Genomic DNA, 55479 nt, shown 5'->3' on the forward strand with positions numbered 1-55479 from the left:
CCACGCGAACCGGGTGGTCGCGTGCTCCGCCGCCGCCAGGGCCGAGGGCGTGCGGATCGGGCAGCGCCGGCGCGAGGCGCAGGGGCTGCTGCCCTCCCTGCGCATCCTGCCCGCCGATCCGGCACGGGACGAGCGGGCGTTCCTGCCCGTGCTGCGCCTGATCGAGGCGCACGCCCCCGGCGCGCAGCTGCTCCGCCCCGGCCTCGCCCTGCTCCGCGCCCGCGGGATCGCCCGCTATCACGGCGGGGAGGAGGAGGCGGCGCGCGCGCTGCACGACCGCCTCGCCGAGGAGGGGCACTCCGAGGTGCGGATCGGGATCGCCGACGGGCCGTTCACCGCCGAGCTCGCCGCGCGCGGCGCCGATCCGGCGCTCGTGGTCGCCGCGGGCGCGTCCGCCGCGTTCCTCGCCCCGCTGCCCGTGCAGGCCCTGCATCACGTGACCGGAGGCGACGACGAGGTCGCCCCGCTGCTGCTCCGCCTCGGCGTGCGCACCCTCGGCGAGCTCGCCGCCCTCGGCACGGCCCGGCTCAGGGAGCGCTTCGGCGAACGCGGAGTGCGCCTGCACGCCCTGGCGGCGGGCGCCGACTCCCGTCCGGTCGTGCCGCGGTCGGCGGATCCGGAGCTCGAGGCGGAGGTCGAGTTCGAGCCCCCGCTCGGCCAGTCCGACCAGATCGCGTTCGCGGTGCGGCAGAGCGCCGACGCCGTGATCCTCGCCCTCGGAAAGGCCTCGCTGGTGTGCACCGAGGTGCGCATCGACCTCACCGACGACGACGAGCAGGTGACCTCCCGGACCTGGCTGCACCCCACCTGCTTCGAGGCCTCGGATCTCGTCGACCGGGTGCGCTGGCAGCTGGAGTCGCTCGCGGCCGAGGCCGCCGCAGCCGGCGAGGACGCCGACGAGGCGCATCGCTTCCGCGGCATCGCCCGGGTGCGGATCGCGCCGGTCGCGGTCGACGACGCCGCGCACCACCAGCCGGCGCTGTTCGGCTCCGGCACCGACGATCGGCTGCACCACGCCGTCTCCCGCGTGCAGACCCTGCTCGGTCACGAGGGCGTGCTCACCGGGACCGTCGCGGGAGGGCGTCTGCTCAGCGACCGGCAGCAGCTCACGCCCTGGGGCGAGCGGGTGGTGCCCGCCCGGCCCCCGGATCAGCCCTGGCCGGGGCAGCTGCCGGATCCGCTGCCGGCGGAGGTCTTCGTGCCGCCCCGGCCGATCGCGGTGACCGCGGCGGACGGCAGCGCGATCGGCGTGGACGGCCGCGGCCTGCTCAGTGCGGATCCGGCCGCCGTCGACTCCTGCGCCGTGCTGTCCTGGGCCGGTCCCTGGCCGCTGCGGGATCGCCGCGGGGATCCCGCAGGCTCCCTCTGCGGCGAGCGCCTGCAGCTGGTCGACGCCGAGGAGCGGGCCTGGCTCGTGCTCCACCAGGGCGACCGCTGGTGGGCCGAAGGGAGGTATCACTGATGGGCTGGCACAACCCGGACATGTCCTGGGCGGAGCTGGAGCGCACGCTGAGCGGTCGGAAGCCGCTGCATCAGGAGGGGACGGTGGATGCGCCATCGCGCATGCACAAGCGCCCGCCGATCCGGCTGGGCGACATCCCGCGTCCGGCGGACGCTGTCCCCTACGCCGAGCTGCACGTGCACTCCTCGTACTCCTTCCTCGACGGCGCCTCCTCCCCCGAGGAGCTCATCGCGGAGGCGCAGCGGCTGGGGCTGAGCGCGCTCGCGATCACCGACCACGACGGCTTCTACGGTGCGGCGCACTTCGCCGAGGCCGCCGCATCCCTCACATCCGCCGACGGCGCCGGGTCGTCCGCCGACGGCGCCGGGTCGTCCGCCGACGGCGCCGGGTCGTCCGCGTCCCCCTCCGGTTCCGGGGACGCCTCCCCGCTGCAGACGGTGTTCGGCGCGGAGCTGTCCCTCGGCGGCGGGGCCCCCACCCCGGCGCGCAACGGCGCTCCGGACCCGCTCGGCGAGCACCTGCTCGTGCTGGCCCGGGGCGAGGAGGGCTACCACCGTCTGTCCGGGGCGATCACCGAGGCCCAGCTGCGCGGCGGCGAGAAGGGACGCCCGCACTACGTGCTGGAGTCCCTCGCGAACCGGGCGCAGGGGCACTGGACGATCCTCACCGGCTGCCGCAAGGGGGCCGTGCGCACCGCGCTCGAACGGGAGGGGCCGGAGGGAGCGGAGCGGGCGCTGCGCACCCTCGTCGACCTGTTCGGCACGGATCGGGTGGCGGTCGAGCTGATCGACCACGGCGATCCGCTCGACACCCGCCGCAACGACATCCTCGCCGCTCTCGCCGCCGCGCACGGGCTGCCGGTGGTCGCCACGAACAACGTGCACTATGCGAGACCCGATGACGCCGCCCTCGCCGAGGCGATCGCGGCGGTGCGCGCCACCCGGAGCATGCGCGAGCTGGAAGGCTGGCTGCCCGCGCACGGCTCGGCCCACCTGCGCAGCGGGGCGGAGATGACCGCCCGCTTCGCGCGCTACCCCGGCGCGATCGCGCACGGTCTGGAGATCGCGGAGGCCTGCGCCTTCCCGCTGCGCCGCGCCAAGCCGGCCCTGCCCACGATGCGGGTCGGCCCGGGCGAGACGCCGATGAGCCGCCTGCGCGCGCTGGTCTGGGCGGCCGTGCCGGAGAAGTACCCGCACCTCACCGACGAGGGACGGAAGAGGATCGAGCGTGAGCTGGCCGTGATCGAGGAGAAGGACTTCCCCGGCTACTTCCTCATCGTGCACGGGATCGTCACGGAGGCGAAGGATCGGGGGATCCTCTGCCAGGGACGCGGATCCGCCGCGGCGAGCGCCGTCTGCTACCTGCTCGGCATCACCGCGGTGGACGCGATCCGGTACGGCCTTCCCTTCGAGCGCTTCCTCGCCACCACCCGCAACGAGGAGCCGGACATCGACGTGGACTTCGACTCCTCACGCCGGGAGGAGATCATCCAGTGGGTCTACGAGGAGTACGGGCGGGAGAACGCGGCGCAGGTCGCGAACGTGATCCAGTACCGTCCGAAGAACGCGGTGCGCGACATGGCCCGGGCGCTCGGGCACTCCCCCGGCCAGCAGGACGCCTGGTCGCGTCAGGTGGAGCGCTGGGGCCTCGACCTCTCCCTGGTCGCTGACCACGACATCCCGGAACAGGTGGTCGACTACGCCGACAAGCTGCTCCGGGCGCCGCGGCACCTGGGCATCCACTCCGGCGGCATGGTCCTCACTCGCGAACCCGTCGGCGAGGTGGTGCCGGTCGAGCACGCCCGCATGGAGAAGCGCACCGTCATCCAGTGGGACAAGGACGCGAGCGCCTGGATGGGACTGGTGAAGTTCGATCTGCTCGGGCTCGGGATGCTCTCCGCCCTGCGGCACTGCTTCGACCTGGTCCGCGACGCGACCGGCGAGGACTGGACACTGGACACTCTGCCGAAGGAGGAGCCCGCGGTCTACGACATGCTCTGCCGGGCGGACACGATCGGGGTGTTCCAGATCGAGTCCCGCGCGCAGATGGGGCTGCTCCCCCGCCTGCAGCCGCGGGAGTTCTACGAGCTCGCGATCCAGATCGCCCTGATCCGCCCCGGCCCGATCCAGGGCGGAGCCGTGCACCCCTTCGTGCGGCGCAAGCTCGGGCAGGAGACGGTCACCTACGCCCACCCCGTCCTGGAGCCGGTGCTGAAGCGCACCCTGGGCATCCCGGTGTTCCAGGAGCAGCTCATCCAGATGGCGACCGCGCTCGGGAACTGCACCGCCGACGAGGCCGACATCCTGCGCCGGGCGATGGGGTCGAAACGCGGGCTGGAGAGGATCGACAGCATCAGGAAGAGCCTGTACGACGGGATGCGCGAGCACGGGCTGGACGAGGAGACCGCCGATCGCATCTATGCGCAGATCCAGGCGTTCTCCGACTTCGGCTTCGCCGAGTCCCATTCGCTGTCGTTCGCGCTGCTCGTCTACGCCAGCTCCTGGCTCAAACTGCACTATCCCGCGGCGTTCCTCGCCGGGCTGCTGCGCTCGCAGCCGATGGGGTTCTACTCCGCCGCGACCCTCACCGGAGACGCCCGGCGGCACGGGGTCGAGGTGCGCCGGCCCGACATCGCCCTGTCCGGAGCCACCGAGACGCTGGAGCCGCTGGATCCCGCGCAGACGGGCCTCACCGGCATCTCCTCGTGCGCGGTCCAGCTCCCGAAGGAGGAACCCGAGAAGTTCGATCCGAAGGCCGCGGACGAGTCCGCCGCGCATCGCCGCGACGGCCGCTTCGCCGTGCGCCTGGGGCTCGCCGGCATCACCGGGATCGGCGAGAAGACGGCGGAGCGGATCGTGGCCGAGCGCGCCGCCCGCGGACTCTACCGCGATCTGAACGACCTCGTCCGGCGCACCGACCTCACGGCCGCGCAGGTGGAGGCGCTGGCCACCGCGGGCGCGTTCGACGCGCTCGGACTGCAGCGCAGGGAGGCGATCTGGCTCGCCGGCTCCGCCGCGGAGGACCGCGCCCGCTACCTGCCCGACACGGTGGTCGCGGTGCAGCCGCCGCTGTTCCCCGACCAGACCAGCTACGAGATCCTCACCGCCGACCTGTGGGCGACGGGGGTGTCCACCGACGACCACCCGCTCGCGCACTTCCGCCCCGGGCTGGATGCGCGCGGGGTGCTGACCTCCTCTGCGCTGCGCACGCACGAGACCGGCCGCAGGGTGGAGGCGGCAGGACTGGTGACGCACCGGCAGCGCCCCTCCACCGCGGGCGGGGTGACCTTCCTCAATCTCGAGGACGAGCACGGCCTCGTGAACGTGATCTGCACGCAGGGCGTGTGGCTGCGCTACCGCCGGATCGCCCGGGAGTCGCCGGCCCTGATCGTCCGCGGGATCCTGGAGCGCTCCCCCGAGGGGGTCGTCAATCTGGTGGCCGACGCGTTCGAGGCGCTCCAGGTGGGCGTCGCGCACCACTCCCGGGACTTCCAATGAGCCCCCGCGTCCCCACCGGAAACGAGATCCTCACCGGATGCGCCTTCCTCACAGGAGGTGCTTTCCTCACCAGAAGTGCGGTTGCTCCTCCTGCGGAGGGCGGTCCGTGCCGCCCCAGACCGCCGCCTGGGCCTTCGCCGCGGCAGCCGCCCTGCTCGCGCCCTCGAGCGCGACCGCCGATCCGCTCGGCGCCGCCGAACCCGGTACCGGAACCGCGTCGAGGACGAGATCGGTCGTCACGCCCTCCTCGGCCGCGATCACCGTGCATGCGGCCACCCGGCCGCGCCAGGGCAGCACCCCGAGGTCGGGCAGCACCGAGCGCGGCACGAGATAGGCGACCCCGGTGGTCAGATCGCGGATCCGCGCCGTCGAGGCCTCCTCGTCCACCGCGACGATGCGCCCCACGCCGAGCGGAGCCGACAGCGGAAGCGTCACGGTCACCGACATGGATCCACCATCCTCCAAAAGACCGGCGCCGTCCAGGCGGGGCCTACTTCTGCGTCGAGGACACCAGGCTGTCGTAGTGCCGGTCGTGATAGAGCAGGGGCGCTCCGGGGGTGCCGTCGACGACGTCCAGCACATCGAGCAGGATCAGCGCCGACGGGCCCACGCGATGCGTCTCCCGGATGCTGCCGCGCACCGCCACCCGCGCGGAGGGCAGGAACGGCTCTCCGGTGGGGAGGAGCTGCCAGCCCTGCTCCGGCGTGAACCGAGGCTGGCCTGTGCGGGCGAAGGCGTCGGCGATCGGCTCCTGACCCGCGACGAGGAAGTGCACGAGCATGCTCGGCGCGGACAGGATCCCGCCGGCGCTGCCCGTCGCGCGGGTGACCGAGAACACCAGGACGGCAGGGTCCGCGCTCACCGATGCGACGCTGGACAGCGTGAGACCGACCGGGCCGTCCGCAGTCGTCGCCGAGACGAGAGCGACGCCGGCCGGGTGATGCCGGAACGCTCCCTTGAACTTCTCCGTGACGTCCTGATCCAGTCCCGGGTCGGTCATGCTGATCCTCTTTCGTCGTCGCAGCCGGTGTCGGGTTCCGGCTCACCTTCCACCGTATTCCTGTTCCGAGGGCGCGGGATGCGACCGGCGATCGCTCCCGCCCGTGCAGCGCGAGGAGCCCCGGACCGCCCCGCGGAACGGGCGCTCCCGCCCTGGACCCGCGAGCGAACGGGGGGCGGAAGCGGTGCTGGCAGCACCTATGGCACACCACCGCGATTTTGTCCAGAGCCTGGACGGCGCGGTGCGGCCCGCGGACGATATCCCTGAGGCGGAGAAGGCGTTCCTGCGGGCTGCAGGGGCGCCCCCGCCGGGGACATCCCGCAGGAAGGGAGGTGATCAAGCATGGAAGACGAACTCATCGTGATCCTCAATCTGACGGGCGCGCTGTCGTACTTCGTGATCACCTCGGCGCTGGACGAACACGCCGGCCGCCTCGAAGCGGAGGCGGCGATGGATCCGCTGCACGCACCCGCTCTCCTCGCCGACGCCGCAGAGGCCAGGAGCCTGGCGCGGAAGATCGAGGATCAGATCCTGGTGTGAGCCTCTCGCCTCGCCGCCATCGCGCGGCGGGGCGGCTGTGTGTCCAGGGGCGGTCCGGACGAACCACGGCGTCACCGGGTCGTCTCCGGTGGTTGTCTCCGGTGGTCGTCACCGGGTTCTGCCGCGCCCTCCGCCGGCACTCGCCGGTCGCCGTCCTTACCGGTTCGGCAAACTCGCCGATTCTTTCGCCGACACGAAGACCGCAGCACGCCCGATCCTGCCCGCCGTCTCCGCTACGCTCGCACGAGTCGCCGCGCCGTGGTCCCCTCCCGGCGCCGCGCGCCCCGCGATGACGCGGACGCATCCACGAAGACGTGCAGAAGGAGAAGCGATGACGCGCATCGGAATCGTGACCGAGCAGCCGCCCGAGACGAGGGTCGCCGCGACGCCGGCGACCGTGCAACGGCTCGTGGCCCTGGGATACGAGGTCGCCGTGCAGGCCGGCGCCGGAACGGCATCCGCGTTCCCCGACGACGCCTACGCGTCGGCCGGTGCCGAGATCGTCGGCGCGGATGCCGCGCTGGCCGGCGACATCGTGCTGAAGGTGAACGCGCCGACGGACGCCGAGGTGCAGGCGCTGCGACCGGGCGCCCTGCTCATCGGCCTGCTCGCCCCCGCGTTCCAGCCCGAGCTGCTGGCCGCGCTCGCAGCCCGCGGCGTCACCGCGCTCGCGATGGATGCGGTGCCGCGCATCTCCCGCGCGCAGTCGATGGACGTGCTGAGCTCGATGGCCAACATCGCCGGCTACCGTGCCGTGGTCGAGGCCGCGCACGAGTTCGGGCGGTTCTTCACCGGGCAGGTGACCGCCGCGGGCAAGGTCCCGCCCGCCAAGGTGCTCGTCGCGGGCGCCGGCGTCGCCGGGCTCGCCGCGATCGGGGCGGCGTCCAGCCTCGGCGCGATCGTGCGGGCGACGGATCCTCGCCCCGAGGTCGCCGATCAGGTCCGGTCGATCGGCGGCGAGTACCTGAAGGTCGAGGTCGCCGTCGAGCAGTCCACGGACGGCTACGCGAAGGCCACCAGCGAGGCGTACGACCGCCGCGCCGCCGAGATCTACTCCGAGCAGGCCGCGGACGTCGACATCGTCATCACCACGGCGCTCATCCCGGGCCGCGCGGCGCCGCGGCTGATCACCGCGGCGGACGTCGCGCGCATGCGCTCGGGCAGCGTCATCGTCGACATGGCGGCCGGTCAGGGCGGCAACGTCGAGGGATCGGTCGCCGGCGAGCGGATCGTGACCGCGAACGGCGTCGTCATCCTCGGCTACACCGACCTCGCGTCGCGCCTGGCCACCCAGGCCTCGCAGCTCTACGGCACCAACGTCGTCAACCTGCTCGCCCTGCTCACCCCGGGCAAGGACGGCGAGGTGGTGCTCGACCTCGACGACGTCGTGCAGCGCGCGGTGACGGTCGCCCACGACGGCCAGGTGACCTGGCCGCCTCCCCCGGTTCAGGTGTCCGCGGCCCCGCCCGCTCCGGCGGCGGCCCCCGCGCCCGCCGCGCCGCAGAAGAAGGAGCTCACCGCCGGCGGCAGGATCGGACTCGTCGCGCTCGGGATCGCGGTGCTGTTCCTCGTGAACGCGTTCGCCCCGGCCCCGCTGCCGCAGCACTTCACCGTGCTGACGCTCGCGGTCGTCGTCGGCTTCTCCGTGATCGGCCGCGTGGCGCACGCGCTGCACACCCCGCTGATGAGCGTCACGAACGCGATCTCCGGGATCATCGTCGTCGGTGCGATGATCCAGCTCACCAGCAACGCCCTGATCGCGCAGATCCTCGCGGCCGTCGCCGTGCTGCTGGCCTGCATCAACATCTTCGGCGGTTTCGCCGTGACCCGCCGCATGCTCGCGATGTTCGCGAAGAGCACCGCGCCCGCGCACGGCGCGGCACCTGCAGAGAAGGCGGGGGCCTGATCCATGGATGCTCTGCTCACCCCGGCGTCGATCGCCGGAGCCGCCTACCTGGTCGCGGCGCTGCTGTTCATCCTGAGCCTGGCCGGGCTCAGCCGCCACGAGAGCGCCAGGGCCGGCGTCGGGTACGGCATCGCGGGAATGGCCATCGCGCTCGTCGCGACCGTCTGGGCCGTGATCGTCGACGCCTGGGGATCCGCCTCCCTCACCGTCGGCGCGATCCTGCTCGTGATCGCCGTCCTCGTCGGCGGCTCGATCGGGCTGTGGCGCGCCCGGGTCGTCGCGATGACCGGGATGCCCGAGCTGATCGCGCTGCTGCACAGCTTCGTCGGCCTGGCCGCGGTGCTGGTCGGCTGGAACGGCGCGATCGAACCGAACACCCTCACCGGGGCGCTGCGCGACATCCATCACGCCGAGGTCTTCATCGGCGTGTTCATCGGAGCGGTGACCTTCACCGGTTCGATCGTCGCGTTCCTGAAGCTCTCGGCGCGGATGAAGTCCGCGCCGCTCATGCTGCCCGGCAAGAACGTGCTCAACCTCGGCGCACTCGTCCTGTTCGTCGTGCTGACCGTCTGGTACGTGATCACGCCGGTGCTGTGGCTGCTGGTCGTCGTCACCGTGCTCGCGCTGCTGCTCGGCTGGCACCTGGTCGCCTCGATCGGCGGCGGCGACATGCCCGTCGTGATCTCGATGCTGAACAGCTACTCGGGCTGGGCTGCGGCTGCTGCCGGCTTCCTCCTCGACAACGATCTGCTGATCGTCACGGGTGCGCTCGTCGGATCCAGCGGTGCCTACCTCTCGTACATCATGTGCAAGGCGATGAACCGGTCCTTCCTCTCCGTCATCGCGGGCGGGTTCGGGATCGCCGCGCCGTCCTCGGCCGGAGACGACGAGGAGGGCGAGATCCACGAGGTGGATCCGGAGGGCGCCGCCGCGCTGCTGCGCGACGCGTCGAGCGTGGTGATCACCCCGGGCTACGGCATGGCCGTGGCGCAGGCGCAGTACCCCGTGGCCGAGCTGACCGCGAAGCTGCGCGAGCGCGGCGCGCGGGTCCGGTTCGGGATCCATCCGGTCGCCGGGCGCCTGCCCGGGCACATGAACGTGCTACTCGCCGAGGCCAAGGTGCCCTACGACATCGTCGAGGAGATGGACGAGATCAACGACGACCTGGCCGAGACGGACGTCGTGCTCGTGATCGGCGCGAACGACACCGTCAACCCGGCGGCCGCGGAGGATCCGGGCAGCCCCATCGCGGGCATGCCCGTGCTGAGGGTGTGGGAGGCCGCGAACGTCATCGTGTTCAAGCGCTCGATGGCCGCCGGATACGCCGGTGTGCAGAACCCGCTGTTCTTCCGGGAGAACGCGCAGATGCTGTTCGGCGACGCCAAGCAGCGAGTGGAGGACATCCTGCGCGCTCTCTGAGCCCGCGCGGCCGCACCACGCCGGTCCGGCGCCGTGCGGCCGCAGCCGCAGTCCGGCGCCGTGCGCGTCGGCCTGCGCGTCCCACCCGCGCACGGCGGCGACCGGGCGTAGCGTGACAGCGGGGGGAGTCTCGACGAAGGGCGGTTCGACGATGAGCAGCAGCACCGGTCCCCGCGGAATCTTCCGCAGGAAGCCGATCGATCAGATCGAAGACGAGGACGAGTCCGGAGGCCTCAAGCGCGAGCTGGGGCTGTGGCAGCTGACCGCGATCGGCGTCGGCGGCATCATCGGCGCAGGCATCTTCACGCTGGCCGGAGAGGTCGCGCACCAGACGGCGGGTCCCGCGGTGCTGATCTCGTTCCTCATCGCCGGGATCGCGAGCGCGGCCGCGGCCCTGTCCTACGCGGAGTTCGCCGGCATGATCCCGAAGGCGGGATCCGCGTACACCTACGGCTATGCGGTGCTGGGCGAGGTCGTCGGCTGGTTCATCGGCTGGGATCTGCTGCTGGAGTACACCGCGATCGTCGCGGTGGTCGCGATCGGGATCTCCGGGTACATCGGGTTCCTGGTGACGCAGCTCGGCGTGCAGCTGCCGGACTGGATGCTCGGCGCCGTCGGCACCGGGCCAGGGCGCGTGGTCGACGTCTTCGCCGTGCTGCTCTGCCTGCTCACGGCATTCGTGCTCACGCGCGGGATCCGCAACGCGGCGCGCTTCGAGTTCATCGCCGTCGGGATCAAGGTCCTCATCGTGGTGCTGATCATCGCGCTCGGCGTGTTCCACATCGACAGCGCGAATTACCACCCGTACTTCCCGTTCGGCTTCGGCGGGGTGATGACCGGGGCGGCGACGGTGTTCTTCGCGGTGTTCGGCTACGACGCGATGAGCACGGCGGCCGAGGAGTCCAAAGACGCCCGCAGGCACATGCCGAAGGCGATCCTGCTCTCCCTCGCGATCGCAATGGTGCTCTACGTACTGGCCACGCTCGTGCTCACCGGCATGCAGAACTACAAGAGCATCGACCCGAAGAGCGGATTCGCGAGCGCCTTCGCCTCGGTCGGCCTGGGCGGCGCGGCCAACGTCATCGCGATCGGCGCCATCATCGGCATCATCACGGTGCTGCTGACGTTCATGCTCGGCGTGACCCGGGTGTGGTTCTCGATGAGCCGCGACGGCCTGCTCCCGGAGTGGTTCGCGAAGACCAGCCGGAAGCACCGGGTGCCGACGCGGGTGACCTGGATCGCGGGCATCGCCGCGGCGATCCTGGCGGGCGTGGTGCCGATCTCGACGGTCGCCGAGCTCACGAACATCGGGATCCTGCTCGCCTTCGTGGTGGTCTGCGCGTCGGTGATCGTGCTGCGCTATCGCCGTCCCGACATCCCGCGGCGCTTCCGGCTGCCCCTCATGCCGGTGGTGCCGGCGATCGGCGTCGCCGCGTCGCTCTGGCTCATCTCGTACCTGCACTGGGAAACCTGGGTGCGGTTCGCGGTGTGGTTCGTGCTCGGCCTGATCGTGTACTTCGCGTACTCGAAGCGGCACTCGCTCCTCTCCCCGGACAGCCCCCGTCACGCGACGACAGAGGCAGACCAGACGCGTCCCTCGGTCGACTGAGCCGACGGGCTCCGGCAGGAGAAGGTCTCTGACGCGAAGCTGCGTCAGAGACCTCTCGGACCTGCCGGGTCACCTCACCCGCGGTCGCCCCTAACCCTCAGGCGCTTCGCAGACCCCGGTGTCCTTCAGGAAGTAGTCGCCGTTCGGGGAGAAGTGCTCGACGACCGAGACGGTCGCGTAGACGCCGCCGGACGCCATGCGGATCACGAAGTGGTCGGTGTTGGTCGCCACGACGGTCATGCTGTCCTCGTCGGCTCCGGTGGCGCCGAACCAGGAGGAGCCGCTGAGGTAGTAGGTGTTTCCCGCCTCATCGGTCAGGGTGACGCCGCGCGGCACGATCGTGCCGGTGATATGCGACATCCCCTGGGCGTCCATCACGCCCTCGAACGACTCGTAGACCATGCCGCCGGTCACCGTCAGGTCGCCGGTGCTGCACGAGAAGGTCGATCCGGTCGGATCGAACGAGTCATGCTGGCGGAAGGTCTGCGCCGCAGCGCTCGCAGGTGCGGCCGTCAGCAGCGCGATCGCTGCGGCGGTGGTGACAACGGTGGCCGCAGCAGCGGCCGAACGCAGTTTCCTCATAAGAATCCCCAGATCTTCATTGATTTTTGCGCGCCCCGCGCGAGCACATGGTAATCCTCCCCGTGCCCCACGACAAGAGACCAGCGGAGGTTCGGAGACCGTGGCCCAGACCGCCTCCCGGAGGGGCGCTCACGCCTGTGGAAACCGACAGCCGCGCAGTCCGGAAGCACGTGCGGTGACGCACCGGGAGGAAGGTCATGACCACGCGGGAACACCCGCGATCCGGCGGACGCGTACCCCGCTCGCAGTACACGCATTTCCTCCCCTGAGACGATGCGGGCAGCTCGACTTCCGAGGATCCTGAACACGGCGGATCCGCCACAAACTCCTGGAGCCCGAATGACGCCCCCTGCACCTGACGCCGTGTCCACCGACGCGGCGTCGTCCACCCCCGTGATCTCCGTGCGCGACGTGCGCAAGTCCTACGGCCGCGGCAGCGGGCGCTTCGACGCGCTGAAGGGGGTGAGCCTGGACATCGCGGACGGCGAGAGCATCGCGATCATCGGCAAGTCGGGGTCGGGCAAGTCCACCCTGATGCACCTGATGGCGCTACTGGACGAGCCGACCAGCGGAGCCATCGCGTTGAGCGGGCAGCACACGGCGACGCTGAAGGGATCCGCGCTGAACCGGATCCGCAACAAGACGTTCGGCTTCGTGTTCCAGCAGTTCTTCCTCACGCCGAACCAGAGCGTGCTCGAGAACGTCGTGCTGCCGCTGAAGATCGCGGGCGTCGGGGCGGGTGAGCGCCGGCGACGCGGCATGGCCGCACTGGAGCAGCTCGACCTCGCCGACAAGGCGCGGAACAAGGCCGTGAACCTCTCCGGCGGCCAGAAGCAGCGCACGGTGATCGCCCGGGCACTGGTGAACGATCCGCGGATCATCTTCGCCGACGAGCCGACGGGCAACCTCGACTCCGTGACGGGCGCGGTCGTCGAGGACATCCTGTTCGCCCTCAACCGCGACCACGGGATCACGCTCGTCATCGTCACCCACGACGAGGACCTCGCTGCGCGGTGCGACCGACGCGTGCACATCAAGGACGGGCTGATCGAGGAGGTGGCGGCATGAAGGCCCTCGACCTCATCGGCAGCGCGGTCGCCGGCACGTTCCGGTCCAAGACCCGCACGACGCTGACGATCCTCGCGATCTTCGTCGGCGCCTTCACGCTCACCATCACCAACGGTCTCGGCACCGGCATCAACCGCTACATCGACGACACGGTCTCCGGGTTCGGCGCGAGCGACGTGCTGACGGTGACGAAGAAGGCGGACACCGCCCCTGCCCCCGGCAGCACCGCGCCGCGCGAATACGACCCGAACACGGCGTCGGCGGGCGGCGGGCGCGTCGGTCCCGGAACAGTCGCCGTGCTCGCGCAGAGCGATCTGGACGCGCTGGCGAAGATCAGCGGGGTCACCGATGTGAAGCCCGTGCGCGCCGTGTCCGTGGACTACATCCAGTTCGACGGCGGCAAGAAGTACGTGATCAGCGCGGGCAGCCTCGTGGCCGGCCAGAGTGTGAAGCTCGCGGCCGGTGCTGCGCCCGACGACTCGGCCACGGCCCTGCAGCTCGCCCTGCCCACCGACTTCGTCACGCCGCTGGGCTTCTCCAGCGCCGCCGACGCCGTCGGCAAGACCGTCACGCTCGCCGTCACCGACGCCACCCGCAGTGCGCACACGATCGAGGCCACGATCTCGGGCGTCTCAGAGTCGACGTTCAGCCTGACCGGCGGCACCGCGAGCATGCTCCCCAACGACGCGCTCACCAACGCACTCTACTCCGCGCAGCAGACCGGCGTGCAGCCGGCCCAGCAGAACCGGTACACGCAGGCGCACGTCTGGTTCGCGAACTCGTCCTCCCCCGCGCAGGTCACCGCGCTGCAGGACCGGCTCAGCAGCGCCGGCTACACCTCGACCACGGTCCAGCAGCAGCTCGGCACGTTCAAGACCGTGATCGACGGGATCGTGCTGGTGCTCAACGCGTTCGCGATCATCGCACTGCTCGCGGCGAGCTTCGGCATCATCAACACGCTCTACATGTCGGTGCAGGAGCGCACCCGCGAGATCGGCCTGATGAAGGCGATGGGCATGGGCTCGGGGCGCGTGTTCGGGCTGTTCAGCCTCGAGGCGACGTTCATCGGCTTCCTCGGCAGCGCACTCGGCGTGCTGGTGGGCATGCTCGTGGGCGGGGTGGTCAGCCGGATCCTCGGGCGCACGGTGCTGTCCGGACTGTCCGGGCTGCAGCTGGTCGCGTTCGACGCGCCGTCCGTGATCTCCGTGATCGTCCTGGTCATGGTGATCGCGTTCCTCGCCGGCACGCTGCCGGCGGCGCGGGCGGCGCGTCAGGATCCGGTCGAGTCGCTCCGTTACGAGTAGCCGGCGGATTCCGCCGCTGCGCGCAGGCGTTCCGCGGCCTCGGCCAGCAGGTCGCGGAGCTCCTGCGGCCCTTCCACGATCACCTCGACGCCGAGCGCGACGACGACCGCCGGCAGCCAGTCCAGACGCTCGGCCCGGATCACCGCACGATGTGCGACGGATCCGCCCTCCTCGAGACGCTCCAGGATGGCGACGCTCTCGGGGAGGACGGCGCGGATCCGCTCCTCGGTCGCGCGGATCCGCAGCACCACCCGCCAGCGCAGATCGGCCTCCGCGAAGCCGCGCACGAGGTGCGCTCGGGCGTCGCGGCGGGGCGGTTCGAAGGATCCGGCGGCGACCCGCGCCGTCTCGATCCGGTCGATCCGGAAGGTGCGCTCGTCATCCAGCGCGGTGTCGCGCCCGACCAGATACCAGTGCCCCGCGTGCGCGACGACGTCGTAGGGCTCGATCGTGCGCCGGGACGGCGCGCCCTCCCGCCCGCGATATCGCACGTCGAGCCGGCGACGGGATCGCACGGCGTCTGCCACCGTGAGCAGCACGCCCGCCGCCGGCACCGCATCCGCTCCCCCGAAGACCGCTGTCTCCAGGAGCGGATCCAGTCGCCGGGCCGACTCGACCGGCAGCGAGCGGAGGATCTTGGACGTCGCGGTCCGCGCTGCCAGATCCGGCTCCCCGGCCGTCTGCGCCAGGTGCAGGCCCACCACGACCGCAACCGCCTCGGCATCGGTCAGGATGAGCGGCGGCATGCGGAACCCCGCCGCGATCCGATACCCGCCATAGCGGCCGCGCACGGTCTCGACGGGGATGTCCAGGTCGACGAGGTGCCGGACGTAGCGGCGCACGGTGCGCTCGTCCACGTCGAGCCGCTCGGCGAGCTCTCGGGCACCGCGCAGCTCGGCGGACTGCAGCAGCTCGAGCAGCTGCAGCACGCGGGCGGTGGGGGCGGGCATGCGCATTCCTCTCAAAGAGGTCGGATTCTGTCCGCCATCGAACGTAGCGTGAACGTCCGACGCACCGCCGGTGCGCACCGAACTGGAGGACCCATGCAACTCACCGCCACCCGAATCTTCACCGACGACGTCGATCGCCTCGTCGCGTTCTACGAGAGCATCACCGGTCTCGTCGCAGAGCGCGTGCACCCGCTGTTCGCCGAGCTGCGCACCCCGTCCGGCACGCTCGCGATCGCCAGCACGAGCACGGTGCCGCTTCTCGGGAACGGAGCGGCGGAGGCCGGAGCCAACCGCAGCGTCGTCCTCGACTTCCGCGTCGACGACGTCGATCGTGTGTTCGAGGCGCTCCGCGGGATCGTCGACGAGATCGTCCTGCCGCCGACGGAGATGCCCTGGGGCAACCGATCACTGCTGCTGCGCGACCCCGACGGCAATCTGATCAACTTCTTCGTGCCGGTGAGCGCCGCAGCACGGGACCGCTCAGCCCGTGCCGCCGGGAACACGTGGAGGTCCGCGGTACGTTGAAGTGGTCGAGCATCCGCCGCACGAGAGGACCCCCATGCGCCCGTATCTGGACAAGGCAGCCCCCGACGTCTGGAAGGCCGCGTCCGCGTATTCGGACGTGGTGTCGAAGGCCGCTCTCGAGCACGGGCTGACCGTGGCCGAGACCGAGTTCATCAAGATGCGCGCATCGCAGCTCAACGGCTGCGCCTTCTGCCTCGACCTGCACGCGCGCGAATCCCGTTCCGCCGGGATCACGCAGCAGAAGCTCGACCTGCTGCCGGCGTGGCGCGAGTCCACGCTCTACACGGAGCGCGAGCGCGCCGTCCTGGCGATCGCCGAGGCCGCGACCCGGATGCCGCTCACCGAGGACTCCCGCGGCGATCTCGCCGCCGCGCGCGGTGTGCTCGGCGACCACGCCTTCGCCGGCGCGGAATGGGTCGCCGTCACGATCAACATGTTCAACCGCATCTCGATCCTCAGCGAGCACCCGGTGCGCCCTCGCGACGCCGACGGCCACGTCATCCGCTGACCCCGGCGTCCGGCGGCCGCGCCGCGAAGAGGGCGCGTGCGTCGGGCCCGCCGGATGATCCGACGGGCCCGACGGTGGTGCGGCTACTGCGCGACGGCCTCATCCCGCCGCGGCAGCACCCAGCCGGCGCGCGGGAAGTGGCAGGTGTAGCCCTCGGGGTAGCGCACGAGGTAGTCCTGGTGCTCGGGCTCGGCCTCCCAGAACGGGCCCGCGGGCTCGATCGTGGTCACCGCCTCACCCGGCCACAGCCCGGACGCGTCGACATCGGCGATCGTGTCGCGGGCGACCTGCTCCTGCTCGGGGCTGAGCGGGAAGATGGCCGACCGGTAGCTCGTGCCGATGTCGTTGCCCTGGCGGTTCAGCGTGGACGGGTCGTGGATCTGGAAGAAGAACGCGAGGATGTCGCGGTAGGTCGTCTTCGCCGGGTCGAACACGATCTCGACGGCCTCCGCGTGGCCCGGATGGTTCCGGTAGGTGGCGTGGTCGTTGCTGCCGCCGGTGTAGCCGACGCGCGTGCCGAGCACACCGGGCTGGCGGCGAATCAGGTCCTCCATCCCCCAGAAGCAGCCGCCGGCGAGGACGGCCGTCTCTGCGCCCGGAACGCGGGTGATGGATCCGGTGTCGGCGGTTCCGCTGGTCATGATGCGTGCTCCTCTGTGCTGTTCTGGTCGGATGTGCGGGGGTGGGTGTCGAACAGTCCACGGTACGCGCCGTAGCCCTGCTCCTCGAGCTCGGCGACGGGCACGAAGCGCAGCGCCGCCGAGTTCATGCAGTATCTCAGGCCGCCGGCCTCGCGTGGGCCGTCGTCGAAGACGTGCCCGAGATGGCTGCCGGCACCGGTGGAGACCGCCTCGGTCCGGACCATGCCGAACGTGCGGTCCGTCGCCGTCGAGACGGCCGCGGCGTCGATCGGCCGCGTGAAGCTCGGCCAGCCGGTTCCGCTGTCGAACTTGTCCGTGGACGAGAACAGCGGCTGCCCGGACACGACATCGACGTAGATGCCCTGCTCGTGGTTGTCCCAGTACTCGTTGCGGAACGCCGGCTCGGTGCCGCCCTCCTGCGTCACTCGGTACTGGTGCGGCGTGAGGGCGTCCAGCGCCTCGGGGGTCTTGCGGTAGTCGGTGGGATTCATCGTGATGCTCCTCTGCTGCCGCCGCTGGCTGCGGCGACATCAGGAAGAACGTGCGCACCCGCCGTTTTGGTCCCGCGAAGCTGTGCCGGGGCTGTGAGTTCTGCGTGGCTCAGCGGCGCGCACGCGACGTGCGGCGGCCGACGAAGTGCAGGACGACACCGACTACGACGTTCAGCGCGGTCAGCGCCAGGAACGACACGGTGAAGGAGGTTCCCGCGGCGAGCGCGCCGATCGCGAGCGCGCCGATGCCGGTGCCCGCGTCGAACGCCACGTTCCAGGCCGTGCTCGCCAGCCCTTTCGCGTGTTCTCCTCCCAGCTCGAACGCGCGCACGAGTGTGACGTTCTGCATGACGCCGAACGCGGTGCCGACGAAGAGCGCGCCGGCGACGAGCACGGTCGGCGCGGCCGGCCCGGTGATCCCGGAGATGCCCGCGGCGATGGCGCTCAGGCCGACGGCGGCGAGCGCGACACCGGGAAGGATGAACCGTGCCGCACCGAAGCGGTCGGCGAGGCCGCCGGCCAGCCAGCGGGCGAACATCGCCGCGGCCGTGTAGACGAACAGGGCGACGACCGTGAGCGTCGCGTCCGGGACGAACTGCGCCGTGAACGTCGTGATCGCCCCGCCCGCGCAGGTGACGACGGTGAGCGCGAGGATCGGCCTCGCGATCCGGCTGAGGATCCGGCCCTCCTCGCGCAGGCTCTCCGGCCGCTCCGCCTCCCCCGCGCATGCCGCGCTCGCGACGGCCGCCGCAGCCGAGGCTCTCGTGTGCCGCGCGATCGAGGCGCCGGCGGAGATCGCGAACGGGATCCCGAGGAGCGGCAGCCCGGCGATCGCGAGCGCGACCGGCAGGCCGGCCCGGTCCGCGATCCACGGCGCGATCGGCGTGAGCGCGAGTTGCGACACGGCCACCGCGAGCCCGTAGACGCCGACCGCGCGTCCGCGGCGCCGGGGCGGGAACAGCGCCCCGATCGCCGAGGATCCGCTCACCGTGATGATCCCGAACCCGATGCCGCGCGCGGCGGCGAGCGCGAGCACCTGGCCTGGCGCGCTGGCGAGGAGCTCGAGGAGCGCGGGCAGGCCGAGCAGCAGGCAGGCGAGAGCGAGGCTGACGGGCCAGCCGATCCGCGCGCGCATCCGCTCGACGACGAGCTGCGTGAGGATCGTCGCCGTCATCAGCACCGCGTTCACGAGCCCGGCGAGGAACTCGTCGCCGCCGAGCGCCACCATGTGCATGGGGGCGACGGGCAGCATCACGGCGAAGCCGGCGAATGCGAACGTCGTCATGATCAGCAGCGCGGGCATGCCCGGCTCCCGCCACGGCGGGGCGCCGCGACTCGGCGTCCGGGCGGGCGGCGCGGCGATCGGATCCTGAGCGTTCGTCACCGCGTCACTGTATCGGCGACGGCGCGTCGGCCGCCTCCGCCACGGGTCCGATCAGACGGCGCGCGGCGAGCGCGCGGCGCCGAAGAACGCCCGGATCGGCAGCAGCAGCCCCCCGAGAGACAGCACGATGAACATGATCTGATGGACGTGGTCGGTGCCAGGGGGAAGGCCGCCGACGAGATGAAGCGCCCAGAACACGGGATAGAACCAGAGCGCGGCCCACGCCCATCGCTCACCGCGGCGGTATGGGAGGACCGCGATCAGGCCGCCGAAGAGCCCCAGGCCGATCGACGCCAGCCCGTCGGCGCGATAGAGGAGCGTGTCAGCCCCCCATCGGCGCGACCGCGACGATCAGCCCGAACCCGAGGATGCCCAGGCTGACGGCGGCCAGGCAGAGCCACCCGACGCGCAGCAGCACCTGTTGTCGACGCATGTCGCCGATGCTACGCCGGCACCTGCGGCTGAAGGGATGGGGTCACCCGGTGGCCTCCCCGGAGATGCCCCTGAGCGAAGCGAGTCCCGATGCGGGATCAGCTCCCGTCGTCCGCCAGCTCGACCTCGATGAAGCCGCCCACGATGCGGGTGCGGAAGGTGCGCAGCAGCAGCGAGGGGTCGGAGAAGCACTCGCCCGTGCCGAGGTCGTAGACCTCCTTGTGCAGCGGAGACGCGACCGTGACCCTGTCTCCGCGCGACCCCACGATTCCGCGCGCCATGACGGGTGCGCCGACCGCAGGATCCTCGTGGTCGACCGCGTACACCTCACGCGGTCCCACGAGGAACAGGGCGATCTGGCGCATCCGCAGCAGCACCGCCTCTCCCCAGGACGGCTCGAGGTCGTCGACGCGGCAGGCGCGCACCCACTCGGTGCGCGGGAGGACCGGGCTCGGGAAGCTCTGCAGGATCGTCATGCTCCGACGCTAGGAGCCGTGTGTTTCCGCCGCGGTCGGCTCGTGTAACAGCCGCGTGAAAGACCTCTCACATCCGGCGGCGCCGGTTGTGGGGCCGTGTTAACGGGCGGTTACCTCGACGAAACGGCCGGGAAATCCGGCGCTCATACGCTCGGGGGACGCGGCGCAGGGGATCCCGGTCCTCACAGCGTCCGCCGACAGGAGGAGAGCACCGCATGACGAACCGACGCACGCTCATCGTGGGAGGCGGCCCCGCCGCGCACCGGCTCGTGGACGCGCTCGTGTCCCGTGGCGCAGGAGGACGGTCGATCGTCGTCGTCGCCGAAGAGCCGTACCTCCCCTACGACCGGGTGCAGCTGAGCAAGCGCCTCGCCGACGGCACGGTCGATCTCACCCTCGAACCGGCCTCGCCGTGGGAGGCCGAATCCGTATCGCTGCGCGTCGGGGAGGCCGTCACCGCGATCGACCGGGCGGGCAAGACGGTCACGACCTCGGACGGCGCGGTGCTCGGATACGACGACCTCGTGCTCGCCACCGGATCCTCGGCCCCCGTCCCGGACATCCCCGGCGCCGAGACCGCGCGGGTGTACCGCACGATCGACGACGTCGACGCGCTCGTCGCGGAGGTCACCGAGCTGCGGCAGCGGCTCGGGCGCACGCCCCGGGTCGCGGTCGCCGGCGGCGGTCTGCTCGGCCTGGAGGCGGCCGGCGGGGTCGCCGCGCTCGGCGCGGAGGCCGTGATCATCCATTCCGGCGGCTGGCTCATGTCCGCCCAGCTCGACGAGGGCGCGGGACAGGCCCTGGGCCGGCTCATCGCGGCCCGCGGCGTGGACCTGCACCTCGGCACGCGACCGCAGCGGATCGAGTGCGGGGAGGACGGCCTTCCGGTCTCGGTGCGCTGCACGGACGGGCGCCGGGTGCCCGCGGACATCGTCGTGTTCGCGATCGGGATCCGCGCCCGCGACGAGCTGGCCAGGGCGGCCGGGATCGAGACCGCGGAGCGCGGCGGCGTGATCGTCGACGAGGCGTGCCGGACGTCGGATCCCTCGATCTGGGCGATCGGCGAGGTGGCGGCCATCGACGGCCGCACGATCGGGCTGGTCGCGCCCGCCAACGCCATGGCGGAGACGGTCGCTGACCGCCTGCTCGGCGGGGACGCGACGTTCACGACGGTGGACGACGCGACCAAGCTCAAGCTCTCCGGGGTGGATGTCGCGAGCTTCGGCGACGCCTTCGGCCGCGAGCCCGGCGCGCTCGAGATCGTGTACGCGGATCCCGCCCGCGGGCTGTACCAGAAGCTCGTCGTGAGCGACGACGCCAGGACGCTGCTCGGCGGGGTGTTCGTCGGCGACGCCGCCCCCTATGCCGGCCTCAGGCCCCTGCTCGGCCGCGAGCTCGACGCGGAGCCCGCGGCCTACCTCTCGGCGGCCGGCGCGGAGCCGCCCGCCGGCGGTTCCCTCCCGGACGACGCGTTCGTCTGCTCGTGCAACAACGTCACCGCCGGCGCGGTGCGCGCGGCGGTCGGCGAGGGCTGCCACGAGCTCGGCGCCCTGAAGACCTGCACCCGCGCCGGCACCCAGTGCGGATCGTGCGTGCCGCTCGTGAAGAAGCTGCTCGAGGCGGAGCTCACCGCCGCCGGCGCCACCGTCTCGCGCGCGCTCTGCGAGCATTTCGACCTGTCCCGCCAGGAGCTGTTCGAGTCGATCAGGGTGCGCGGCCTGTCCAGCTGGGAGGACACGCTCGGCCTGCTCGGGCGGGGACGCGGCTGCGACATCTGCAAGCCCGCCGTCGGCTCGATCCTGGCCAGCCAGCACGGGCAGTACCCGCTCGACGGCGGCCTCGGCCCGCTGCAGGACACGAACGACCGCGCGCTGGCCAACATGCAGAAGGACGGCACCTACTCGGTCGTCCCGCGGATCCCCGGCGGGGAGATCACCCCGCAGAAGCTCGCCGTGATCGCGCAGGTCGCCACCGACTTCGACCTGTACACCAAGATCACCGGCGGACAGCGGATCGACCTGTTCGGGGCGCGGCTGGATCAGCTGCCCGACATCTGGCGGCGGCTGGTCGACGCGGGCTTCGAGTCAGGGCAGGCGTACGGCAAGGCGCTGCGCAACGTGAAGAGCTGCGTCGGCTCGACCTGGTGCCGCTACGGCGTGCAGGACTCGGTCGGCATGGCGGTCGGCCTCGAGCTGCGCTACCGCGGGCTGCGCGGCCCGCACAAGTTCAAGTTCGGGGTGTCCGGCTGTGCGCGCGAGTGCGCGGAGGCGCGCGGCAAGGACGTCGGCGTGATCGCCACGGACAAGGGATGGAACCTGTACGTCGGCGGCAACGGCGGCTTCCAGCCGGCGCACGCGCAGCTGCTCGCCTCCGACCTGGACGACGAGACCCTGGTGCGCTACATCGACCGCTACCTGATGTACTACATCCGCACCGCCGACCGGCTGCAGCGCACCGCCCGCTGGATGGAGGAGCTCGACGGCGGCGTGGACCACGTCCGGGAGGTCGTGGTGGACGACTCCCTCGGCCTCGCCGCCGAGCTCGAGGCCGCCATGGCGCGGCACGTCGACACGTATGAGGACGAGTGGGCGGCGACGCTGCGCGATCCCGAGCGCCTGCGCCGGTTCCGCTCGTTCGTGAACGCCCCGGGAGAGGCGGATCCGTCGATCGCCCGTGTCGAGGAGCGCGGCCAGCGCCGCCCCGCCACCGTCGAGGAGCGCGCGCAGGGCGCGGTGCTCGTGGCAGGCGCCAGGATCCCGCTGCGCTCCGACCTCGATCCCGACACGGTTTCCGGCTCCGGCGTCACGGGGGGCGGCGCATGACCGCCGGGCGGGGATCCGTCACGCTGGTCGGCGGCGGTCCTGGCGATCCCGACCTCCTCACGGTCGCCGCGGTGCGCGCGCTCGGCGAGGCCGACGTCGTGCTGTTCGACCGGCTCGCCCCGCACCAGGCCCTCGCCGAGCTCGCGCCGGGCGCCGCCCTGATCGACGTGGGCAAGCGGCCGGGGCACCATCCGATCCCGCAGCAGGAGATCGAGCGTCTCCTCGTCGCGCACGCTCAGGCCGGCGCACGCGTCGTGCGACTCAAGGGCGGCGATCCGTTCGTGTTCGGGAGGGGCGGCGAGGAGGCCGAGGCCTGCCGCCGCGCCGGCATCCCGGTGCGCGTCGTGCCGGGAGTGACCAGCGCGATCGCCGTGCCGGGAGCCGCCGGGATCCCCGTGACGCATCGTGAGGTCTCCCGGCTGTTCACCGTCGTCTCGGGGCACGCCCCGCTGTCGGACGCCGAGCTCGAGCACCTGGCCGGGCTGGGCGGCACGATCGTGATCCTGATGGGCGTCTCGAACCTCCCCTCGATCACCGCGGGCCTGCAGCGCTTCGGGATGGCCGCGACGATTCCGGTCGCCGTCGTGGAGCGCGGCTTCGCCGCCGCCCAGCGCACCACCTTCGCCGAGCTCGCGACCGCGCGCGCCGTGGCGGAGCGGGCGGGCGTGGTCTCCCCCGCCGTCGTCGTGATCGGCGAGGTGGTGCGGCTGGCGCGCGACGGCGACGTCGAGGCGTCCGCAGCCCTGGCCGGCGCCGGGGCCGTGCTCGACGACGGACGAGCGCGATGACGCAGGAGGAGAGGGCGCGCGCCGCGGCCTTCGGCGATCAGCTCTCCGGCTTCCGCATCGGAGTCACCAGCGACCGGCGCTCCGCGGATCTGATCGACGCGTTCGAGCGTCGCGGCGCCGCCGTCCTGCATGCGCCCACCGTGCACATGCACTACGCCGCGGACGACGCGCCGATCATCGCCGACACGCGCAGGATCATCGCGGCGGCGCCCGACGTGCTGCTCGCGACAACGAGCTACGGCATGCGGCGCTGGTTCGAGGTCGCCGACGCGGCCGGGCTCGGTGAAGAGCTGCAGCGTGCGCTCGCCGCCTCCACGATCCTGGTGCGCGGGCCGAAGGCGCGGGGCGCGGTGCGTGCCGCCGGGCTCGACGACGCCGGGATGAGCGACGAGGAGACCACGGCCTCCCTGGTCGGCAAGGTGCTCGCCGAGCAGCCGGCCGGGATCACGGTGGCCGTGCAGCTGCACGGCCAGACCGACGAGGGCCAGTTGCGCCGCCTCGGCGCCGCCGGGGACCGGGTGCTGACCGTGGCGCCGTACACCTGGTCGAACGCGGAGGACGACGACGACCGCGCCACACGGCTGATCGACGCGATCGCCGCGCGCCAGCTGGACTGCGTCACCTTCACCAGCGCTCCCGCCGTGGACGGGCTCCTTCTGGCCGCTCTGGCCCGAGGCCGCTACGCCGAGATGACGGAGGCGTTCCGGGACGACGTGGTCGCGGCGAGTGTCGGACCCGTGACGTCGGTGCCCCTCGCGAGCGCCGGGATCGAGCCCCTGCAGCCGGATCGCTACCGCATGGGCGCGCTGATCCGGCTCGTCTGCGAGCACCTGGAGGAGCGGTCGACGCGCCGCGTGCTCACCCGCCACGGCGAGGTCGCGCTGCGCGGCAGCATCGCGATGGTCGCGGGCAGGCCCGTCCGGCTGACGCCGAGCTCGCTCGCGCTGTTCCGCGCCCTGGTCGCGGCGAAGGGCGCCGTGGTGCCCCGGCACGACCTCGCACGCATCCTCGACGGCGACGACCACACCATGGAGGTCTCGCTCAGCCGGCTGCGGCAGAGCCTGGCGACCCCCGGCCTGGTGGCGACGGTCGTCAAGCGCGGGTACCGGCTCGACGTCTGACGCCGGGGTTCGGGCGCACCGACCGCCTTCGGACGTGCGCCCGGACCCCGGCTCACCCGACCGGTGCGACGGCGAGGAGAGCGGCGATGCGCCCGCGGCACCCTCCGCACCCCGTGCCGGCCCTGGTCTGCTTCCCGACCTGCTCCACGGTCCCGCACCCGGACGAGACCGCGTCGGCGATCCGCCCGGCCGTGACGCCGTTGCACCAGCAGACGGTCGCCTCCGGGCCGAGCGGATCCTCTGCCGCCGCGGTCGATCCGGCGTCCGCCGCATCGAGCCGCAGCAGTGCGGAAGGCTCGGCCGGCAGCCCCGCCCTGCGCTCGTACAGCAGCGTGAGCTCGGCGCCGCCCTGCGGCAGCCCGACCGCGACGAACCCGGTCAGCGCTCCCCCGCTGACGACCGTCTTGAGGTAGGCGCCGCGTGCGGCGTCCATCCACACGCTCACCTCGTGCGACGCGTCCCAGGGGTCGGCGGAGTGGTCCCCGCCGGAGACCACGTCGATCCCGGTCGCCTTGAGCATGACGGCCGTGGGCCGCTCGTGCAGGACGACGGTCGCGTCGAGACCCGCGGAGGATCCCGCCGCTTCCGCGCGCAGCCGGGAGGCGACGGCCGCGGCCTGCCGCCAGCCGGGCCCGATGAGCCCGCTCGGCGCGCCGGGCACCCGCCCGGATCCGTCCGCGTCGTCCGGATCCGCCGGCTGCGCGCAGTCGCCGATCGCGAAGACGTCGGGGTCCGTCCAGGTGCGCAGCTCCTCGTTCACGAGCACGCCGGTCGCACAGGCCAGCCCGGATGCGAGCGCCAGCTCGACCCGCGGCGCGACCCCGCAGGACAGCACGAGCAGATCGCCGCGGATGTAGGTGCCGTCGGCACACGAGATCCCGTCGAACACGGGCCCGGCGATCGTGTCGCGGACCTCGATGCCCTCGGCGCGGGCGTGCGCGGCCATGCCGATGCCCGCGGCGCGGGCGGCGCGGGCGAGCATCCGGCCGCCGGCGTCGTCGAGGTTGCGCGCCATCGGCGTCGCGCCGTGGTGCACGACGACCACCTCAGCGCCGTGCTCGGCGGCGAGAAGCGCGAACTCCATGCCGAGCACGCCGGCACCGAGCACGACGATCATGCCGCCTCCGGCGACGACCGGCGCGACCGCGTCCGCATCGGACAGGTCGCGGAGGGCGACGACGCCGGCGGGGAGCGGCCGCGGCCCGCGGTCGAGATCGGGCGTCGGCGCGACGTCGCGCGCGGGGCGGGTGCGCTGCAGGCCGTCGAGCGTGGGGATGTTCGCGCGGGATCCGGTGGCGAGCACGAGACGGTCGTAGGGGAACTCCTCGCCGCCGGACGTCCGCACCCGCTGGCGGTCGCGGTCGATGCCGACGGCCGTCTCGGCGAGGCGGATCTCGACGCCGTCGGCACGGGCGGCCTCGGTGTCGCCGAGCTCCAGCCGGTCGCGGCCGGTCGCGCCGACGGCGTACTCGGCGAGCAGCACACGGTTGTAGGCGTCCTCCCCCTCCGCGCCGAGCACGACGAGGGTCGCCTGCCCCGCCGCGACGGCCGGGAGCATCTCCTCGACGAAGCGGGCACCCACAGGTCCGTATCCGATGAGCACGATGCGCAGCGGTCGAGTCATGCCGCCTCCTCCTCACGCGTGGGGTCTCCAGGGACAGGGACGGGACCGGTCTCGCGGACCGGCCCGAGCACAGGCGGCCGCGCATCGCGGCGGGCCGCGGTGACCGTGACGGTCGTGCGCTTGAACTCCGGCATCGCCGAGATCGGATCCACGACCGCACCGGTGAGCAGGTTCGCGCTCTGCGTCTCAGGGAAGTGGAACGGCAGGAACACCGTGTCCATGCGGATGCCCTCGGTGAGCCGCGCGACGGCCTCGGCCGTGCCGCGCGCGCTGCGCAGCACGACCTCGTCGCCGTCCGCGATGCCGAGGCGGGCGGCGGTCGCCGGGTGCAGCTCGGCCTGGGCCCGAGGCTGCGCGGACGCCAGCTCGGGCACCCGGCGGGTCTGCGCGCCGGACTGGTAGTGCTCCAGGAGTCGGCCGGTGATGAGCGTCAGATTTCCCGGCGCGAGCGGCCGAGCCTCGTCCTGGATGCGTTCGGCGTGCGCAGGCTTCACGGCGACGAGCCTGCCGCGGCCGTCGTCGTGGCCGAAGCGGGTGAGGAAGAGGCGCGGGGTCCCCGCGGATCCCTCCGGATACGGCCAGTGCGCCGCGATACCGGCCTCGTCCTGCTCGTCGAGCAGGCTGTGGCTCAGCCCGGAATAGTCGGCGACGCCGCCGGCGGATGCGCGGGCGAGCTCGTCGAAGACCACGGCGGGTTCGGTGGGCCACGCGGACGGCGCGCCGAGCCGGCGGGCGAGCTCGGCGAGCACGTCGAGCTCGCTGCGCACCCCAGGGGGCGGCGCGATCGCGCGACGGCGCCGGATGACCCTTCCTTCGAGGTTCGTCATCGTGCCCTCCTCCTCGGCCCACTGGGTGACCGGCAGCACGATGTCGGCGAGCGCCGCGGTCTCCGACAGCACGAAGTCGCACACGACCAGCAGGTCGAGCGCGGCGAGCCCCGCCCGGATCGCGCCGGCGTCGGGACCGGACACCACGACGTTGGCCCCGTGCACGAGGAGCGCGCGGATCCCTCCCTCAGCACCCATGAGCTGAAGCAGCTCGACCGCGGGCACGCCCGGTCCGGGCAGGCTGTCCGGGTCGACGCCCCACACTGCGGCGATCGCCGCGCGGTGCTCGGGATCCGCGATCTTCCGGTAGCCGGGGAGCTGGTCGCACTTCTGGCCGTGCTCGCGGCCACCCTGGCCGTTGCCCTGACCGGTCAGCGTCCCGTAGCCGGAGCCGGGCCTGCCGGGGAGGCCGAGGACCAGGGCGAGGTTGATCGCGGCCGTCGCGGTGTCGGTGCCGTCGACGTGCTGTTCGACGCCCCGCCCGGTGAGGATGTACGTGCCGCGTCCGCGGGCGATCCTGCGCGCGACCTCGCGCAGCAGGCCGACCGGCACCCCCGTGTGCTCCTGAACGCGTTCCGGCCACCAGGAGGCGACGCTGCGACGCACCGCGTCGAAGCCCGTCGTGCGCTCCTCGAGATAGGCGTCGTCGGCGAGGCCCTCCGCGATGACGAGGTGCGTCAGTCCGAGCAGCACCACGAGATCCGTGCCCGGTGCGGGCTGCACGTGCAGGCCCGCGCCCTCGGCGGTGAGCTCGGCCGTCTGCGAGCGGCGTGGATCGACCACGATCAGGCCTCCCGCGGCCCGTGCTCCCGCGAGGTGGGACAGCAGCGGGGGCATGGTCGCCGCGACGTTCGAGCCGAGCAGCAGGATCGTGTCGGCGTCGTCGAGGTCGGTCACGGGGAACGGCAGTCCGCGGTCGACGCCGAAGGCGCGGTTGCCCGCGGCCGCCGCGGAGGACATGCAGAAACGGCCGTTGTAGTCGATGCGGGAGGTGCCGAGGGCGACGCGGGCGAACTTGCCGAGCAGATAGGCCTTCTCGTTGGTGAGGCCGCCGCCCCCGAACACGCCCACGGCGTCGGGACCGTCTTCCCGGCGGATCGCGGTGATCCCGGCCACCAGGCGGTCGAGCGCCTCGTCCCAGGTGGCCGGCCGCAGCCCGCCATCGTCCCGGACCAGCGGGGTCGTCAGGCGTCCCGGTGCGTCGAGGAGCTCCGCCGAGGTCCAGCCCTTCTTGCACAGCCCGCCGCGGTTGGTCGGGAACGCCCGCCCCTCCACGACGACCGGGGTGGGTCCGCCCGGCGTCGGGGTGAGAGTCATCGCGCATTGCAGCGCGCAGTACGGGCAGTGCGTCTGCGCCACGGTGTTCGGGACCGGCATGGATCCGCCCGCCGTCAGATCCGTACGCCGCGACGCCGGCCGCGCACGGCGATCGCGACGGTGACGGCGAGCAGGACGACGTAGGCGACGACGAACCAGCTGAGCCCGGCCGCGTAGCCTCCCGTCGTCGACTTGGACAGGCCGAGGACCTGCGGGATCACGAAGCCGCCGTACGCGCCGAGGCCGGAGACGATCCCGAGCGCCGCCGCGGCCGTGCGCTGCGCGGAGACGTCGCCCGCCGAGGCGGTCCCGTCCGCCGCTCCCGACCGCAGCGCGAACAGGGTGGGGATCATCCGGTAGGTGGCGCCGTTGCCCGCGCCGCTGGCGACGAACAGCACCAGGAAGAAGAGCAGGAACAGCCAGAAACTGCCCAGCGGAAGCGTGAGGATCACGGCCAGCGCGCCCAGCGCCATCACCACGAAGGACGCGATCGTGATGGTGCTGCCGCCGAACCGATCCGCGAGGCGACCGCCGATCGGCCGCGCGAGCGATCCGACCAGAGCGCCGACGAACGCGAGCGACAGCGTGGCCCCGCCGAGCGGGAAGGCGCTGAACGCCGGGAACTGGTCGGCGATGAGCTTCGGGAACACGCCCGAGAAGCCGATGAACGATCCGAACGTGCCGACGTAGAGCAGCGCCATCAGCCACAGCTCCGGGGCTCGCAGCGCGGCCAACGAGGCCCGCGCGTCGGCCTTCGCGCTCGTGAGGTTGTCCATCCGCCGCCACGCCCCGAGCGCCGCGATCAGGATCAGCGGCACCCAGACCAGCCCCGCGAGCGGCAGCTGGAGGGTGGCACCGGCGCCGAGCGTGATCACGATCGGCACCGCGAACTGCGCGACGGCCGCGCCGAGGTTGCCGCCGGCGGCGTTGAGCCCGAGCGCCCAGCCCTTCTCGCGCTGCGGGTAGAAGAAGGTGATGTTGGCCATCGAGCTCGCGAAGTTGCCGCCGCCGAGGCCCGCGAGACCCGCGACGATCAGCATGACGGGGAACGGCGTGCGCGGATCTGCGACGCAGAGCGCGAGGCCGATCGCGGGGATCAGCAGCAGGCACGCCGAGACGATGGTCCAGTTCCTGCCGCCGAAGCGGGGCACCATGAACGTGTACGGGAAGCGCAGCGTGGCGCCGACGAGGCTCGGGATCGAGATCAGCCAGAACGTCTGGGTCACGGTGAAGTGGAAGCCGGCGCCGGGCAGCGCGACCACCACGACCGACCACAGCTGCCAGACCACGAAGCCGAGGAACTCGGCGAAGATCGACCAGCGCAGGTTGCGCCGGGCGATCGCCGCGCCGCCGTCGCGCCACTGGGTCGCATCCTCGGGATCCCACCCGTCGATCCAGCGGCCGGGCAGGAAGGCGAGCGACCGGGTGGCCGGGCGGTCGGGGACCGCGGTGGCAGTGCGGATGGTGTCGGTGCTGGTCATGGCGGGTGACCTCCTGTGGGTGGGTGTGGCACCACGCTAGGAAATCCGTGTTTCGGACCGTCGCGCGGAACGTGACGCCTTCGTGTCGAAGACCTCTCGGGCGCGGACCGGCCGTGTGAGCCCGAGGCGTCTGATCGTCCTCACCCGCGGTCGTCTCGGCCGGCGGCGATGGGCGGCGCCTCGGCCGGACCGCTGGCGGTCCCGCAGATCCGCCCGATCGCCCGGGTTCCGCCCGCGCACCGATCGGCCTAGACTCCGAGCCGAGGCGACCGCGCGGCGAAGACCGCTTCCGCGGTCGCGAGTGCGAAGGAGACGGCGATGCAGACCCTCACGATCGACTTCATCTGCTCCCTCGACGGCTACGGCGCGGCAGAGGGCTGGCCAGGGCTCTGGGGCATGGGCGGGCCGGAGTACTTCGCCTGGCTGGACGCGGCGCACGACAAGGACGCCCCGCTCCTGATGGGCGCGACCACGTACCGGCTGATGTCCGCGCTCACGGCCGGCGGCGAGGAGGGCACGGACGTCCTGAACGGCATCGAGAAGCACGTGTTCTCGTCGACGCTGGAGGAGCCGCTGACCTGGCAGAACTCGAGACTGGTGCGCGCGGACGCGGTCGAGTACGTGCGCCGGCTGAAAGAGCAGTCTCGTCGCCCGCTGCGCACGCTCGGCAGCATCGCGCTCTGCCGCTCCCTGCTCCTGGCGGGCCTCGTGGACCGATACCGGGTGGTGCTCTTCCCGGTCATCACCGGTGCCACGGGGCAGGATCGGATCTTCGACGGCTATCCGGACGTCCGCCTCGACCTCGTGGAGTCGCGCACCTTCGACGGACGGCTGCAGCTGCTCGAGTACGTCCCCACGGTGCTGGACGGCCCTCCCGGGCGCTGACGCGGCGAGCGGCCGTCCCACCGCCCCCGGCGAGGCGAGTGCGGCCGCGTCAGCCGGTGCCCAACCCGGCGAGGAGATGGGATGGCCGCGTCAGCCGGTGACCGAGCGCACCGTCGGTGCGAGCTCGGCGGCGAGCTCGCGGGCGAGGAACCCCATGCCGCGCCGGCGGGCGAGGCGCGCGCCGGCCCTCGCGTGCGTCCAGCTGCCCCAGACCGCTCCGCGGACGGGATCCAGGCCCCGCGCGATGAAGCCGGTCATGGCACCTGCCAGCACGTCGCCGCTACCCGAGCTGCCCAGCTCGGGGCCGCCGTCCACGACGTGCCAGGTCGAGCCGGCGGGATCGGCGATGTGTCCGTAGCAGTTGACCACGGCGCGGTATCGCCGGGCGATCTCGATGACGTCCCCGGTGAGGTCGCCGGAGAGGCGACGGCCGAGCAGGATCCCCGCCTCGTCCCGGTTCGGGTTCAGCACCAGGTGCTCGGGCAGCAGGGCGCGGTCGACCCCGGGGAGGATCCCGAGCGCGAACGCGTCGAGCACGAGGCAGGAGGGAGAGGCGGCGGCGACCGCGAGCAGGGTCGCCCTGGTCCGCCGCGGATCGACCAGCCCCGGCCCCACCAGCACCGCGTCGGCCGCGACGACCTCCTGGCGCACGTCTCGTGGCAGCCGGCTGGGCCCACGATCGGGCAGCCGCAGGACGCCGGCCTCCGGCATCACCGCGCCGAGGCCCGTGGCGGCGCGCGACGGCACCGCCACCCCGAGGCGTCCGGCGCCGACGCGCAGCGCCGCCTCCGCGGCGAGCACCGGCGCGCCGGGAGATCTGCGCGAGCCTCCGACGACCAGCACCTGCCCCCGGGATCGTTTGGAGATCCCGGGATCCGGAAGCCGCCACTGCCGGAGCAGCCGCGGCGTGACGGTCTCACTCGGGGCGGACATGCGGATCCCCCGGGTGCAGCGTCACCGGCGCTCCCTGGTGCTGGAGGTGCTCGACGCCGGAGAACTCGCGCAGCTCCCATCGGGCACCCTGGCGGACCAGATGGGTCACCGAGGCGTTGCCCACCGCGTGGGTCGCCGCGAACTCGAGCAGCTCGGACTCGTCGAGCGGAAGCAGCAGGTACAGCAGGAGCATCACGACCGCCTCGTGCGCGACGATGACCGCCGAGGTGGACGGCTGCGGGAGCGCGTCTGCGAGGAACGACCGCAGTCGCAGCGCCACGTCCGCCCAGGATTCCCCTCCGGCCGGACGGTAGAGGAACTTGCCCAGCCGCCGCCGGCGCTCGGCCTCGTCGGGATGCAGCGCCGCCACCCCCTTCGCCGTGAGGAGGTCGAGGATGCCGAGCTCGCGATCGCGGAGCCGCTCGTCGACGATCATCGGGGTGGGAGCGGTGTCGTCCGTCTCGGCGGCGATCTGCAGGGTCTGCCGTGCGCGCAGGTACGGCGAGACCCAGCACAGATCGATCGCCTCGCGATGCCCGGCGAACCACGCGCCGAGAGCACGGGACTGTTCGACTCCCGTCGGCGACAACGGGACGTCGGCGTCGCGCACGTCGAGCGGGATCGTGCGCAGCCCCTCGCTCTCCGCGCGCGACGCGGTGACGTTGCCGATGCTCTCTCCGTGTCTGACCAGCCAGAGGTTCGTGAGCGCCATGCGATCACGGTAGGCGGGCGACGCGCCGCCCGCGAGGCCGTTGACACCGCGGCCCGGTCGATGCAAGAGGCCTGTCTCAGTGCGGGTCCGGCGTGGCCCTCTCCGGCCTCTCCGAGGCGGGCGCCGGTCCATACTCGCTCGCGGCCCAGGACGCGAGCAGCTGCAGGCGCTCGGCGGACGGCGAACCGGGCTCGGCGGTGTAGATCGTGAGCGTGAGTCCCGGTTCGGCGGCCATCTCCAGCCCCTCGTAGGCGAGCGTCATCTCGCCGACCACGGCGTGGTGGAAGGTCTTCATGCCGGCACCGTGGTGGCGCACGTCGTGGGCGCCCCAGAGCCGGCGGAACTCGGTGCTGCGCGTGGAGAGCTCGCCGATCAGGTCGTGCAGGTCCTTGTTGTGCGGATCCCGGCCGGCCTCGGTGCGCAGGATCGCGACCGTGACCTCGGCGAACATGTCCCAGTCCGGGTAGAACGCGTGGGCGCGCTCGTCGAGGAAGGTGAACCGGGCGATGTTCGGCGGCTGCCCCGGCATGTCGAAGGTGTCGCTGTAGAACGCCCGGGCGAGCAGGTTGGCCGCCAGGATGTCCATCCGGCCGTTGCGGACGAACGCGGGACCGGCGGTGACCGCGTCGAGGATCCACTGCAGGCTGGGATGCGGGGTCCACAGCCTCGGGTTGCGGCGGCGCGGCGGCCGTGCGACGGGGCTCGCGGCGTGGGCGAGATCGAACAGGTGCGCCCGCTCCGCATCGTCCATGCGCAGCGCCCGGGCGAGCGCGTCGAGGATCTCCGGCGAGGCGCCGCCGATCGCTCCGCGCTCGAGCTTCGTGTAGTACTCGACGCTCACGCCGGCCAGGGCGGCGACCTCGGTGCGGCGCAGCCCCTCCACCCGGCGGTTGGATCCGGCGGGGAGCCCGACCTGCTCCGGGGTCACCCGAGCGCGGCGCGAGGTGAGGAACTCGCGTACTTCCGCCCGGTTGTCCATGCGTCCACGCTAGGCCACCGGCTCCGCGGGAGGGAGGCCCTCCGGGTACCCGTCTCGCCCCGGACTCCCCCGGCCGACGGGGATGTGGTGTCGTGGTCGAGCGGCCCGATCCCCGACATCGGATCGTCCGCAGCCTCCGTCCCGCCGGCGCCTGCCGACAGCCTGCCGCTCCAGGAAAGGATTCCGATGACGCACGAGGAACAGCCATCGTCCCCGGCCCGCGGACGAGACCGGGGCGACAGCGCCGACCGCGCCGCGAACTGGAGCGGAGTCCTGGCGATGTCGGTGTGCGTGTTCGCCCTGATCGCGTCGGAGTTCCTGCCGGTGAGCCTGCTCACACCGCTCGCCGCAGAGCTCGGGGTGACCGAGGGCCTCGCCGGCCAGGGCATCGCGATCTCCGGTCTGTTCGCCGTGCTCACCAGCCTGTCGATCTCGCCGCTGGCGGGGAGCCTGAACCGCAAGCCGCTGCTGCTCGGGCTCACGTTCATCATGGCGCTGTCCGCGACGCTCGTGGGCCTGGCCCCGAACTACCTCGTCTACATGATCGGGCGTGCGCTGATCGGCATCGTCATCGGCGGGTTCTGGTCGCTCTCCGCCGCCACCGCGATGCGGCTCGTGCCCGCCGCGCAGGTGCCGCGGGCGCTCGCGGTCTTCAACGGCGGCAACGCGCTCGCCTCGGTGCTCGCCGCCCCGATCGGCAGCTATCTCGGCAGCATCGTGGGCTGGCGCGGCGCCTTCTCCTGCCTGGTCCCGATCGCCCTGGGGGCGCTGATCTGGCAGTGGATCAGCCTGCCCTCGATGCCAGGGCCTGCCCGCGGCAGGGTGTCCCGCCACATCTTCGGGCCGCTTCGCCGGCCTTCCATCGCGCTCGGCATGGCCGCGTGCGGGGCGTTCTTCATGGGCCAGTTCGTGCTGTTCACCTACGTGCGACCGTTCCTCGAGTCCGTCACGAAGGTCGGTCCCACCGCGCTGTCGCTCACGCTGCTCGTGATCGGCGCCGCGGGCCTCGCCGGCACGGCGCTGATCGGCCGATTCCTCCGGCGCGGCCTGTATCCGACGCTGATCGCCATCCCCGTGCTGATGGCGGTCATCGCCGTGGCGCTGGTACCGGCAGGAGCGTGGCTCGTGCCCGTTATCGTGCTGCTCGGCCTGTGGGGGCTGCTCGCGACCGCGGCCCCGGTCGGCTGGTGGAGCTGGATCGCCGATGCGATGCCCGGCGAGGCGGAGGCCGGCGGCGGGCTGATGGTCGCCACGATCCAGCTCTCGATCGCGCTGGGCTCGACCGCGGGCGGCATCCTCTTCGACCGCTCCGGCTACGGGGCGACCTTCCTGGCCGCCGCAGGAGTTCTGCTCGTGGCGGCCGTGCTCGCGGTCGTCACGGCGCGTGCGGCACGGGGTGGGGTGCGTCGGGCCGGCTGAGCGGGGCCGCACGGGCGTCCCGGGCCGCCGAACGGCGGCATGTCGCGATCACGTCGTCGGGACCTCGCCCGGGCCTGGCGCACTCGCGACGCACCGCCGTCCGGCCCGCTCCCGAATCGCCCCGCGAAATCGTCCTCGCCTGGGGGCGGTTCGCTACACGGAGCGATCCACGGGGACCAGGCTCACGTCCAGTGCGCCGGCCTCGAGCCGCACGGTCATCATGGTGCAGACGGGCTGCCGACGGCGGCCGGTGGGCGACCCGGGGTTGAGCAGCCGCATCCCGCCCCGCGTGACCGTGTCCCACGGGATGTGCGAGTGCCCGAAGACCAGCACGTCGACGTCCGCGAACGCCCGATCCATGCGCTCCTCCCGCTGCCGGGCTGGCCCGGTCTCGTGGATCACCGCGACCTCGAGTCCCTCGACGGAGAAGCGCGCGACCTCCGGCAGCTGGGAGCGCAGCTCCGGCCCGTCGTTGTTGCCGTGCACGCCGTACAAGCGCCGGGACCGGGCCTGCAGAAGATCGAGCGTCGCCACGTCCACCCAGTCCCCCGCGTGCACCACGATGTCGACCTCGTCGACGGTCCGGAGCACCTCAGCGGGGAGCCGCCGCGCCCGCGCCGGAATGTGCGTGTCGGCGAGCAGGAGCAGCGTCGTCGTCATGCCCTCCATCATGGCGACAGGAGCGCTGCCCGGTCCGCGGGGAGGTTTCCGACATCGTCACCGAAGCGCTGAACGGCATAACGAAGCCCCGGTGAGAAACCTGCTCTCACCGGGGATTTTCGGTCGGGCTGACAGGATTTGAACCTGCGACCCCTTGACCCCCAGGCAGCGCCGAACCGTTTCCTGAGGTTGACGACGGTTCCCGAAACAGGCCGACTGCGCGGGTGTTTCCGGGAATCTCTCCATGCTTCGGGAGAGCTGGCGGGAACCTTCGGGAACACTCGGGAAGCGTCGTTGGAGCCCTTTTGGAGCCCTGATTGTTACTCCTGAGACTGTTCGCTCGCCTCGATGATCCCGAGCAAGGTCGCTTCTTGTGCGCGAAGCCGTTCGCGCTGCACGATCCCCTCGGCCGTTCGGTTGGCCTTTGCGGCCTTCTCCTGGTCTCGAACATCCAGCAGCTGAGAGCGGAGGGTCGCCAGATTCCGTTGCGGATCGAGTGGAGGAAGCTCGGGGACGGAACCTAGCGGAGGCTTCCGGTATCGCGGTTGGCCGGTCAGTAGACGTACGAGATCGTCGTAAGAGTCCACGTTCGACGGATCGACTCTGACTCGTGGCACCCTGTCCATGTCGGGAGGCAGGATTGATTCGTCAACGTCGGGGAGCACGGCGACGATGATCTTCGCTTGCCACGCCGACTGGTCTTTGCTGAACAGCCCGTGCAACGTGTCGGCCTCGCGTGCGGCTCCTGCTCCCTCGGTCGGCGCGTTCGTCCCGCTCCACCGTTCAGCCCACGACCGCGAGAGAACAACGACAACGCGACCCGCTTGCTCGACAGCCCGCTGACCGAACCTTGTCCAGTCGACCATCTCGTCCAGGTGGAAGAGATCGACATCCGCATCGATGCCGAACTTCTGCCGCAGCGTGGACGCAAGGGTCGCTACGCTCTCTTGCCAAAGCTGGATCATCTGCCGATTCCAACCCTTTTGCGTGTGAGCCCAGCTAACAAAGACAGTCAGACCCTCATCTGCCGCGTATGTAGTGGTGGCCGCAGTAATCTTCTGGACCGCATCCAACGCCGGGGTATCAAGCTGGATTGCTCTCACAATGTCGAGGGCCTGGCGCAACGAGTCCTCAGCGCCCATACAGGTGTTTCGCCATGCTCTTGAAGATTGCCTCGATCTGAGCATCGCCAGCATCGGCCGAGATATGAATCTGCATATCGATGTGGAGCGACGGGGACACACCGGACCCGCCCGACGGTGCCGGTGGGGTCGGAGGCGCAACCCGCGACTCGGCTCCTTCCTGGGATCGCGGCTTCGAGTCTGCGGCTGGCCTCTGCCGCGCCGTGCTTGCGGGGGTTGCGGACTTCTTCCGCGGTTTGGGTTGGGCGCTCGTATCGTCTGCCGACGGCAGCTCGCCTCCAAGCAGAAGCAGGTAGAGCTTCGCCTGGTTCCGCGACATCACGTCACCCGTTCCAGCATTGCGCGCAAACCAGGCCGCGACTTTGACCGGATCGGCATCGGACTCTGAATAGGCGTTGCGTAGACCGTCCGCATAAACACGCTCCACAATGCGCTGGCATGCAGCCGCGTATGTGTCGTCATCGCGCAGGTCCGGAATCAGGTCTGATGGTCGGCCGTCCGCATCCACGATGCCCAGCGCTTTTAGCTGCGGCAGGACGTTCTGGGCAGACTTCTGCGTGGTGTCGAGCTTCGCGATCACCCAGTCGACATCGATCGTTTTCGGAACAGACTGCTTGAGACTAGCCCTGATGCCGTTCCACTGGTTCGCGGACAAGTACGGATACGAAACCTTTGTTTCGCCCCCAGTAGATGATTCAGCCACGTAAACGCCTCTCCCTGTGTACCTGCATTATGGCGAAGCTTGCCGAAGAAGGAGGATTGACACGCGCGAGCACCCCAGACCGCCGCGTCGGCTCTCCGCGCGCAGAACGCCACCGACTGGGTAAGCTCCCGCCCGGTGGCGTTCTCGTAGGTTACGCGCCATCCTCGTGGGCGCGGTGATGAACTTCAGGCGAGCCGTTCGCCGTACTCCTCGGATCGGTGCCGTTCGGCAAGCTGTCCGCGATCCCTGCAGTGCGTATCAGCCTTGCTCGCTCCGCCGCACTTAGCTCGCGGGACTGGCCGGCAGGGGTGCGCAAGTTCATCCCGTCCCCGCCGCCGTATTCGCTCGGCTTGTCATATCGCTGCGCCATTGTTCCATCTCCCTATTGTGGTCGGTTACGTCTATTCTCCCGCTTTCATTAATCACCCATTCAAAGCGCAAGGGATAATAGCCTTAACGCCCCAATTAATTAGGAGAAGATGTGGCGCGACCTAAGCACCTTCCAGAAAGCGTAGATGTGCGAACTCAGGTACCCGTCGAATTGGCAAATGTCATCGCATCGCTCGCCGCGGCGGCCGGACTCAGCAAATCCGCGTTCACGCGACAGGTGCTCATCGCGGGGCTCCAGCCGTTCGCTCTCACAGACCCCGGCCTTGCCGCTGCGCTAGAGCCGACGACGTACAGCCGCCGATGAGCACGCGACTCAGCGCCGCCGACATGGCCCGCGCGCACCTGACGCAGGCCGAGTTGGACCAGTACGAGACCCACATCGCCGAGTACGGCGACCCGCTGAACCCCACCGAGATCCATGACGAAAGGAACACCATGCCCCCGAACTACGCCATCGACCAGCAGCACAAGCAGATCGATGAGGCCACCGGCCTAGCCGCATATCCAAAGCAGACGGCCTCGACCGAAGCCAAGCTCCGCAACGTGCAGAAGCAGCTCAAGACCACGCAGAGCCGTGTCGAGGCAGCGCTCGACCGCGCACTCGTCCAGTTCGAGGTCGCGCTGGAAGCCGAAGACCGGAAGCGCTCCACTCAGGAGCGCCTCGCCGACATGGCGCGCCGCACGCGGCGCATCTGAGAAAGGAATACCGATGACTACTGCAACCCGAGTGACCGGCCTGGAAGACACCGCACCCGCAACACCGACCGGCGACACCGCGGCGGAACAATCGTCAACAACATCGGTCCCGGCACCCTGGACAACCCGCGCATCGCCGCCCGCGAAGCCCAGTACAGCAACCGTCAGGCTGAGATCGAGGCCGTGATGGACATCGACCAGGCGGCGTTCGACCGTGTGCGAGAACTGGAAACCTTCATGATCGGCCGCGCCGAGAACTTCGTCGCCGACGTCATGGGCACCACGGAGGGTGTCGGCCCGCGGGTTGCCGAGCTGACGGCCCAGCCATCGTACGATCTGCTGGTGCGGTTCGGCGCTCTGACCGGGCTGCGCATTGGCGAGGTAGCAGCGCTGCGCATCCGGGACATCGATCTGCGCCGTGGCGAGATGCAGGTGCGTCGGAACATGACGCACACCAGCAAGGGTTACGTCCTCGGCGCCCCGAAGACGGCGCGGGCGGTTCGCGATGTGCCGATTCTGGACGACGGGCTGTTCCGCGACGTCGGCGTCTATCTGCGCCAGCACCCACACCGCGACAACTTGGAGGCGGGGCTGTGGCCGGGCAAGGTGCCGGGACACAACAAGCTCAGCTACGAGCACACCTTCGACCCCAAGGGCTTCTACCGCTACACGTTCAAGCCTGCTGCTACCCGCGCTGGACTCGACGGCCCGCACTTCCACGAGCTACGCCACACGTTCGCCACGCTGGCGTTGGAGTCCCGCGCGCTCGACATGCACGAGCTATCCCGGGCGATGGGCCACGCGAGCTACGCCATCACCGACAAGGTCTACGCGCATGTCCGTCCTCGCGACTTCAGCGCACACCGCGCTGCCTTTTCCGCGCATATCTTGGCCGGAGCCCGACCTGCGGCGATCGTAGCGATCGAACGCTAGGGAGTCAGTAGGGATCCTGATCGGCGTAGTACTCGCTCGCATCGACGAAGTGTGGCTCTCCCTCGTGCTCCTCAACGTCATCGAGCCCGGAGAGCTCATCGTCCTGTGCATCGAGGATCAGGCCGCAAACGGGGCACTGCAAGATCATGGGAACGAGGACGACCTCAAACATCACCGAGGCGCTCTCGGGATACCCTTCGCTGTCATAGTCGACTTCGAGACTGCCCTCTTCACCGTGCTGCCGGAGGTACGTGACCCAAGCCCGGCGCTCGCACGATGGGCATTTGTACTCATGATCCTCTGAGTCATCTGCGATCAAGACCGAGGAATGTCGCGACTCAAGTGCGGTGAGCGTCTGTTCCAGTTGCGCCTTCGGAATCCCAGCGACGAAATCCTTCAGCCTTGCCTTTGCTGCGGCGATCTTGCTGCTGACCCGAGCCGCGATCTCATTCTCGAAGTCCGCGCTGATTCCGGCCGCGACGCCAGCCAACTCCGCACCCCAGTAATCTTCCCGAGTCAGCCCAACTTCCTCGATCAGTGCTTCAGCTACGCGAACAAGCCTCCGAGCAGCAAGTTCCAAGGACGCGGCAGCGACCAACCCCGAATGGGCTGCGCCATTCCGAACGCTCATGATGAAATCGACGTCTGACCGCAGCGAGGCCATCGTCGGGTGCGCCTTGAGCAGAATCGTCAGCACCTCGGACGTCGGAATCGTGCGCAGCTCCAACGGGTCGCTGAGCGTCCTCGCGCCGGAGAGCGCGAGCACTGAGTCGTGATGGGTCCGAAGCGCCAAGAGCGACGGGCTCAACCGAGCGAGTGCGGCGCGCACTAACCACTCGGTGGCCGCCCCAGCCTCCAGTGCGGTTCGAAGCTTCACGTAGAGTCCATCGCTGGTGTAGTTGAGGAGCGTTGCTCGCGCCGCTTGCGTTGATGCCGCGGCCATGCTGGTGGCGAGCCCGGACACGGGAGCGACGCCGATGCTTACGCCCTGACCTTTTGCCTGCGTCTCGACCATGATCTCCATATTGACAGTAGCGCCACCAGCTGGAGCCCTTTTGGAGCCCTTGACGTTTCCCGGACATGCAGAAGGCCCGGAGACTCTCGCGAGTTTCCGGGCCTTATTTGGTCGGGCTGACAGGATTTGAACCTGCGACCCCTTGACCCCCAGTCAAGTGCGCTACCAAGCTGCGCCACAGCCCGTGGACGACCGCGCCGGAGCGCGGGCAACTCACCCATCGTAGCCGACTCCCCGAGCCTCCGCGAAACCCGGCGGCGGCCGGGCGCGGCGCGGATGTCGGAGCCTCCGCGTAGGGTGCCGATATGACCACGATCACGACGAAGGCAGCGACGCCCACGGAGTGGGACGACGTGCAGCGGGCGCTCACTGGCGGGGGCGACGGCGCCTCCTGCCAGTGCATCTGGCCCGTCCTGCGCGACAAGGACTGGAACAAGACGACCAAGGCCGAGCGCACCGAGATGCTGCACGATGAAATCACGAGCGGTCCGCCGCCCGGCATCGTCGCCTACGTCGACGGAGAGGCCGCGGGGTGGATCCGGATCGGGCCGCGCCCATCGCAGACACGACTCGGGTACACACGCAACATCGTCGCCGCCACCCAGGAGCCGCTCGACGACGGCAGCGTGTGGGCTGTCACCTGTTTCTCGGTCCGACGCGACCAGCGCGGAAAAGGCTTGAATGCCGCGCTTCTGAAGGCGGCCGTCGACTACGCCCGCTCCTCTGGAGCGCGGGTCATCGAGGGGTACCCCGTCGACACCTCCGCCATGACGGTCTCATCGAACGACCTGTTCCACGGAGCGCTCTCCACCTTCGCCGCCGCGGGGTTCTCGGTCGCGGGAGAGCTGCGATCGGGGCGACCGCTGGTCAGTCTGGTGCTCGACGCGTAGCGCCGCGTTGGTCGCCGGTCGTCACGGTGCCGGATCCTACGATGGAGGGATGCACAGGCGCACCCGACTCCGAGCCCTGTGGCTGTTCGCGCCCTACATCGTCGTCTCCGTGATCCACGTGATCGCCGACGCCGCGCACAACCCGCTGATGACGCCGACCAAGGCGCTGCTGATGCCGCTGCTCGCGCTGCCGGTGATCCTGGCCCGGCGCCGCCTCGCACCGCTCGGCGCCGTCCTCCTGCTCCTCGCCGCCCTGTTCTTCTCGTGGCTCGGCGACGAAGCGGGCCTGTTCTTCCCCTCCGCGCCCGAGTTGCCCCTCATGCTCGGCTTCTTCGGCCTCGCGCACGTCGCCTACATCGCGCTGTTCGTGCGGCACCTGCGCGTGCGGCGTCTGCCGTGGTGGACCGCCGTGTACGCGGTGTGGTGGCTGCTCATGATCCTGGTGCTCGGTCCGCACACCGGGGCGCTGCTGATCGCGGTGGGCGCGTACGGCATCGTCCTCGCCGGGACGGCCGCGACGGCGGCGCGCTGTCGGCCGATGATCGCGTGGGGCGGCGCGTTCTTCCTTGCGAGCGACACGATCCTGGCCTTTCGACTGTTCCTCCCCGATGCCATGCCGGACTGGACGAGCCCCGCGGTCATGGTCACCTACACGATCGCGCAGGGTCTCATCGTCGCGGGCGCGCTCCGCGGCCTCCGTCGCGGATTGGTGGGCGCATGAGCGTGGAACCCTGGGCGAGCGGCCCGGTCCGGATCGACAGCTGGCTCTGGTCGGTGCGGGTCTTCAAGACGCGCTCCGCTGCGACCACTGCTTGCCGGGCCGGGCACGTGCGGCTCAACGGCGAGAAGGTGAAGGCGGCGCAGACCGTGAAGGTCGGCGACGAGCTGCGCGTGCGGATCAGCGGCTTCGATCGGATCCTCGTCGTGCGCCAGACGCTCGTCAAGCGCGTCGGCGCTCCGCTCGCCGCCGTCGCTGCCGAGGATCGCACGCCGCCTCGGGATCCGGTGGCTGCCGCGGGTCTCCGCGATCGCGGCGCGGGTCGCCCGACGAAGCGGGAACGGCGGGACATCGACCGTCTGCGCGGGCGCGATCACGGCTGACGACGGTGGTGCGGAAGCAGCGCTGCATCTCCCCGCGAAACGCCCTCGTTCCCGGCCCCGCCCCGACGCCAGCGGTCTGCCGCTCAGAGACTCCGCGTCGAGAAGTTGTCCACAGCCTCTTTCATTTTTCGTATCTTTGTTCTAAACTGGAGTCATGAACCAGCCCACTTCTCCCCTCGCTGCCGACCGCGGCGCGCTGCTGGACGAGTGGCTGGCGACCCGCGCGGAGATTGCGCGTCTGGAGGGGCATGCAGCGGATCTTCTCGCGTCGCGCGCGGCGCTCTTCGACGAGGACGCGAAGGCTGCTCCCCTGAAGAGGGATGCGATGCGCCGTTCGATGATCGCAGAGTACTCCGCCGCAGGCCGTCTCGCGCGCGGGAGCATTGAGGCCGCTTTCGCCGATGCCGAAGCGCTGGCCGCCGCATTCCCCGGACTGCACGGCGCATTGCGCGCAGGGATCATCACGGCGCCGCACGCGCACGTTCTGATCGCGGCTGCCGAACCGCTCCGCGACGCCGTCCGGAACGGCGAGTTGCCGGAGGAGATCTTCGCCGCCTACGAGGCGGCCGTCCTGGTCGTCGCAGAGCAGGACTCCCCCGCCCGGTCACGGGTGCACGCGAAGCAGGTCGCGGCCGTCCTCTGCGGCGAGACGCTGCGGGAACGGCACGAGCGCGCCGCCGGCGAGCGCTGCATCACAGTGCGTCCTCTGGAAGACGGGCTGGCGCTGCTGACGGCCGTGCTCCCCGAGATCTATGCCGTCGCAATCATGGACAGGCTCACGCAGCTGGCCGGCGCCATCGCTGTCGGGACCAGGAGCGACATCCAGGTCGCCATGGGCGCCGTCTTCGGCGACCCCGCCGGTGAGGCGGTGCCTCCGGCGGACGGCGAACTCGACCCGTACGACCTGGATCCCGCGGACCCTCGGCGGGAGGCGTACGAGCTCTCGATCCTCGCCGGCACCACCTACGTCACGGATCCTGAGCACGCGGACGACGAGAACGGAAGCAGTTCCGTTCGCGACCGGATCGGGTGTGGCCGGGAAGCCGGGATCGAATTCGTCGCCGGTGATGGCCGAACCCGCCGGCGGATCGAGGCCGATGCGTTCATCGATCTGCTGCTGGCCGGTCGTCCCAGCGAGGCTCTCGGAACCGGGCTCGACCGCATCACTGCCACCGTCCAGGTGACCATCGCGGCGTCAACCCTCATCGGAGAGGACGATCGACTCGCCGAACTCGACGGGCGAGGACCGCTACATCCCGACATCGCCCGGCGCCTGGCCGCCGAAGCGACCGGATGGAACCGGCTGTTCCTCGATCCAGGAGGGATGATCACCAAGACCGATCGGTACACGCCGACGACGTCGATGAAGCGCTTCCTCCGCGCCCGTGACCAGCGCTGCCGGTTCCCGGGTTGCCACACGCCGGCGTTGAGATGCGACATCGATCACAATCATGACCATGCGCAGGGCGGCGCGACCAGCCTGGACAATCTGGCCTGCTTCTGCCGGGCCCATCATCCGCTCAAACATCCGGACATCGACGAAGAACACCGGTGGTATGCCCGCCAGCTTCCCGATGGTTCGATCGAGTGGATCAGCCCGCTCCGGCGCCGCTATCAGGATCCGGCACCGCGACGCGTGATGTTCGTCTGAACCGGCGGGCCCGGGTCCGGCGAGCGGGGTTCGGCGAGGCGAGGTCCCGCAATGCGGGGTCCGGCGGGCAGGGATCCGACACTGAGGTCGCGGACTAGGCAGAGGCCTCGTTCAGCTGGTCGAGCAACCAGCGCACCGGCAGCACCTCGGCGATCGCGGCGTCACCGGCCGTTGCGCCGTCGCCCGCGACCGCAGTGTTCCCGACCACCGCGGGCTCACCGGCATTCGCCCCATCACGGGCCGCGGCATCACCCGCGTTCGAACCATCGCCGGCCATCGCACCATCGCCGGCCGTCGCATCACCACCGGCCGTCGCATCATCGTCCGCGGCCGCAGCGTCTCCGGACAATGCCGCGATCCGCTCGGCCAGACCGCGGTCGCTCGTGACCACGAACACCCGACGCCCGCGCGAGAGCTGATCCTCCGTGACCTCGACGATCGCGTCGTCTCCGGAACCGGACGCGCGCACGATCTCCACCGCGCACGCCACGTCCGCACTGTCCGCGGGATCGGCGAGCTCGCGGGCCCGCCCCTCCGCCACGAGCACGACACGGGGGTGCCAACGGGTGGAGTCCAGCGCGACCCGTTCGGCTGAGACGCCGGCCCTGGCCCACGCGTCGAGTCGATCGCGCAACCGGCCCGTAGCGCCTGCACGATCCTTCCACCAGCCGTCCGGCACGGACCCGACCACGTTCGCGGCATCCACGACGACGACGGGTCTGACCTCCAGCAGCCCGCGCAGCTCGGGCCACGCCGCGGCGAAGCCCGGGTGCAGGTCGCGTCGATCCACCTCGTCCACGGGAACCCAGTCCAGCGCAAGGCTCTCCGGATCGCTGATCACGGGCTCGAACGGCACCAGGACATCGGCGACCACGGTCGTGTAGCTCCAGATCCCGAGGTCCAGCACGCTCTCGAAGCGGGCGCGCACGGAGCCGTCAGGGACGCCCGCCTCCTCCTGCGCCTCGCGGATCGCGCCTTCGCGAGCCGACTCGCCGTCGTGCAGCGCACCGCCGGGCAGCGCCCAGGTGCCGCCGTGGTGACTCCACGCCACCCGGTGCTGCAGCAGCACGCCGCGCTCGGCGTCGTACGCGAGCAGTCCGGCCGCCCCGTAGCGACCCCAGTACCGCTCCCCCGTCGCCGCCACGACCCACGCATCGCCGCTGTTCTGCGGACCATGCGGACGTCGCGGTTCACCGGGCGCAGGGGGAACGATCGTCACCCCTCCACCCTGTCACAGTCGTCCGACGGCGGGCGCGCCCGAGGACTCAGTCGGACACGCCCACCGCGGAAACACCGCGCCAGAAGGAAGGGACGGCGAAAGCGACGGCGACGGCGACGGCGACGGCGCCTCAGCGCACCGACGCCGCAGCACCTGCGCGAAGTCGCGACGCCGCGAGCTCCTCCGCCGCGACGAGGGGCGTGATGTCGCGCTCCTCCGCCTCATCGAGGATCCGCCGCACGGTGTCGCCGATGCCTGCCACGCGCGCCATGATCTCCTCGCCCGTGCCGATCCCCTTCGCCACCAGGTCCAGGTAGATCACGCCGCCCGCATTCACGACGAAGTCCGGCGCGTACAGGATTCCGCGACGGGCGAGACGCTCCGCGCCGGAACGGTCCGCGAGGGGGTTGTTCGCCGGTCCGCACACCGCCTTCGCGTCGAGCGCGTCGATGACCTCGTCCGTGAGCACGCCGCCGATCCCGGAGGGCACGAACACGTCGGCGGGCAGCAGATGCTCGGTCCCCGCCTCGGCCCACGTGGCGCCGAGCGACGTCGCGAGCTCGCGCCGCGCCGGATTGATGTCGGTCACCGTGAGCAGCGCGCTCTCGTCCGCGAGCCGCTGCGCGAGGCGGCCACCGACCTGGCCGAGACCCGAGATCGTGATCCGCCGCCCTGCAGGGTCCGCCGATCCGGTGACCCGCTGCAGCACCGCCGCCAGCGACGCGTGCACGCCGAGACTCGTCGGGCCCGCGGGCTCCCCTGATCCGCCGACCGCCGACGGCAGCCCGACGACGTGCGCGGTGCGCTCGCTCACGGTCAGCATGTCATCGGTCGTCGAGCCGACGTCCTCCGCCGTGCGGTACGCGCCGCCGAGCAGCTCCACGGCATCCCCGAGGTCGAGGAAGGCCGCCCGCCGCCGGTCCTCGTCCAGCGTCTCGCCCGGCTCGAGCCGGATCACGGACTTGCCGCCGCCGGCGTCGAGCCCGGCCGCGGCGTTCTTCAGGGTCATCGCGGCCGACAGCCGCAGGGCGTCGCCGAGCGCGTCGCTCCACTGCGGGTACGCCCACAGACGGGCGCCGCCGAGCGCGGATCCGAGCACCGACGAGTGCAGCGCCACGGCGATGAAGAGTCCGCTGCGCCGGCCGGTCATCACCTCCACGCGCTCGTGGGTGAAATCGGGCAGGGGCAGGGTATGCGTCATCGCAGTCTCTTCCGGAAGGCCTTGTGGGCGGGAATCTGCGGATGCCACGGCTTTGCGGCATCCGCAGTCCATTCTGCCCGAGCGGCGCGCGGAAGTCGCCGGAGAGAGGTCCCCCGATTCAGCGCTGCCGGCGCTCGCGCACCCGCATGTTGATCACGATCGGCGTGCCCTCGAACGCGTAGAGCTCGCGCAGGCGGCGCTGGATGAACCGCCGGTAGCCCGGATCCAGGAAGCCGGTCGTGAACAGCACGAATGTCGGCGGGCGCGTGGACGCCTGCGTGCCGAACAGGATCCTGGGCTGCTTGCCGCCCCGCAGCGGGTGCGGATGCTCGGCCACGAGCTCGGAGAGGAACGCGTTGAACTTCCCGGTCGGAATGCGACGGTCCCAGTTCTCCAGCGCGGTCTCGAGCGCCGGGACGAGCTTGTCCAGGTGACGGCCCGTCTTCGCGGAGATGTTGACGCGCGGAGCCCAGGCGACGTGCGCCAGATCCTGCTCGATCTCGCGCTCCAGGTAACGGCGACGATCCTGGTTCTCCATGTCGTCGTCGGACAGGCGGTCCCACTTGTTGAACGCGAGCACCAGCGCGCGGCCCGACTCGAGCACCATGTCGATGATGTTCAGGTCCTGCACGCTGATCGACTGGCTCACATCGAGCACGACGACGGCCACCTCGGCCTTCTCCAGCGCGGCGGAGGTGCGCAGCGAGGCGTAGAAGTCCGCCCCCTGCTGCAGGTGCACGCGACGGCGGATGCCGGCGGTGTCGACCAGGCGCCACAGCTTGCCGCCGAGCTCGACGACCTCGTCCACCGGGTCGCGGGTGGTGCCGGCGAGGTCGTTGACGACGACCCGCTCCTCCCCCGCGGCCTTGTTCAGCAGCGACGACTTGCCCACGTTCGGGCGACCGAGGATCGCGACTCGGCGCGGACCGCCGATCTCCGCCTTGGCCACGGCCGAGACGTCGGGGAGCTTCGCCATGATCGCGTCGAGCAGGTCGGCCACGCCGCGCCCGTGGATCGCGGACACCGGATACGGCTCGCCGAGCCCGAGGTTCCACAGCGCGGCCGCCTCCGGCTCCTGCCGGGCGTCGTCGATCTTGTTCGCGACCAGGAACACCGGCTTGCCGCTCTTGCGCAGCAGCTTCACGACGTGCTCGTCCGTCGAGGTGGCGCCGACCATCGCGTCGACGACGAACAGCACCACGTCGCAGAGGTCGATCGCGACCTCGGCCTGCGCGGCGACCGATCGGTCGATGCCCTTGGCGTCGGGTTCCCAGCCGCCGGTGTCGACCAGCGAGAAGCGTCGCTCCATCCACTCGCCCTTGTAGGTGACGCGGTCGCGGGTGACACCGGGAGTGTCCTCCACGACGGCCTCGCGGCGGCCCAGGATCCGGTTCACCAGCGCGGACTTGCCCACGTTCGGGCGGCCCACGATCGCGATCACGGGCAGCGCGGGCAGGAACTCGATCCCGTCCTCGCCCTCGGCGAGACCCGCGAGCAGCGCGGCGTCCTCGTCGTCCAGGTCGTAGTCCTCGAGACCGGCGCGCAGGGTCGCGGCGCGCGATTCCACGAGCTCCTCGTCCATCGCGTCGAGCTTCTCGGCCAGGCGGTCTTCGCCGCCCTCGTATTCTTCGTCGTCAGCCATTGTCGGCTCCTTGCTGCAGGGGCGATGCCGCGCGCCGGATCACGGCGAGCACGGCATCGATGGTCTGGTCGAAGTCGAGGTCGGTCGAATCCACGACCTCGACTCCTTCGGCGGCAGTGAGGAAGTCCACCACCGCGCTGTCCTTGGCGTCGCGGTGGTGCAGGGCTGCGGCGACCGCACCCGCGTCCTCCGCGTCGAGCTCCGCGGCCCGGCGCGCCGCGCGCACCTCGGGGGCCGCGGTGAGCAGGATCCGCACGGGCGCGTCCGGCGCGACCACGGTGGTGATGTCGCGTCCCTCCACGACCACGGCGGGGAAGTCCGACTCGGCGACGATCCGGCGGAACGCCTCGTTCACCTGCACGCGCACGGCCGGCACGCGCGCCACGCCGCTGACCGCCCCGGAGACGCGGGGCTCGCGGATCGCGTCGGTCACATCGGTTTTGCCGACGAGCACGGCGCGGTGATCGGGATCGAGTCCCTGCGAGAACGGGAAGTCGGCGGCGGCGGCCAGCACGGCGTCGACGTCGGCGGTGTCCTCACCGCGCTCGAGCACGTGCCAGGCGAGGGCGCGGTACGCGGCGCCGGTGTCGAGATAGCCGTAGCCGAGCCGCCGCGCCACCGCCTTGGAGACGCTGGACTTGCCGGATCCGGCGGGGCCGTCGATCGCGACGATGAACGGCACGGCCTGCGAAGAGAGGTCAGTCATCGGGCATGCTCGCAATCCGCCATCCCCTGGCCTCGAGTCCCTCGATCGCGCCGCGGAGGGCGGCCGGGACGACACTGATCTCGGCGAGGCCGAACTGCGCGCCGGGCGAGTGCTCCAGGCGCAGGTCTTCGACGTTCACCTCGAGCTCGCCGAGCTCGCCGAACAGCCGCCCGAGCTGGCCCGCGGTGTCGTCGATCATGACGACGAACGACTCGAACCGGCGGTTCTGGCCGTGCTTGCCGGGCAGACGCTCGACGCCTTCATTGCCATGCCGGATCGCCTCGGCGACGGTGCGGCGGGATCCAGAGCGCTCGGGATCGCGCAGCGCGTCGGCGACCTCGGCGAGGTCGGCGGCGAGAGCGTCGAGCACCGACACGACCGGGGCGGCGTTGGCGCCGAGGATCTGCACCCACAGCTCCGGCGCCGAGGCCGCGATACGCGTGGTGTCGCGCACGCCCTGACCGGCCAGGCGCAGCGATCCGTCCTCGGCGTCGGCGAGGCGAGCGGCGAGCAGGCTCGCCACGACCTGCGGCACGTGAGAGGTGAGCGCCACGGCACGGTCGTGCTCCTCGGGCGTCATCTCGAGCGGCATCGCCTCGAGGTCCAGCGCCAGGCCCTCGACGAGAGCGAGATCCGAGGCACGGGTCTCCTCGTCGCGGCAGACCACCCAGGGACGGCCGATGAAGATGTCGGCGCGGGCTGAGATCGCTCCCCCGCGCTCTCGACCGGCGAGCGGGTGGGACCCGATGTAGCGGGTGAGATCCACGCCGCGTTCGCGCAGCGCCCGCAGCGGCTCGAGCTTGACGCTCGCGACGTCGGTGACGACCGCGTCGGGGAACCGGGCGAGTTCCGCCTCGATCACGTCGGCGGTCACGTCCGGCGGCACGGCGACGACCACGAGCACGGGGCGGTCGTCCCCGCGGGCGGCGCGGCCGGCGCCGTAGTCGATCGCGAGGCGCAGCTGTGCGGGCGAGGTGTCGGCGAGAGCGACGTCGACGCCCTTCGCGGTCAGGGCGTGGCCGATGCTGGCGCCGAGAAGCCCCGCGCCGACGATCCGGACGGTTCCGGACAGCCGCGCGGCACGCTCGATCGGCGTCCTGCTCGTGTCGCTCACTTGCTCTCCTGCGCGTCTCCCTGGCTCGAGCGATCGGAGGCGCCGTCTGCAGGGGAATCCTGGCGCGACAGGGTGAGAAGCGCGCCGAGTTCGATTCTATTCAGTTCCCTGGTCTTCCCCGCAGGGAGCGTTCCCAGGTGCAGCGGGCCGAACTGGCGGCGCACGAGCTCGACGACCGGGTGACCGACCGCCGCGAGCATGCGGCGCACGATGCGGTTGCGTCCGGAGTGCAGGGTCAGCTCGACGAGGCTGGAGCCTCCGCGCGGACCCGCGGAGGAGTCCAGCAGCCGGGCCCTGTCGGCGGCGATGGGACCGTCCTCGAGCTCGACGCCCCTGGTGAGCTTCGCGATCGTCTGCGCCGTGACGATGCCCTCCACCTTCGCGATGTAGACCTTGGTCACGCCGAACGAGGGATGCGCGAGCACGTGCGCGAGGTCGCCGTCGTTGGTGAGCAGCAGCAGCCCGCTGGTCTCGGCGTCCAGCCGTCCGACGTTGTAGAGCCGCTCCTCGTAGTCCTTCGTATAGCGGCGCAGATCCGGCCGCCCGTTCTCGTCCTTCATCGTGCTGACGACGCCGGTGGGCTTGTTCAGCATGACGTAGCGCTTGCCGGTGTCCAGCTGCACCGCGGTGCCGTCGACGTCGACGAGGTCCTTCTCGGGATCGATCCTGCGGCCGAGCTCGGTGACGACGGATCCGTTCACCCTGATCCGGCCCTCCACGATGTACTGCTCGATCACGCGACGGGAGGCGACCCCGGCGTTGGCGAGCACCTTCTGCAGGCGCACGCCCTCTGCGGGTCCGCCGGGGGGAAGTTCGGTCGTCATCATGCCCTTTCGCTGAAACCTTCGGAGCCGTCGTCGAGCAGCGGCGAGATCGGCGGCAGCTCGTCGAGCGAGTTGATGCCGAGGTTCTGCAGCAGCGCGTCGGTCGTGCCGTAGTTGATGGCTCCGGTCTCGGAGTCCTGGAAGAGCTCGGTGATCAGCCCGCGGCCGAGCAGCGTTCGCACGACCGAGTCGACGTTGACGGCGCGGATCGAGGCGACCTGGCTGCGGGTCACCGGCTGCTTGTAGGCGATCACGGCGAGGGTCTCCAGCGCCGCCTGGGACAGCCGGGCCGGCGCCTGCCCGCCCACGAAGTCGGCGACGAGATCGTCGTACTCCTCGCGGACGTACAGCCGCCAGCCGCCGCCGACCTCGCGGAGCTCGAAGCCGCGACGCGGCCCCTGGCCGTTCCCGTCGTACTCGTCGACGAGCCGGGCGATCGCCTGGCGCACGGCCGGCACGGGCGCGCTCACGGCCGCGGCCAGGGACACCAGGCTGTGCGGCTCCTCGATGATGAGCAGGATCGCCTCGAGCCGCTCGGTCAGCGGAAGCTCGATCACGGTCTCGCCCTCGGACGCCTGCGGAGTGTCAGCGGTCATAGTCGGCTCCCAACGTCGCCAGCATCTCGTCGGTCCAGTGCTCTGCCGACCAGCGCAGCGTCAGCTCGCCGAGCGGCTCCAGCTGCTCGAACGAGAGCGCGGCGTGCCGGTACAGCTCGAGCACGGACAGGAAGCGCGCCACCACGATCCCGGGTTCGATCGCCCCGGACACGAGCTCGCGGAACGTGACGGACTCGGTGCTGCGCAGCAGGGCCACCACGATCGCGGCCTGCTCGCGAATGCTGACCAGCGGCGCATGCAGGTGGTCGAGGCCGACGGTCGGGATCTCCTTGGGCGCGAAGGCCATCAGCGCCAGCGCCGCGAAGTCGGCCGCGCTGAGGGTCCACACCAGCTCCGGGGTGCGCGCGCGGTGCCTCTCGTCCAGGCGCACGGCGCGGGCGTGCCGCCGATCCTCGTACTGCAGGCTGCGCGCGAACCAGGCGGAGACCTCCTTGAACGCGCGGTACTGCAGCAGCCGCGCGAACAGCAGATCCCTGGCCTCCAGCAGCGCGACCGATTCGGCGTCCACAAGCTCGCCCTGCGGCAGCAGCCCCGCCACCTTCATGTCGAGCAGGGTCGCCGCGACGACGAGGAACTCGCTGGTCTCGTCGAGATCGGTGGCTGACGCTGTCGAAGGGTCGGATCCGAGCTCGCGCAGGTACGCGATGAACTCGTCGGTCACCTTGCTCAGCGATACCTCGGTGATGTCCATCTCGTGCTTCGAGATGAGGTTCAGCAGCAGGTCGAACGGACCGTCGAAGTTGCCGAGCGAGACCCGGAACCGGCTGTCTTCGGACGCGCTGAGTCCTTCCGATTCAGGCGACGGCGCCACGGGCGACCAGCTCCCGCGCCAGCCGCAGATACGCCTGTGCGGCGGGGTGCTCCGGCGCGAACTCGGTGATCGGCACGCCCGACACCGAGGCGTCCGGGAACTTCACGGTGCGGCCGATCACGGTCTCCAGCACGTCGTCGCCGAACGCCTCGACGACCCGCTCCAGCACCTCGCGGGAGTGCAGCGTGCGGGCGTCGTACATCGTGGCGAGCAGCCCGTCGAGGGTGATCGACGGGTTCAGCCGGTCGCGCACCTTGTCGATGGTCTCGATGAGCAGGGCGACACCGCGCAGCGCGAAGAACTCGCACTCGAGCGGGATCAGCACGCCGTGCGCGGCGGTGAGCGCATTGACGGTGAGCAGCCCCAGCGAGGGCTGGCAGTCGATCAGGATGACGTCGTACTCCCCCGCCACCTGCCGCAGCACGCGGGACAGGATCGTCTCGCGGGCGACCTCGTTCACGAGGTGCACCTCGGCGGCGGACAGGTCGATGTTCGCGGGGATCAGGTCGAGACCGTCGACGTGCGTGTGCACGATCACCTCACGGGGATCGCGCTTGGTGTCCAGCAGCAGGTCGTAGACCGTGGGGATGTCGTGCGTCGGGATCCCCAGGCCCGCCGACAGCGCACCCTGCGGGTCGAAGTCGACAGCGAGCACCTTGCGCCCGTACTCGGCGAACGAGGCGGCGAGGTTGATCGAGGTCGTGGTCTTGCCGACGCCGCCCTTCTGGTTGCAGAGGGCGATGATGCGCGCGGGACCGTGCGCCTTGAGCGGTGCGGGGATGGGGAAGCCCTGATAGGGACGTCCGGTCGGTCCGATCGGGCTGTCGTCCTTCGTCTTCTTGGCCACCAGTTCTCCAGCTTCGTCGTGCTCGCTCGATCATAGCCGCCGAGGCGCGACGGGATCGGGCCCCCACGCCGCGGAGCGGCTCGAACGGCAGTGTCAGCGGGCCCGCGGGTGCGCCGTCGCGTAGACGTCGCGGAGCGTGTCGACCGAGACGTGGGTGTAGATCTGCGTCGTCGCGACCGAGGCGTGCCCCAGCAGCTCCTGCACGACGCGCACGTCGGCGCCGCCCTGCAGCAGGTGCGTGGCGAAGGAGTGCCGCAGCGTGTGCGGCGAGACCTCGGCGCTGATCTGCGCGCTGTCGGCCGCCGCCCTGATGACGAGCCAGGCGCTCTGCCGGGAGAGCGGAGCCCCGCGAGCGCCGAGGAACAGCTTCGCCGACGCTCTGCCCTTGGCCGCGAGCGCGGGCCGCACCCGGGTGAGGTAGGCGTCCACCGCGGCCCGGGCGTAGGAGCCGATCGGCACGATCCGCTCCTTGGATCCCTTGCCGCGCAACCGCAGCACGTCGCCGTGAGCCAGGTCGTCCACGTCGAGCGAGATCGCCTCGGACACCCGCGCGCCCGTGGCGTAGAGCAGCTCGAGCAGCGCACGGTCCCTGATCCCGATCGGATCCTCGGCGGAGGGCGCGGCGAGGATCCGCTCGACCTGATCGAACGTGAGCGCCTTCGGCAGGCGCCGCGGCTGCTTCGGCGGACGCAGCCGAGAGCTGGGATCCGCCTCGGCGATGCCCTCCCGGGCGAGGAAGCGGTGCCAGCCGCGCACCGAGGACTGCAGCCGCGCGAGACTCGAGGCGGCAGGCGGCGGTTCTGCAGAGGCCCGTTCGGTCGCGAACGCCGCCACGGTGTCCGCCGTGATCTCGCCGGTGTCGGCGATGCCGCGCGACCTCAGCCAGTCCAGGTAGGCGTCGAGGTCGCGCCGATACGCGGCGATCGTGTGCTCGGCGAGGCCGCGCTCGATCGTCACATGCCGCAGGTACGCGTCGAGAGCGCGGTCGAGCTGCACGTCACGCCCCGGACGGACGCCGGCCGCGGACGCGAAGGCGCCTCTCAGCCGCCAGCACGCCGATCGCCAGGATGCCGTTGCGCAGGCGGCCGGCGAGCACGCCGTCCGCCGCTTCGCTGAGCGGGATCCATGCCGGCCGGATGTCGGCCTCCTCGTCCTCGCGGTCGAACGCCTCGGGCGTCGCGCTCAACCCGGTCGCCAGGTAGAGGTGGACGATCTCGGAGTTGCTCCCCGGCGTCGTGTACGCCGACACCAGCGGCTCCCACGCCTCGGCGACGAGGTCCGCCTCCTCGGCGAGCTCACGGCGGGCGGCGCCCATCGGGTCCTCGCCCACGACGTCGAGCAGCCCGGCCGGCAGCTCCCAGTCGCGCGAGCGGATCGGGTGGCGGTACTGCTGGATCAGCAGCACGCGCTCCTCGTCGTCGATGGCGACGATCGCGACCGCACCGGGGTGGTCCAGGTACTGGCGCACGATCTCGCGGCCGCCGTAGAGGACGTGGTCCTCGCAGACGCTCCACACGGCGCCGCGGTACACCTCTGCAGTCGCGACCACCTCGGGATCGAACTGCTCGTCACAGAGCTCGTGCTCGGTCCCTGAGACCGACGAAGTGTCATCCATGGGAGTCATCCCTCGTCGTCGAACAGCTCGCTGGCGCGGTGGCGCTCGATCGCCGCGCCCACGAGCCCGCGGAACAGCGGGTGCGGCTCGGTCGGGCGCGAGCGCAGTTCGGGGTGCGCCTGCGTGGCGATGTAGAACGGGTGCGCCTCTCGCGGCAGCTCGACGTACTCGACCAGGTCCAGCTCGGGGTTGAGGCCGGAGAACGACAGGCCGGCGTCGGCCAGGCGGCCGCGGTACGCGTTGTTGACCTCGTACCGGTGCCGGTGGCGCTCTGAGGCCTCGGCCGCGCCGTACAGCTCCGCCGCGAGGGATCCCTCGCCGAGCGCCGCCTTGTACAGGCCGAGGCGCATGGTGCCGCCCAGGTCGCCGCCGTCCAGGATCTGCACCTGCTCGGCCATGGTCGCGATGACCGGTTCCGCCGTGTCGGGGTCGAACTCGCTCGAGGAGGCGCCGTCGATGCCGGCGACGTTGCGCGCGTACTCGATGACCATGCACTGCAGGCCCAGGCACAGTCCGAGCGTGGGGATCCCCTGCTCGCGCGCGAAGCGCAGGGCGCCGAGCTTGCCCTCGATGCCGCGGATGCCGAACCCGCCGGGCACGCAGATCCCGTCCACGTCGCCGAGCGCCTTGGCCGCACCCTCGGGCGTCTCGCACGAGTCGGAGGGGATCCAGCGGATCTTCACGGCGACTTCGTGCGCGAAGCCGCCGGCCTTGAGCGCCTCGGTGACGGAGAGGTAGGCGTCGGGCAGGTCGATGTACTTGCCGACCAGGCCGATCGTCACCTCGTGCTTCGGGTTGTGCACGGCCTGCAGCACCTTCTGCCAGCGCGTCCAGTCCACGTCCGCGGCCTTGCCGATGCCGAGGGCGTCGACGATGTAGTCGTCCAGTCCCTGGTCATGCAGCATGGTCGGGATGTCGTAGATGCTGGGCACGTCGACCGCGTTCACGACCGCGTCCTCGTCGACGTCGCACATGAGCGCGATCTTGCGCTTGTTGGCCT

The 55479-nt window shown here is 71.2% G+C and carries 51 protein-coding genes, 1 tRNA gene and 1 pseudogene (2 of these 53 cut by a window edge); 21 read left to right on the forward strand and 32 right to left on the reverse strand.

Annotated elements, in window-relative coordinates:
* Together ACTJJZ_RS12805 and ACTJJZ_RS12810 are read left to right on the forward strand one after the other, a co-directional pair.
* Positions 1-1462: the 3' portion of a DNA polymerase Y family protein gene (locus ACTJJZ_RS12805; protein WP_440721571.1), read on the forward strand. 122 nt of this gene lie to the left of the window's left edge; only the last 1462 of its 1584 coding nucleotides appear in the window; the start codon falls outside the window, past its left edge; the stop codon is at positions 1460-1462.
* Positions 1462-4959, forward strand: a complete 3498-nt coding sequence (locus tag ACTJJZ_RS12810) for an error-prone DNA polymerase (protein ID WP_440721572.1) — start codon at positions 1462-1464, stop codon at positions 4957-4959. Before ACTJJZ_RS12805 ends, ACTJJZ_RS12810 begins: the two co-directional genes overlap by 1 nt.
* A 66-nt stretch (positions 4960-5025) precedes the next feature.
* On the opposite strand, the gene ACTJJZ_RS12815 is transcribed toward ACTJJZ_RS12810, so the two are convergent.
* Together ACTJJZ_RS12815 and ACTJJZ_RS12820 are read right to left on the reverse strand one after the other, a co-directional pair.
* On the reverse strand, positions 5026-5406 hold the full coding sequence (locus ACTJJZ_RS12815; RefSeq protein WP_440721573.1) for a hypothetical protein: 381 nt from the start codon (positions 5404-5406) through the stop codon (positions 5026-5028).
* 43 nt (positions 5407-5449) lie between these two features.
* Positions 5450-5959 carry a flavin reductase family protein gene (locus tag ACTJJZ_RS12820; protein ID WP_440721574.1) on the reverse strand — a complete coding sequence of 170 codons (510 nt, stop codon included), beginning with the start codon at positions 5957-5959 and terminating at the stop codon, positions 5450-5452.
* A gap of 342 nt (positions 5960-6301) precedes the next feature.
* Here ACTJJZ_RS12820 and ACTJJZ_RS12825 point away from each other — a divergent pair, with 342 nt between their 5' ends.
* From ACTJJZ_RS12825 to ACTJJZ_RS12840, 4 genes are all read left to right on the forward strand, one after another.
* Positions 6302-6499 (forward strand): hypothetical protein, encoded by a 198-nt coding sequence (locus ACTJJZ_RS12825; RefSeq protein WP_440721575.1) that lies wholly within the window; start codon positions 6302-6304, stop codon positions 6497-6499.
* 331 nt (positions 6500-6830) lie between these two features.
* Entirely contained in the window at positions 6831-8405 is a 1575-nt protein-coding gene (locus tag ACTJJZ_RS12830) for a Re/Si-specific NAD(P)(+) transhydrogenase subunit alpha (RefSeq protein WP_440721576.1), read from the forward strand.
* A gap of 3 nt (positions 8406-8408) precedes the next feature.
* A complete protein-coding gene (gene pntB / locus ACTJJZ_RS12835) occupies positions 8409-9824 on the forward strand; it encodes a Re/Si-specific NAD(P)(+) transhydrogenase subunit beta (RefSeq protein ID WP_440721577.1) in 1416 nt (471 codons plus the stop codon).
* Between the two features lie 151 nt (positions 9825-9975).
* The gene (locus ACTJJZ_RS12840; protein ID WP_440721578.1) at positions 9976-11433 is read left to right on the forward strand and encodes an amino acid permease; all 1458 of its coding nucleotides are present in this window, start codon (positions 9976-9978) and stop codon (positions 11431-11433) included.
* 90 nt (positions 11434-11523) lie between these two features.
* On the opposite strand, the gene ACTJJZ_RS12845 is transcribed toward ACTJJZ_RS12840, so the two are convergent.
* Positions 11524-12015 (reverse strand): hypothetical protein, encoded by a 492-nt coding sequence (locus tag ACTJJZ_RS12845; RefSeq protein WP_440721579.1) that lies wholly within the window; start codon positions 12013-12015, stop codon positions 11524-11526.
* Positions 12016-12354: 339 nt separating this feature from the next.
* On the opposite strand from ACTJJZ_RS12845, the gene ACTJJZ_RS12850 reads away from it, so the two are divergent.
* Together ACTJJZ_RS12850 and ACTJJZ_RS12855 are read left to right on the forward strand one after the other, a co-directional pair.
* On the forward strand, positions 12355-13083 hold the full coding sequence (locus ACTJJZ_RS12850) for an ABC transporter ATP-binding protein (RefSeq protein WP_440721580.1): 729 nt from the start codon (positions 12355-12357) through the stop codon (positions 13081-13083).
* Positions 13080-14387: an ABC transporter permease gene (locus ACTJJZ_RS12855; RefSeq protein WP_440721581.1), complete on the forward strand. Its 1308-nt coding sequence runs from the start codon at positions 13080-13082 to the stop codon at positions 14385-14387. The genes ACTJJZ_RS12850 and ACTJJZ_RS12855 overlap by 4 nt, the downstream gene beginning before the upstream one ends.
* Here ACTJJZ_RS12855 and ACTJJZ_RS12860 read toward each other — a convergent pair.
* On the reverse strand, positions 14378-15337 hold the full coding sequence (locus ACTJJZ_RS12860; RefSeq protein ID WP_440721582.1) for a helix-turn-helix transcriptional regulator: 960 nt from the start codon (positions 15335-15337) through the stop codon (positions 14378-14380). The genes ACTJJZ_RS12855 and ACTJJZ_RS12860 overlap by 10 nt on opposite strands.
* A 93-nt stretch (positions 15338-15430) precedes the next feature.
* On the opposite strand from ACTJJZ_RS12860, the gene ACTJJZ_RS12865 reads away from it, so the two are divergent.
* Together ACTJJZ_RS12865 and ACTJJZ_RS12870 are read left to right on the forward strand one after the other, a co-directional pair.
* Positions 15431-15862 carry a VOC family protein gene (locus ACTJJZ_RS12865; RefSeq protein ID WP_440721583.1) on the forward strand — a complete coding sequence of 144 codons (432 nt, stop codon included), beginning with the start codon at positions 15431-15433 and terminating at the stop codon, positions 15860-15862.
* 34 nt (positions 15863-15896) lie between these two features.
* A complete protein-coding gene (locus ACTJJZ_RS12870; protein WP_440721584.1) occupies positions 15897-16370 on the forward strand; it encodes a carboxymuconolactone decarboxylase family protein in 474 nt (157 codons plus the stop codon).
* Positions 16371-16453: 83 nt separating this feature from the next.
* On the opposite strand, the gene msrA is transcribed toward ACTJJZ_RS12870, so the two are convergent.
* The 5 genes from msrA to nirD form a co-directional block, all read right to left on the reverse strand.
* Positions 16454-17011 (reverse strand): peptide-methionine (S)-S-oxide reductase MsrA, encoded by a 558-nt coding sequence (gene msrA, locus ACTJJZ_RS12875; protein ID WP_440721585.1) that lies wholly within the window; start codon positions 17009-17011, stop codon positions 16454-16456.
* Positions 17008-17502 carry a peptide-methionine (R)-S-oxide reductase MsrB gene (msrB, locus tag ACTJJZ_RS12880; protein WP_440721586.1) on the reverse strand — a complete coding sequence of 165 codons (495 nt, stop codon included), beginning with the start codon at positions 17500-17502 and terminating at the stop codon, positions 17008-17010. The genes msrA and msrB overlap by 4 nt, the downstream gene beginning before the upstream one ends.
* A gap of 109 nt (positions 17503-17611) precedes the next feature.
* Positions 17612-18886 carry an MFS transporter gene (locus ACTJJZ_RS12885; RefSeq protein WP_440721587.1) on the reverse strand — a complete coding sequence of 425 codons (1275 nt, stop codon included), beginning with the start codon at positions 18884-18886 and terminating at the stop codon, positions 17612-17614.
* A 51-nt stretch (positions 18887-18937) separates the two neighbouring features.
* The gene (locus ACTJJZ_RS12890) at positions 18938-19084 is read right to left on the reverse strand and encodes a hypothetical protein (RefSeq protein WP_440721588.1); all 147 of its coding nucleotides are present in this window, start codon (positions 19082-19084) and stop codon (positions 18938-18940) included.
* A gap of 332 nt (positions 19085-19416) precedes the next feature.
* The gene (gene nirD, locus ACTJJZ_RS12895) at positions 19417-19794 is read right to left on the reverse strand and encodes a nitrite reductase small subunit NirD (protein WP_440721589.1); all 378 of its coding nucleotides are present in this window, start codon (positions 19792-19794) and stop codon (positions 19417-19419) included.
* 215 nt (positions 19795-20009) lie between these two features.
* On the opposite strand from nirD, the gene nirB reads away from it, so the two are divergent.
* From nirB to ACTJJZ_RS12910, 3 genes are read left to right on the forward strand one after another with little or no spacing between them, the layout of a single operon-like run.
* Complete coding sequence (gene nirB / locus ACTJJZ_RS12900) at positions 20010-22616, forward strand: nitrite reductase large subunit NirB (RefSeq protein WP_440721590.1); 2607 nt, start codon at positions 20010-20012, stop codon at positions 22614-22616.
* A complete protein-coding gene (gene cobA, locus ACTJJZ_RS12905; protein WP_440721591.1) occupies positions 22613-23404 on the forward strand; it encodes a uroporphyrinogen-III C-methyltransferase in 792 nt (263 codons plus the stop codon). The genes nirB and cobA overlap by 4 nt, the downstream gene beginning before the upstream one ends.
* Positions 23401-24525 (forward strand): uroporphyrinogen-III synthase, encoded by a 1125-nt coding sequence (locus tag ACTJJZ_RS12910; RefSeq protein WP_440721592.1) that lies wholly within the window; start codon positions 23401-23403, stop codon positions 24523-24525. Before cobA ends, ACTJJZ_RS12910 begins: the two co-directional genes overlap by 4 nt.
* A gap of 52 nt (positions 24526-24577) precedes the next feature.
* Here ACTJJZ_RS12910 and ACTJJZ_RS12915 read toward each other — a convergent pair whose 3' ends face one another.
* Genes ACTJJZ_RS12915 through ACTJJZ_RS12925 form a run of 3 tightly spaced genes read right to left on the reverse strand, consistent with a single transcriptional unit; the run spans position 24578 to position 29774 of the window.
* Positions 24578-26149 carry an FAD-dependent oxidoreductase gene (locus tag ACTJJZ_RS12915; RefSeq protein ID WP_440721593.1) on the reverse strand — a complete coding sequence of 524 codons (1572 nt, stop codon included), beginning with the start codon at positions 26147-26149 and terminating at the stop codon, positions 24578-24580.
* The gene (locus ACTJJZ_RS12920; RefSeq protein WP_440721594.1) at positions 26146-28353 is read right to left on the reverse strand and encodes a molybdopterin oxidoreductase family protein; all 2208 of its coding nucleotides are present in this window, start codon (positions 28351-28353) and stop codon (positions 26146-26148) included. The genes ACTJJZ_RS12915 and ACTJJZ_RS12920 overlap by 4 nt, the downstream gene beginning before the upstream one ends.
* Positions 28354-28367: 14 nt before the next feature.
* Positions 28368-29774, reverse strand: coding sequence for an MFS transporter (locus ACTJJZ_RS12925; RefSeq protein WP_440721595.1), 1407 nt, complete (start codon positions 29772-29774; stop codon positions 28368-28370).
* A 318-nt stretch (positions 29775-30092) separates the two neighbouring features.
* Here ACTJJZ_RS12925 and ACTJJZ_RS12930 point away from each other — a divergent pair, with 318 nt between their 5' ends.
* On the forward strand, positions 30093-30659 hold the full coding sequence (locus ACTJJZ_RS12930) for a dihydrofolate reductase family protein (RefSeq protein ID WP_440721596.1): 567 nt from the start codon (positions 30093-30095) through the stop codon (positions 30657-30659).
* Positions 30660-30749: 90 nt separating this feature from the next.
* Here ACTJJZ_RS12930 and ACTJJZ_RS12935 read toward each other — a convergent pair whose 3' ends face one another.
* The 3 genes from ACTJJZ_RS12935 to ACTJJZ_RS12945 form a co-directional block, all read right to left on the reverse strand.
* Positions 30750-31592 (reverse strand): ADP-dependent NAD(P)H-hydrate dehydratase, encoded by an 843-nt coding sequence (locus ACTJJZ_RS12935; protein WP_440721597.1) that lies wholly within the window; start codon positions 31590-31592, stop codon positions 30750-30752.
* Positions 31576-32304 carry a histidine phosphatase family protein gene (locus ACTJJZ_RS12940; protein ID WP_440721598.1) on the reverse strand — a complete coding sequence of 243 codons (729 nt, stop codon included), beginning with the start codon at positions 32302-32304 and terminating at the stop codon, positions 31576-31578. Before ACTJJZ_RS12940 ends, ACTJJZ_RS12935 begins: the two co-directional genes overlap by 17 nt.
* Positions 32305-32380: 76 nt before the next feature.
* Positions 32381-33283, reverse strand: a complete 903-nt coding sequence (locus tag ACTJJZ_RS12945) for a helix-turn-helix transcriptional regulator (protein WP_440721599.1) — start codon at positions 33281-33283, stop codon at positions 32381-32383.
* A gap of 186 nt (positions 33284-33469) precedes the next feature.
* Between ACTJJZ_RS12945 and ACTJJZ_RS12950 the strand changes: the two genes are divergently transcribed.
* The gene (locus ACTJJZ_RS12950; protein ID WP_440721600.1) at positions 33470-34702 is read left to right on the forward strand and encodes an MFS transporter; all 1233 of its coding nucleotides are present in this window, start codon (positions 33470-33472) and stop codon (positions 34700-34702) included.
* A 153-nt stretch (positions 34703-34855) separates the two neighbouring features.
* Here the strand turns inward: ACTJJZ_RS12950 and ACTJJZ_RS12955 are convergent, their stop codons facing one another.
* The 3 genes from ACTJJZ_RS12955 to ACTJJZ_RS12965 all read right to left on the reverse strand — a co-directional run bounded on the left by ACTJJZ_RS12955 (position 34856) and on the right by ACTJJZ_RS12965 (position 37207).
* A complete protein-coding gene (locus tag ACTJJZ_RS12955) occupies positions 34856-35362 on the reverse strand; it encodes a metallophosphoesterase family protein (protein ID WP_440721601.1) in 507 nt (168 codons plus the stop codon).
* A 320-nt stretch (positions 35363-35682) separates the two neighbouring features.
* The gene (locus tag ACTJJZ_RS12960; protein WP_440721602.1) at positions 35683-36504 is read right to left on the reverse strand and encodes a hypothetical protein; all 822 of its coding nucleotides are present in this window, start codon (positions 36502-36504) and stop codon (positions 35683-35685) included.
* Positions 36494-37207, reverse strand: coding sequence for a DUF5343 domain-containing protein (locus ACTJJZ_RS12965; protein WP_440721603.1), 714 nt, complete (start codon positions 37205-37207; stop codon positions 36494-36496). Before ACTJJZ_RS12965 ends, ACTJJZ_RS12960 begins: the two co-directional genes overlap by 11 nt.
* A gap of 690 nt (positions 37208-37897) precedes the next feature.
* On the opposite strand from ACTJJZ_RS12965, the gene ACTJJZ_RS12970 reads away from it, so the two are divergent.
* Positions 37898-38293, forward strand: a complete 396-nt coding sequence (locus ACTJJZ_RS12970) for a hypothetical protein (protein WP_440721604.1) — start codon at positions 37898-37900, stop codon at positions 38291-38293.
* A gap of 186 nt (positions 38294-38479) precedes the next feature.
* Positions 38480-39226, forward strand: coding sequence for a site-specific integrase (locus ACTJJZ_RS12975; protein WP_440721605.1), 747 nt, complete (start codon positions 38480-38482; stop codon positions 39224-39226).
* A gap of 4 nt (positions 39227-39230) precedes the next feature.
* Here ACTJJZ_RS12975 and ACTJJZ_RS12980 read toward each other — a convergent pair whose 3' ends face one another.
* Positions 39231-40250, reverse strand: coding sequence for a hypothetical protein (locus tag ACTJJZ_RS12980; protein WP_440721606.1), 1020 nt, complete (start codon positions 40248-40250; stop codon positions 39231-39233).
* Between the two features lie 99 nt (positions 40251-40349).
* Positions 40350-40426, reverse strand: a tRNA-Pro gene (locus ACTJJZ_RS12985).
* A gap of 120 nt (positions 40427-40546) precedes the next feature.
* Between ACTJJZ_RS12985 and ACTJJZ_RS12990 the strand changes: the two genes are divergently transcribed.
* From ACTJJZ_RS12990 to ACTJJZ_RS13005, 4 genes are all read left to right on the forward strand, one after another.
* A complete protein-coding gene (locus ACTJJZ_RS12990; RefSeq protein WP_440721607.1) occupies positions 40547-41131 on the forward strand; it encodes an N-acetyltransferase family protein in 585 nt (194 codons plus the stop codon).
* Between the two features lie 49 nt (positions 41132-41180).
* Entirely contained in the window at positions 41181-41852 is a 672-nt protein-coding gene (locus ACTJJZ_RS12995) for a lysoplasmalogenase family protein (protein WP_440721608.1), read from the forward strand.
* The gene (locus ACTJJZ_RS13000; protein ID WP_440721609.1) at positions 41849-42232 is read left to right on the forward strand and encodes an RNA-binding S4 domain-containing protein; all 384 of its coding nucleotides are present in this window, start codon (positions 41849-41851) and stop codon (positions 42230-42232) included. The genes ACTJJZ_RS12995 and ACTJJZ_RS13000 overlap by 4 nt, the downstream gene beginning before the upstream one ends.
* A 154-nt stretch (positions 42233-42386) precedes the next feature.
* On the forward strand, positions 42387-43883 hold the full coding sequence (locus tag ACTJJZ_RS13005) for an HNH endonuclease signature motif containing protein (protein ID WP_440721610.1): 1497 nt from the start codon (positions 42387-42389) through the stop codon (positions 43881-43883).
* A 340-nt stretch (positions 43884-44223) separates the two neighbouring features.
* Here ACTJJZ_RS13005 and ACTJJZ_RS13010 read toward each other — a convergent pair.
* The 12 genes and pseudogenes from ACTJJZ_RS13010 to ACTJJZ_RS13065 form a co-directional block, all read right to left on the reverse strand.
* Positions 44224-45102: pseudogene (locus tag ACTJJZ_RS13010) on the reverse strand (NUDIX domain-containing protein); the annotation flags it as partial.
* A 130-nt stretch (positions 45103-45232) separates the two neighbouring features.
* Entirely contained in the window at positions 45233-46303 is a 1071-nt protein-coding gene (locus ACTJJZ_RS13015) for a Glu/Leu/Phe/Val dehydrogenase dimerization domain-containing protein (RefSeq protein WP_440721611.1), read from the reverse strand.
* Between the two features lie 118 nt (positions 46304-46421).
* Positions 46422-47945, reverse strand: a complete 1524-nt coding sequence (gene der / locus ACTJJZ_RS13020; RefSeq protein ID WP_440721612.1) for a ribosome biogenesis GTPase Der — start codon at positions 47943-47945, stop codon at positions 46422-46424.
* A complete protein-coding gene (gene cmk, locus ACTJJZ_RS13025; protein WP_440721613.1) occupies positions 47938-48651 on the reverse strand; it encodes a (d)CMP kinase in 714 nt (237 codons plus the stop codon). The genes der and cmk overlap by 8 nt, the downstream gene beginning before the upstream one ends.
* The gene (locus tag ACTJJZ_RS13030; protein WP_440721614.1) at positions 48644-49765 is read right to left on the reverse strand and encodes a prephenate dehydrogenase; all 1122 of its coding nucleotides are present in this window, start codon (positions 49763-49765) and stop codon (positions 48644-48646) included. Before ACTJJZ_RS13030 ends, cmk begins: the two co-directional genes overlap by 8 nt.
* A complete protein-coding gene (locus ACTJJZ_RS13035) occupies positions 49762-50592 on the reverse strand; it encodes a pseudouridine synthase (RefSeq protein ID WP_440721615.1) in 831 nt (276 codons plus the stop codon). Before ACTJJZ_RS13035 ends, ACTJJZ_RS13030 begins: the two co-directional genes overlap by 4 nt.
* Complete coding sequence (scpB, locus tag ACTJJZ_RS13040; RefSeq protein WP_440721616.1) at positions 50589-51185, reverse strand: SMC-Scp complex subunit ScpB; 597 nt, start codon at positions 51183-51185, stop codon at positions 50589-50591. The genes ACTJJZ_RS13035 and scpB overlap by 4 nt, the downstream gene beginning before the upstream one ends.
* Positions 51175-52017 carry a segregation and condensation protein A gene (locus ACTJJZ_RS13045; RefSeq protein ID WP_440721617.1) on the reverse strand — a complete coding sequence of 281 codons (843 nt, stop codon included), beginning with the start codon at positions 52015-52017 and terminating at the stop codon, positions 51175-51177. Before ACTJJZ_RS13045 ends, scpB begins: the two co-directional genes overlap by 11 nt.
* The gene (locus tag ACTJJZ_RS13050) at positions 52001-52867 is read right to left on the reverse strand and encodes a ParA family protein (RefSeq protein WP_440721637.1); all 867 of its coding nucleotides are present in this window, start codon (positions 52865-52867) and stop codon (positions 52001-52003) included. Before ACTJJZ_RS13050 ends, ACTJJZ_RS13045 begins: the two co-directional genes overlap by 17 nt.
* Positions 52868-52957: 90 nt before the next feature.
* Positions 52958-53860, reverse strand: coding sequence for a site-specific tyrosine recombinase XerD (gene xerD / locus ACTJJZ_RS13055; protein WP_440721618.1), 903 nt, complete (start codon positions 53858-53860; stop codon positions 52958-52960).
* Between the two features lies 1 nt (position 53861).
* Positions 53862-54479, reverse strand: coding sequence for an NUDIX domain-containing protein (locus ACTJJZ_RS13060; protein WP_440721619.1), 618 nt, complete (start codon positions 54477-54479; stop codon positions 53862-53864).
* Positions 54480-54484: 5 nt separating this feature from the next.
* Positions 54485-55479, reverse strand: partial view of a CTP synthase gene (locus ACTJJZ_RS13065; RefSeq protein ID WP_440721638.1) — the 3' portion only. 691 nt of this gene lie beyond the right edge of the window; only the last 995 of its 1686 coding nucleotides appear in the window; its start codon lies beyond the right edge, outside the window — the gene reads right to left on this strand; the stop codon is at positions 54485-54487.

Origin of the sequence: Microbacterium sp. 22242, assembly GCF_052045495.1 — a bacterium.
Classification (GTDB): domain Bacteria; phylum Actinomycetota; class Actinomycetes; order Actinomycetales; family Microbacteriaceae; genus Microbacterium.

Bases quoted from the DNA above. Each gene is read 5' to 3' on its own strand.
- ACTJJZ_RS12995 (WP_440721608.1), top strand. From the start codon at position 41,181: ATGCACAGGCGCACCCGACTCCGAGCCCTGTGGCTGTTCGCGCCCTAC.
- ACTJJZ_RS12940 (WP_440721598.1), bottom strand. From the start codon at position 32,304: ATGGCGCTCACGAACCTCTGGCTGGTCAGACACGGAGAGAGCATCGGC.
- ACTJJZ_RS12930 (WP_440721596.1), top strand. From the start codon at position 30,093: ATGCAGACCCTCACGATCGACTTCATCTGCTCCCTCGACGGCTACGGC.
- ACTJJZ_RS12815 (WP_440721573.1), bottom strand. From the start codon at position 5,406: ATGTCGGTGACCGTGACGCTTCCGCTGTCGGCTCCGCTCGGCGTGGGG.
- nirB (WP_440721590.1), top strand. From the start codon at position 20,010: ATGACGAACCGACGCACGCTCATCGTGGGAGGCGGCCCCGCCGCGCAC.
- ACTJJZ_RS13035 (WP_440721615.1), bottom strand. From the start codon at position 50,592: ATGATGACGACCGAACTTCCCCCCGGCGGACCCGCAGAGGGCGTGCGC.
- nirD (WP_440721589.1), bottom strand. From the start codon at position 19,794: ATGACGATCCTGCAGAGCTTCCCGAGCCCGGTCCTCCCGCGCACCGAG.
- scpB (WP_440721616.1), bottom strand. From the start codon at position 51,185: ATGACCGCTGACACTCCGCAGGCGTCCGAGGGCGAGACCGTGATCGAG.
- ACTJJZ_RS13060 (WP_440721619.1), bottom strand. From the start codon at position 54,479: ATGGATGACACTTCGTCGGTCTCAGGGACCGAGCACGAGCTCTGTGAC.
- ACTJJZ_RS12825 (WP_440721575.1), top strand. From the start codon at position 6,302: ATGGAAGACGAACTCATCGTGATCCTCAATCTGACGGGCGCGCTGTCG.
- ACTJJZ_RS12855 (WP_440721581.1), top strand. From the start codon at position 13,080: ATGAAGGCCCTCGACCTCATCGGCAGCGCGGTCGCCGGCACGTTCCGG.
- ACTJJZ_RS12935 (WP_440721597.1), bottom strand. From the start codon at position 31,592: ATGTCCGCCCCGAGTGAGACCGTCACGCCGCGGCTGCTCCGGCAGTGG.
- ACTJJZ_RS12915 (WP_440721593.1), bottom strand. From the start codon at position 26,149: ATGACTCGACCGCTGCGCATCGTGCTCATCGGATACGGACCTGTGGGT.
- msrB (WP_440721586.1), bottom strand. From the start codon at position 17,502: ATGAATCCCACCGACTACCGCAAGACCCCCGAGGCGCTGGACGCCCTC.
- ACTJJZ_RS12990 (WP_440721607.1), top strand. From the start codon at position 40,547: ATGACCACGATCACGACGAAGGCAGCGACGCCCACGGAGTGGGACGAC.
- ACTJJZ_RS12925 (WP_440721595.1), bottom strand. From the start codon at position 29,774: ATGACCAGCACCGACACCATCCGCACTGCCACCGCGGTCCCCGACCGC.
- cobA (WP_440721591.1), top strand. From the start codon at position 22,613: ATGACCGCCGGGCGGGGATCCGTCACGCTGGTCGGCGGCGGTCCTGGC.
- ACTJJZ_RS12845 (WP_440721579.1), bottom strand. From the start codon at position 12,015: ATGAGGAAACTGCGTTCGGCCGCTGCTGCGGCCACCGTTGTCACCACC.
- cmk (WP_440721613.1), bottom strand. From the start codon at position 48,651: ATGACTGACCTCTCTTCGCAGGCCGTGCCGTTCATCGTCGCGATCGAC.
- ACTJJZ_RS12870 (WP_440721584.1), top strand. From the start codon at position 15,897: ATGCGCCCGTATCTGGACAAGGCAGCCCCCGACGTCTGGAAGGCCGCG.
- ACTJJZ_RS12945 (WP_440721599.1), bottom strand. From the start codon at position 33,283: ATGGACAACCGGGCGGAAGTACGCGAGTTCCTCACCTCGCGCCGCGCT.
- ACTJJZ_RS12970 (WP_440721604.1), top strand. From the start codon at position 37,898: ATGAGCACGCGACTCAGCGCCGCCGACATGGCCCGCGCGCACCTGACG.
- ACTJJZ_RS12960 (WP_440721602.1), bottom strand. From the start codon at position 36,504: ATGGGCGCTGAGGACTCGTTGCGCCAGGCCCTCGACATTGTGAGAGCA.
- pntB (WP_440721577.1), top strand. From the start codon at position 8,409: ATGGATGCTCTGCTCACCCCGGCGTCGATCGCCGGAGCCGCCTACCTG.
- ACTJJZ_RS13005 (WP_440721610.1), top strand. From the start codon at position 42,387: ATGAACCAGCCCACTTCTCCCCTCGCTGCCGACCGCGGCGCGCTGCTG.
- ACTJJZ_RS13015 (WP_440721611.1), bottom strand. From the start codon at position 46,303: ATGACGCATACCCTGCCCCTGCCCGATTTCACCCACGAGCGCGTGGAG.
- ACTJJZ_RS12920 (WP_440721594.1), bottom strand. From the start codon at position 28,353: ATGCCGGTCCCGAACACCGTGGCGCAGACGCACTGCCCGTACTGCGCG.
- der (WP_440721612.1), bottom strand. From the start codon at position 47,945: ATGGCTGACGACGAAGAATACGAGGGCGGCGAAGACCGCCTGGCCGAG.
- ACTJJZ_RS13000 (WP_440721609.1), top strand. From the start codon at position 41,849: ATGAGCGTGGAACCCTGGGCGAGCGGCCCGGTCCGGATCGACAGCTGG.
- ACTJJZ_RS12980 (WP_440721606.1), bottom strand. From the start codon at position 40,250: ATGGAGATCATGGTCGAGACGCAGGCAAAAGGTCAGGGCGTAAGCATC.
- ACTJJZ_RS12840 (WP_440721578.1), top strand. From the start codon at position 9,976: ATGAGCAGCAGCACCGGTCCCCGCGGAATCTTCCGCAGGAAGCCGATC.
- ACTJJZ_RS12830 (WP_440721576.1), top strand. From the start codon at position 6,831: ATGACGCGCATCGGAATCGTGACCGAGCAGCCGCCCGAGACGAGGGTC.
- ACTJJZ_RS12860 (WP_440721582.1), bottom strand. From the start codon at position 15,337: ATGCCCGCCCCCACCGCCCGCGTGCTGCAGCTGCTCGAGCTGCTGCAG.
- msrA (WP_440721585.1), bottom strand. From the start codon at position 17,011: ATGACCAGCGGAACCGCCGACACCGGATCCATCACCCGCGTTCCGGGC.
- ACTJJZ_RS12850 (WP_440721580.1), top strand. From the start codon at position 12,355: ATGACGCCCCCTGCACCTGACGCCGTGTCCACCGACGCGGCGTCGTCC.
- ACTJJZ_RS12865 (WP_440721583.1), top strand. From the start codon at position 15,431: ATGCAACTCACCGCCACCCGAATCTTCACCGACGACGTCGATCGCCTC.
- ACTJJZ_RS12910 (WP_440721592.1), top strand. From the start codon at position 23,401: ATGACGCAGGAGGAGAGGGCGCGCGCCGCGGCCTTCGGCGATCAGCTC.
- ACTJJZ_RS12955 (WP_440721601.1), bottom strand. From the start codon at position 35,362: ATGACGACGACGCTGCTCCTGCTCGCCGACACGCACATTCCGGCGCGG.
- ACTJJZ_RS12820 (WP_440721574.1), bottom strand. From the start codon at position 5,959: ATGACCGACCCGGGACTGGATCAGGACGTCACGGAGAAGTTCAAGGGA.
- ACTJJZ_RS12950 (WP_440721600.1), top strand. From the start codon at position 33,470: ATGACGCACGAGGAACAGCCATCGTCCCCGGCCCGCGGACGAGACCGG.
- ACTJJZ_RS12810 (WP_440721572.1), top strand. From the start codon at position 1,462: ATGGGCTGGCACAACCCGGACATGTCCTGGGCGGAGCTGGAGCGCACG.
- ACTJJZ_RS12975 (WP_440721605.1), top strand. From the start codon at position 38,480: ATGGACATCGACCAGGCGGCGTTCGACCGTGTGCGAGAACTGGAAACC.